Raw genomic sequence first — 54,827 nt, 5'->3', positions numbered from 1 at the left:
GCCAGAGCGCCTGCTGCGCCTCGCGCACATCGGCCGTGACCATCCGCACGTCGAGGCGCGGGTTGGCCATGGCAAAGCGCGCGATCTGCCGCGACAGCCCGCTGTGATCCTGATCGACCACCGCCACCGGCACGCGCGTCACCGCTTGCGTGCCGTAGGGCCACGGGTAGAAGAAGCCGTAGATGATGGGCGCGAGCAGCATGATCAGCAGCACGCCCTTGTCGCGCAGCACCGCCAGCGCGGTATCGCGCCAGGCGGCGCCCAGGCGGGTGCGGCTCGCATCGTTCGTCATCAGCGGCCACCCCAGGTGTCGGGCGCTCCGGCGGCGCGCACCAGCGCACAAGCCGACACAGCAAGCAGCACCGCCGTGCCCAGCACCATCCAGAGTGGCGTGGCCGCCGAATAGGCCAGCGGCGCGCCCATCTGCAACTGCTCCATCTGCACGCGGATGTAGTGCGTGTAGGGCAGCAGGGTGGCCCAGGCCTGTGCAAAGAAAGGCATCGCGACCAGCGGAAAGCCCACGCCACCGAACGCGAAGGCCGGCGCGGTGATGAAGCCGGTGGCCGACAGCGCAGTGCGCAGCGACCGCGTGAGGCTGGCGGCAAAGGCACCCAGCGCGATCGACAACGCAAGGAACACCACGAGCGCAAACAGCGTCCACCCCACGGAGCCGACCGGATGCCATCCGCGCCCGGCCGTGATCCACAGCATGGCCGCGATCCCCACCGTGGAAAGGCTGGCGAACGGCAGCGCCAGCTTGCCCGCCAGCGCAGCCAGCGCCTCGTGCCAGCGCGGCGAGGTGCCGAGCCACTGCGCGATGCTGCGGTCGCGCAGCTCGCGGCCCACGGCCCAGGCGCCGGCCGTCATCGCCAGGATGTGCAGCAGCGCCGGAATGAGCGCCGCGCCAAGAAACTGTTCGTAGTCGGTCGAGGTGTTGAACAGCGCCACCATGCTCGCCTTGATCGGCTCCATGCTCACGCGCGCCGATGTCATCGATTCGCCACGCTTGTTGCGCACCGTGAGTTCGACGCCGGCCGACACGGTGCCGACGGCGGTGCGCACGTCGCGCTGGATCAGGCTCGAATGCGTGCCCAGTTGCGCGTTGTGCAGCAGCAGCACCTGGCCGACGCGGCCCTGCTTGACGTCGCGGCTCAGGTCACGCGGCAGCTGCACCGCCGCATCGACCGCACCGCTGGTGAGCGCGCGCGACATCGCGCCTTCGTCGTCGAACTGTTGCACCACGCGCAGGCCGGGCGTGGCATCGAGAAAGCGCACCAGCTGGCGCGAGAGGGCCGAGTGGTCCTGGTCGAGCACGCCGATCGGCAGGCGCTCGGGCAGGCCGGCCGAGAAGATCCACCAGATCAGCCACACCGCGAGCAACGGCACCCACGAGATCATGGCCAGATCCCAGGGGCGGGTGCGCAGCAGCGAGAACTCGCGCCGGGCACTGGCTGCGGAAAAGCCTCGGAGGCTCATCGGAGGGCGCCGTGCGGGCTCAGTCGACCAGCACGCTCATGCCGGGGCGCGCGCCTTCGATGGGCTTGAGCGGCCGCGCGCGAACCTCGAAGGTGCGCACGTCGAAGCCGGCACCGCCGCGCGTTGCGCGCCAGGTCGCGAAGTCGGGCATGACGGCGCTGTAGTAGACCTTGAAGCGGGCCTCGCGCTTGTTGCCGCCGCTGGCCAGCGCGGGCAGGCGGGCATCGAACTCGTTGCCGAGCGCGAAGCGGGCGAGCCGGTCTTCGCGCACGTTGAGCACCACCCACTGATCGCTCAGGTCGACCACCGTGACCACCGCCACGCCCTGCGGCGACAGCTCACCGACCTTGGCCAGCACCTTGGCCACTTCGCCACCCACGGGGCTGCGCAATTCGGTCTCGGCCTTGGCGGCTTCGGCCTCGGCCACCACGCCCGCGACCTGGCGCGCCTGTGCGCTGGCCGCCGCCTTGTCTTCGGGGCGGGCGCCGCTTCGTGCCATGTCGTACTGCGCCTTGGCTGCGATGGCGGCATCGCGCGAGGCTTTCCAGTTGGCTTCGGCCTCGTCGCGTTTCTGGTCGGCCACCAGGCCTTCGCGGGCCAGTCCGTCGACACGGCGGAAAGATGTTTGCGCCAGTTGGGCCGCGGTTTCGGCGCGCTGCCACTGCATGCGTGCCATCTCGACTTCTTGCGGGCGAGCGCCGTTCTGCGCCTTCTCGGCCACGGCCTGCGCGGCCTGTTCGGCGGCGGTGGCTTGTGCGAGCTTGGCTCGCACTTCGGGGCTGTCCATGCGCACCAGCACCGCGCCGGCCGGGATGCGGTCGCCTTCCTTCACCAGCACTTCGGCGATGCGCGCCGTCACCTTGCCGGCCACGTCGGTCTCGCGCGCTTCCATCTGGCCCTGGAACACCTCGGGCGCGGGCTGCGACGCGCGCCAGAAGCCCCAGATGAGCAGCGCCAGCACCAGCAGGGCAGCAAGGATCGCGATCAGTTTTCGGGTCTTGGCACTCATCATCAATTCACCCTCACGTCGGCGCGCGCGATGTAGTCGGAAAACTTGTCGGAAAGGCCCGCGCTTTCGAGCAGTTGCGCGAGCGCCTGCACGTAGTCGTTGGCGGCTTGCGCACGCTCGGTCAGCACCTTGGCTTGATTGGTTTCGGCGTCGATCAGGTCGAGCGTGGTGCTCGTGCCTTCGCGCAGGCCTGAGGTGCGCAGCTTGACGACTTCCTGCGCCAGCTCGACCGAGGCCTTCATTTCCAGGTATTGGCGCCGCGCGTTTTCAAGCGCGCGCCAGTTACGCTCGACCAGCAGCGAGATGTCGCTGCGCGCCTGCGCGTCGGTGCGTTCCGCCTGCTCGACCTTCTTCATCGAGGAGGCCGAGAGCGCGTCGCGGTCCACGGAGTCATAGAGCGTCCAGCGCACGCCCAGGCCGGCCACCCAGTCGGCATTGCCGCCCTTGATCTGTCGTGTGCCGAAGGCAATGACCTGCGGGCGCCGCAAGGCTTCTTCGCCTTCGTGCAGCTGCTCGGCCTGCGACTTCTTGGCCGCGACCTTGTCCAGCCCCGGGTGGCGCGTGAGCGCCGAATCGATGAAGTAGCCGAGCGGTTCGATGGGTGTGCTGATGAGGAAGAGGGGCGTTTGCGGTGCCACGCTGCCGTCGGCGCGCACGGTGCGCGCGAGCGCCACGGCGGCCAGTGCCGCGTCGTCTTCGGCCTTGCGCGCGTTGCGCCGGGCTTCTTCGTAAGCCGCGCTGGCCTGCAGGCGCTCCACGCGCGAGATCACGCCGGCCGCGAGCATCTTTTGCGCGGCCGAGTCGTGCTGGGCGATGGTGCGCTCGGCCTGCGCACGCAGCGCGGCCGCGCGCCGGGCGAGCTGGGCACCGAAGTAGCGCTGCACCAGCAGCGTGTCGACCTCGTGGCCGGCCTGGTCGGCATCGGCCTGCGCTTCGCGCGTCTGCGCTGACACGAAGCCGCGCACCGCGTCGGTCGCGCCGCCGACGTAGATCGGCCAGACCGCCGAGACCGAGGCGTTGGAGCCGGTGTCGTGCCGGTTGATCGTGTAGCTGTTGGGCAGCTGCGGAATCGGCATCTGCGAGATGAGGCCCTGGATGGGCGACGGCAACGCCTGGCCAAGCTGCCCGAGCCTCTGGTTGAGCGGATCGAGGTCGAGGTTCAGGTTGGCGTTGTACGCATAGGCCAGACCCGAGACGCTGACGGACGGGCCGCCCAGGCCCTTGAGGCCCTGGCTCTGCAGCTCCTTGGATTCGACTGCCGCGTGCGCGGCGGCCAGCTTGTCGGAGCGCTCGATCATGCGGGCGCGGGCCGCGTCGAAGCTCAGCGCCAGCGTGTCGCCGCGGGTTTGCGCGAAGGCGGTGCCGCCGGCCAGGGCCGGCAACAGCAGCAAGGTGTGGAGGAGGGCGTGGCGGGGGCTTGTCATCGGGTTCAGGCGGCCTTGCGCAGCAGGGCGTCGAGCTCCTGCTGCAGGATCACGGGGAACGCGGCCTGCACCGCGCCGGTGGCCAGCGGCCGCGCCTTTTCGAGCAGTTGCGCGGTGCGTTCGGCATCGATCGCATCGCCCGCCAGCAGGCTGTCGGCCAGCGTGCGCAGCCAATGGCGCGCGGTGGTGCGCAGCGTGCAGGCCATGGTTTCCTGCATGCCGATCACTTCTTCGAGCGGCAGGCCCAGCGCAGCCAACTGCTCGGCGATCTGGCCGAGCGCGGGGCTCAGCATCTGCACCTGGCCGTCGGGCAGTTCGCGCATCAGGCCGGCCTTGGCTGCGCGCACGAGCAGGGCCGGCGTCATCTGGCCTTTCCATTTGGCGGCGAGCGCCTTGGCCGACACCACGACGGGCGTTTCCGAGGCAAAGAGGCTGCCCGACACAGAGCGCGCGACGGCAACCAGGTCGCCCCAGGCCGAGGCCGGGGCGCGCCCGAAGATACGGCGGATCGCCTCGATGCCGAAGCCCTGGTCGCGCAGCTCGCGAATCAGCGCCAGCCGCTGCGCGTGGTCGTCGCCGTACAGCCCGAGGCGGCCCCGCAGCCTGGGCGATGGCAGCAGCCCCGCCGTGGTGTAGGCGCGGATGTTGCGCACCGTGACGCCCGTGCGCGCTGCCAGGGCTTCGATGGAGAGCTCCTGGGTGGCGTCGACGTCGGTGTCGGCGGTGGGCGTGGCGGGTGCAGTCATTCGACAAATTCTATGTGACATCGAAAGTGTTGCATTCGCCGGACGCCTTCAGACCTGGATCGTGGGCTTGTAGTCCGACAGCAGCACCTCCTTCCATTTGCCGAAGATCGCCATCAGTCCGACCGCCACCGCGCCCGACAGCACCACCACGCCGCAGGCATGCGCCCAGCCGTCGTCGAAGGCGCCGAACATCACGGCGCGGAAGGCCTGCACCACCCAGCTGAAGGGCAGCCAGCTATGGACGGTGCGAAAGAACCCCGCCGACAGTTCCACCGGCAACACGCCGCCGCCGGCGGACAACTGCAGCGTGAGCAGCAGCACGGTCAGGATGCGGCCGAAATCGCCGAAGACATGCAGGATCGCGAACAGCACCACGAGAAACACCAGCGAGGCCAGTGCCATCGTGAGCGCAAGCGCCGCCACCCGCGGCGCCTGCACCTCCAGCACGCCGAGCAGCGTGGCCAGCACCAGCGCCACCTGCAGCAGCACGATGAGCGCCGGCACGGTGATCTTGCCCAGGGCCTTGGCGAGCTTCGGATAGTGGGTGTGGTCCACCAGCACGATGCGGATGTTGAACAGGTAGCCGGCCATCACGGCGCCGATCCACAGCGCAACCGACACCATGTTCGGCACGAAGGCGCTGCCGTTGTTGGCCACCGGCGCCACCACCTCGACCTTGGGCTCGACCGAATCGGCCAGCCCCGAGGCGCTGCCCTGGATGCGGGTGATGGACGCGGGCAGGGCGGCTTCGATGGTGCGCACGCCGGTCAGCAGTCGCTGCGCGCCCTGCGCCAGTTGTGCGCCGCCCTGGATGAATTCGTCGAGCTTGCGGTCTTCGGGCAACTTGCCCGCCATGGTGCGGATGCCGGCGGACAGCGCGCCCATGCCGTCGGTGAGCTTGCCGACACCGCCCTCGAGGGCCGAAGCGCCGGTGGCCAGCTTCTGGTTGCCTTCTTCCGCCTTGCCGAGTGCGGCTTGGGCCTGCCCGAGGCCACCGTGCAGCTTGTCCGCGCCGGCAGCGAGTTCTCCGGCGCCCTTGGCGAGGCGGTCGCCGACGAAAGGGATGTCGGCCGTTTCTTTCTGCATCCGCCGCGCGCCGTCGCCCAACTGGCCGGCGCCGCCATTGAGCAGTTCGAGCCCGTCGCCGATCTGCGCGAGGCCACTGCCCAGCTCATGCTGGCCGGCTGTGAGTTGCTGCGCGCCGCTCTTGAGCGCACGCAGGTCCGCGTCGGCCGGCAGTTTCGACTGGATGGTCCGGATGCCGCCGTTGACCTGCTTGAACCCGCCGCCGACCTGCTGCGCCGCGGCGCTGTACTGGGCCGCCCCGTTGGCGAGTGTCTGGCTGCCGTCGCGCAGCTCCAGCAACGCCTGCTTGAGCTTGTCGAGCCGCGCTTGCGAGCCGGAGGCCGCGTTCAGCACCAGGCCCCAGCGCTGCTCGTTGAGCATTTCGTTGACCTGGTGGCCCAGCTCGCCTGCGAAGCGGCGGGCCAGTCCGGCCGAGCTGTAGTTGTTGCCTTCGGAGGTGTAGACCACCAGTTGCCCGGCGCCGCGCTGGGTGCCCGGCACCGCGTTGGCACTGAAGTCGCCGGGGATGAACAGCGCAAAGGCCAGCGTGCCGCGCCGCACCTCGGCGCGCGCGGCCTCGGCATCGGTCATCACCCGAAAGCCGAACGCGCGCTTGGTAAGCAAAGTGCGCGTCAGCTCGTCGCCGACGTTGACCGAGTGCGCCATGTAGGTGACGCCGCGGTCCTCGTTCACGATGGCCGCGGGCAGGTCGGCCGTGTGGCCGGCCGGGTCCCAGACGCTCGTGAGATAGATCAGCGCATAGATCGCCGGCACCACGCCAACGGCCACCACGGCCAGCAGGATGCGCGGAAAGCGCCGCACGATCGCCAGTTCGGCCAGGGCGATGGTCAGCGTGCCGGCAATCAGTGCGCGGAGGTATCGCATGGGGCTAGGAGGTGGTCTTCAGCGCCATGGCGGTGGAAGCGTGCAGTGTCTTCAGCCCGGCTTTCTTTGCGCCGGGTCGTAGAAGAACTGTTCTTCGGCGATGCGCTCGCCTTCCCAGCGCTGCCACGCGATCTCTTCCATGCGCATCGTGCCGCCATTCTTGAAGATGAACTCGAAGACCCAGTGGATCGCCACGTGGTCGCCGTTCACCAGCACCGGCCGCACGCAGGTGCTGGTGACCGATTCGGTGCGCGCGAGCACGGCGGTTTCCTGTGCCACCAGCGTGCTGCGGCCGCGCCGCGGTTCGGCCTGGTTCTCGCGCATGGTGGCGTCTTCGGTGTAGTAGTCCTCGATGGCCTGGGCATGCGCGCCGCCTTCGACGGCGGCGATGAAGGATTCGAGTCGTGCGGCAGTGGGCATCTCAGGACTTTACTTTGACTTCCACGCGGCGGGCTTCGGAAGGTGGCCCGTCGGCCTGCGATTGTTCGGGCTTGGCAAGCTCGATCTTGTCTTCGGGCGCGCCGGCCGCCTTGAGCGCCTCGCTCACGGCCATCGCGCGCTGCTTGGCAAGCTCGGCGTTTTTCGCCGGGTCGCCGCTGGCGTCGTGGTAGCCGCTCACGAGCACGGTGCTGCCGCTCTGCACCGCCTTGATGACGTCGGCCAATGCTTCCTTGGCATTGGGCGCGACCTCGGCGCTGGCGGTGGCGAAGTAGAACTTGACGACGCCGTTCTCGACCTTCACCGCGGCGGCCTCGGTGGCCGTCACGGCGGCCGAGGCGATGGCCGCGCCCGGTGTGGCCGGTGCCATGGCGGCGGGTGCGGTCGCGGCCGGCGGCGTTTCCACCTTGGCAGGTACGGCCGCTGCCGCATCGCCGGCGTGGAATTTCACGACCAGCGGCACGATCAGCAGCGCCACGATGTTGATGATCTTGATCAGCGGGTTCACGGCCGGGCCGGCGGTGTCCTTGTAGGGGTCGCCCACGGTGTCGCCGGTGACGGCTGCCTTGTGCGCCTCGGAGCCCTTGCCGCCGTGGTGGCCGTCTTCGATGTACTTCTTGGCGTTGTCCCAGGCGCCGCCGCCCGTGCACATCGAGATGGCGACGAAGAGACCCGTGACGATGGTGCCCATCAGCAGGCCGCCCAGCGCCTTGGGCCCGAGCAGCAGGCCGACCAGAATCGGCACCACCACCGGCAGCAGCGAGGGGATCATCATTTCCTTGATGGCCGCGCCGGTCAGCATGCCCACGGCCTTGCCGTACTCGGGCTTGCCGGTGCCTTCCATGATGCCGGGGATGTCGCGGAACTGGCGGCGCACTTCTTCCACCACCGCGCCGGCCGCACGGCCCACGGCTTCCATGGCCATGGCGCCGAACAGGTAGGGGATCAGCCCGCCGATGAAGAGGCCGACGATCACCATCGGGTCGCTCAGGTTGAAGCTGATGTTCAGACCGAAGCTCTCCAGCTTGTGGGTGTAGTCGGCGAACAGCACCAGCGAGGCCAGGCCGGCCGAGCCGATCGCGTAGCCTTTGGTCACGGCCTTGGTCGTGTTGCCGACCGCGTCGAGCGGGTCGGTCACGGCGCGCACGCTGTCGGGCAGCTCGCTCATTTCGGCGATGCCGCCGGCGTTGTCGGTGATGGGGCCGTAGGCGTCGAGCGCGACCACGATGCCGGCCATGCTCAGCATCGACGTGGCGGCCACCGCAATGCCGAAGAGGCCTGCGAGCGAGTACGAAGCCAGGATCGCGATGCACACGAAGATCACCGGCCAGGCCGTCGAACGCATCGACACGCCCAGGCCCGCGATGATGTTGGTCCCGTGGCCGGTGGTCGAGGCCTGTGCGATGTGCTGCACGGGCTTGTACTGCGTGCCGGTGTAGTACTCGGTGATCCACACCAGCGCGGCCGTCAGTGCGAGGCCCACGAAGCAGGCGCCGAACAGCTTCAGCTGGCTGCCGCTCGCGGCGATCGCGTTGTCGGGAATGATCCAGCTCGTGACGAACCAGAACGCGATCAGCGACAGGATGCCCGCCACCGCCAGGCCCTTGTAAAGCGCCGGCATCACGTTGACCATGCCCGGCGAGGCCTTCACGAAGAAGCAGCCGATGATCGACGCGATGATCGACACGCCACCCAGTGCCAGCGGATACAGCACCGCGTTGCCCGGTGCCGTGGTGACCATCAGCGCGCCCAGCACCATGGTGGCGATCAGCGTCACGGCGTAGGTCTCGAACAGGTCGGCCGCCATGCCGGCGCAGTCGCCGACGTTGTCGCCCACGTTGTCGGCGATCACGGCCGGGTTGCGCGGATCGTCTTCCGGAATGCCGGCCTCGACCTTGCCCACCAGGTCGGCGCCGACGTCGGCGCCCTTGGTGAAGATGCCGCCGCCCAGCCGCGCGAAGATCGAGATCAGCGAGGAGCCGAAGGCAAAGCCGATCAGCGGATTCAGCAGGCCCGAGAGGCTCTGGCCTGCAACCGGCGTGCCGCTCGACAGGAACCAGTAGAAGGCAGAAACGCCCAGCAGGCCCAGGCCCACCACCAGCATGCCGGTGATGGCGCCGCCGCGGAACGCCACGTCAAGTGCCGGGCCGATGCCGTGCGTGGCCGCCTGCGCGGTGCGCACATTGGCGCGCACCGACACGTTCATGCCGATAAAGCCGCAGGCGCCCGACAGCACGGCGCCGACCACGAAGCCCACGGCCGTGGTCAGGTCCAGGAACAGGCCGATGAGGATGGCGAGGATGATGCCGACCACCGCGATGGTGGTGTACTGCTTTGCGAGGTAGGCCGAGGCGCCGGCCTGGATGGCCGCGGCGATTTCCTGCATTCGTGCGTTGCCCGGGTCCTTGGCCAGAATCCAACTTCGGGCCCAGAAACCGTAGCCCACGGCCACGAGGCCGCAGACGACTGCCAGTATCAGGGGAGTGTTGCCGATCATGCTTTGCTTCTCCATTCGTTCGTTGTGACTTGTGGAGACGGACAGCAGGGGCCCTGCGCACAACGCGTACGGGACCTGATTTCCGCCGCGTTGCTTCCTCGAAGCTCACTGCACCGAAGGTGCGGAGCCGATTGGCCAACGGTGGCAATTTACAGGCAAAAACAGATGCGTGTGCGACCGCGCCGTGACACGGAAAGTAAACTCCGGGTTTGTCCCCATCCCTCTCATACTTTTCAACTACTCGAAAAACGTCATGTCCTTCGACAAAGTTTCCCCCGGCAAGAACGTTCCCGACGCCTTCAATGTGGTCATCGAAATCCCGATGAACGCCGACCCGATCAAGTACGAGGTCGACAAGGAATCGGGCGCGATCTTCGTCGACCGCTTCATGACGACGGCCATGTACTACCCGGCCAATTACGGCTACGTGCCGCAGACGCTGTCGGGCGACGGCGACCCGGTCGACGTGCTGGTGATCGCGCCGTACCCGCTGCTGCCCGGCGTGGTGGTGCCTTGCCGCCCGCTCGGCATCCTGATGATGGAAGACGAAGCCGGCGTCGACGGCAAGGTGCTGGCCGTGCCTACCGACAAGGTGCTGCCGATCTACAGCCACTGGAAGTCGGTCGACGACGTGAACCCGATGCGCCTGAAGGCCATCAGCCACTTCTTCGAGCACTACAAGGACCTGGAAGCCGGCAAGTGGGTCAAGGTGCTGGGCTGGGAAGGCATCGACGCCGCCAAGAAGGAAGTGCTGGACGGCATCGCCGCTTACAAGAAGTAGGAGCAAGCCAGCGTCTTCGTGATTCGTGAAACACCGCGGAGCCGGCCTTGCCGGGCTGCGGGTGCTGCTCCCGATCGAGGGAGTTGACGCGACACGAAGTGCGTGAAGCCTGGGGCGAACCTAAGCCTTGAACGGGCTGCGTTCGCCCAGGTGGTCCATGTAGTTTTCGATGCCCGCGCCCTCGCGTTCGAGAAAGCGCTCCACGGCATCGGAGAACGCCGGGTGTGCCAGCCAATGCGCGCTGGTCGTCTTCACCGGCATCAACGCCCGCGCCATCTTGTGCTCGCCCTGGGCACCGCCCTCGAAGCGCTTCGCGCCATGCGCGATGCACCACGCCAGCGGCTGGTAGTAGCAAGCCTCGAAGTGCAGGCAATCGACCCGTTCCAGCGCCCCCCAGTAACGACCGTAGGCAACCAGCGCCTTGCCCTCTTGCGTCGAGAGGGCGATCAGGCTGGAGGCCATGGGCTTGCCGTTGCGCTCGGCGATGAACAGGAGCCAGGCCTCGGGCATCGTGTCGGCCATGCGCTGGAAGAAGTCGCGGGTGAGGTAGGGCGGGTTGCCGTGCTCGCGGTAGGTGCGCTCATAGCAGCGGTAGAAGAAATCCCAGTCGGTCGCGGAAATATCGGCGCCGCGTGACCAGCGAAAGCTCACGCCAGCGTCGGCCACCTTGCGGCGCTCCTGGCGGATCTTCTTGCGCTTGTCGTGGGAGAGGCTTGCGAGGAAGGTGTCGAAGTCCGGGTAGGTCGCTTCGCCTTCAGCGGGCTGCAGTGGCCCATCGCCGCAGGGCTTCGGGGCCGCATTCGTCCAGTGGAACTGAACCGTGTTGCGCAGCATCAGCCCGGCCTCGGTGCAGGCGGCGATGTCCGCGTCGGCGCCGAACAGCAGGTGCAGCGACGACAGTTCTTCCTGCTTGCACAGGGCGACCAGCGCCTGCACCAGCAGCGTGCGGCTTTCGGCGTTGCGCGCCAGCAGCCGCGTGCCCGGCACCGGCGTGAAAGGCACCGCAACCACGGCCTTGGGGTAGTAGGCCAGGCCGTGCTGCTCGTAGGCATTGGCCCAGGCCCAGTCGAAGACGTACTCGCCGTACGAATGGTCCTTGATGTAGAACGGGCAGGCGGCCTCCAGCCGCTTGCCGCGCCACAGCGTCACGAACTGCGGCATCCATCCGCTGGCGGGCGAGGCGCTGCCGCTTTCATGCAGCGCCGACAGGTATTCGTGGCGCATGAAGGGCGAGGGCTCGGCCTCGGTGGCCAGCAGCGCGTTCCAGGCTTGCGGGCTCACGTCCGACGGTGACGCCAGAACCCGAATGACATAATCGTTCAAGCCTTTTTCTTCCTTCTGTATGACGCTCAAGCTCGCCATCGCGCAACTCAATTTTGTGGTGGGCGACCTCGTCGGCAACGCAAAAAAGATCGTCGATGCCGCACGCCACGCCTATGCGGAAGGCGCGCGCCTGCTGCTGACGCCCGAACTCTCGATTGCCGGCTATGCGGCGGAAGACCTGTTCCTCCGTCCCGCCTTCACCGAAGCCTGTGATGATGCCGTGAAAGGCATTGCCGCTGCGCTGGCCGACCTCAAAGACATGGTCGTGGTGGTGGGGCATCCGACTGGTGGCAGCCTGCGCAGCCGCTCGGTGGCAGTGCAGATGCGCCACAACGCGGCCAGCGTCATCAAGGAAGGCCGCATCCTCGAGACCTACGCCAAGCGCGAGCTGCCGAACTACCAGGTGTTCGACGAGCGCCGCTATTTCACGCCGGGGCAGGGCACTTGCGTGTTCGAGGCGGGCGGTGTCTCGGTCGGCCTGCTGATCTGCGAGGACGCCTGGTTCGACCAGCCGGCCGAACTGGCGCGCGAGTCCGGCGCCGAGGTGCTGGCGGTGATCAATGCCTCGCCCTACCACGTGGGCAAGGAGGGCGAGCGCGTGGCGCGCATGGCTGACCGGGCGCGCGCCGTGGGCCTGCCGCTGGTCTACGCGCATCTGGTCGGCGGGCAGGACGAAGTGGTGTTCGACGGCGCCTCCTTCGCATTGCAGGCCGATGGCGAGGTCGCCATGCAGGCCGAGAGCTTTCGCGAGCAGGTGCCGTTGGTGCAGCTGGAACGGGGCCCGAGAGGCGGCGTCGGCTTCATGGCCCAGCCCGGTGCCATCGCGCCCCCGCGCGAGGCCGAGGCGCAGCTCTGGGACGCGTTGGTGCTCGGCGTGCGCGACTACATCGGCAAGAACGGTTTTCCGGGCGCCATCCTGGGGCTCTCGGGCGGCATCGACTCCGCATTGGTGCTTGCCATCGCCGTCGATGCACTGGGCAAGGACAAGGTGCGTGCAGTGATGATGCCTTCGCCTTACACCGCCGACATCAGCTGGATCGACGCGCGCGACATGGCCGGCCGGCTGGGCGTGCGCTACGACGAAATCTCGATCAGGCACACCTTCGAATCTTTCAAGGGCGCGCTGGCCGACGAGTTCAAGGGCCGGCCCGAAGACACGGCCGAAGAGAACATCCAGGCCCGCATCCGCGGCACGCTGCTGATGGGGCTGTCGAACAAGTTCGGATCGATCGTGCTGACCACCGGCAACAAGAGCGAGATGGCCACCGGCTACTGCACGCTCTACGGAGACATGGCTGGCGGCTTCGCGGTCATCAAGGACCTGCTCAAGACCACCGTGTTCGCCCTGGCGCGCTGGCGCAATGCCCACGACCCCTATGGCACCGGCGCCGAGCCGATTCCCGAGCGCATCATCACCCGCCCGCCGAGCGCGGAGCTGCGGCCCGACCAGACCGACCAGGACAGCCTGCCGCCCTACGACATCCTCGACGGCATCCTGGCACGCTACATGCAGGACGACGAGGGCATCGACGAGATCATTGCCGCGGGCTACGACCGCGCGGTGGTCGAACGGGTTGCGCGGCTCATCAGGATCAACGAATACAAGCGGCGCCAGGCGCCCGTAGGCATCCGGGTCACCCATCGAAGCTTCGGCAAGGATTGGCGTTACCCTATCACCAGCAAATTCAACGAAACCGCCGGAGCACAAAACCCATGAAGCAGATCACCGCCATCGTCAAACCCTTCAAGCTCGAGGACGTGCGCGAGGCCTTGGCCGAAGTGGGCGTTACCGGCCTGACCGTGACCGAAGTCAAGGGCTTCGGCCGCCAGAAGGGCCACACCGAGCTTTACCGCGGCGCCGAGTACGTGGTCGACTTCCTGCCCAAGATGAAGGTCGAAGTGGTCGTCAACGAGGCCGATGTGGAGCGCTGCATCGAAGCCATCGTCAATTCCGCGCGCACCGGGAAGATCGGCGACGGGAAGATTTTTGTCACCGCCGTGGAGCGCATCGTGCGCATCCGCACTGGCGAAGAGAACGAAAACGCAGTCTGACAAGGCGCAAAAAAGCCCCTTGCGGGGCTTTGTCGTCGAAGGCGGGCGTCAGAGGTTTTCGGACAGCCTGTCTTCACGCGGATGGAGCGGCACTTCGGCGCGCAGTGCCGACAGCAATTCGGTTGCGTCGGTACCGGTGCGGATCAGCTCCATCTGCCATTCCCCCATGAAGCCCTCGCGCACGCTGTGCGCCAGGAAGCCCAGCAACCCGTCGTAGTAGCCCGCGGTGTTGAGGATGCCGGTCGGCTTGTCGTGATAGCCGAGCTGGCGCCAGGTCCAGATCTCGAACAGCTCTTCGAAGGTGCCAATGCCGCCCGGCAGCGCCACGAAGGCATCGGCGCGCTCGCCCATCATGGCCTTGCGCTCGTGCATGGTGTCGACCACATGCAGTTCGTCGCACAGCGGATTGGCCAGTTCCTTGTCGACCAGTGCCTTGGGAATGATGCCGACCACGCGGCCGCCGGCCTGGCGGGTGGCCTCGGCCACCGTGCCCATCAGGCCGGTGCGGCCGCCGCCGTAGACCAGTTGGCCGCGATGCTGGCCGATCCACTGGCCGACCGCTTGTGCGGCCTGGGAAAACTCGGGGCGCTCGCCGGGGCGCGAGCCGCAATAGACACAGATCGAAAATTCAGGATTCATCCCGCCATCATGCCGTAGCCGGCGGGCTGTCTCATGACACGAAGCGTTGCCAGAGCGCTGCCGCCCAGATGCCACCGCACAGCGTCAGCGAGAGCAGCACGGCGGCGCTGCCCATGTCCTTGGCACGCTTGGAAAGGTCGTGCCATTCAGGGCCGATACGGTCGATGGCGGCTTCCACGGCAGTGTTGAGCAGCTCGACGATCATCACCAGGATGGCACTGCCCGCGAGCAGCGCCACCTCGACCCAGCTGCGCCCGAGCCAGAAAGAGGCCGGGATCATCACGATCGACAGGACGGCCTCCTGGCGGAAGGCGGGTTCGCTCCAGCCGGCACGCAGGCCGTGCAGCGAGATCAGTGTGGCGTGCCAGACGCGCTCGAAGCCCTTGCGGGCCTTCTGCGGGTTGACGGCGGGATCGGGAAGATTGGGCAAGGCACTCATCGGCGGCTCATCGGTTGGGAGGTGATGAGCCGCGTACCGGCCCAGGCGTCGTGCCAGAACTGGCGATCGGGGTGAAAACGGGCGAGCAGGGCCCAGATGGCGACCCAGCCAAAGACGAGGAGCGTTGTTTCGCCGCCCGACAGCTTGAAAGGCGCAATGGCGGCCAGCGGCGGCAGGAACCAGACCCAGCTCAGCAGGTAGCGCGCCAATGCGCGGCGCTGGCTGACGGGATGGCACTGAGCATCGACGATGCGGATGTTCCAGGTTTTCATGGCGAGCGTCTGGCCCTTGGCCCAGAACCAGACGAAGTACACGCCGAACACCACGAACAGGAAGGCCTGGAAGAGGTGTCGGCGCGAGTCCATCGCGTCGCGCATCTGGCCCAGCGTGCTGAACAGCCAGCCTGAAACGAAGACCACGGCGAAGAGCAGCATGCCTTCGTAGAGCCAGCAGGCCATGCGGCGCCACAGGCTGGGCACGATCGAAGCTGAGGCGCTGCTTGAAACAGGAGCAGGCGAGCCGGGCTGATTGGACCCCGAAGCCTCGGGCGTGCTGGAAACCATCGAAGCCTTCGGTCAGGGAGCGGAGGAAGGCGGCTCGGTCGCCGAGGACGGCGGCGGTACCTGGGCTTCGGCCGGGACCGGAGGCGACGTGATGCTGGCGGGGGCGGGCGGTGCTGCCGGCACGACGGCGACGGCTGGGGTGGTCGCCGGAACCCGTTCAGCTGGTGTCGCCACCATCATCGTTGCCGGGGCTGAAGCCGGGGCAGGCGGGGGCGTCAGCAGGATTCGGGGCGTGTGCTGTCCACCGGGCGCGATGGCCGGCACGGGCACGAGCTTCTGGGCGGAAACCGGGCGCACCGGAATGGCCGCGCCGCGTGGCTTGACCGGTGCGCGCTCAGCGAGCTTGCGCTTTTCTTCTTCGCTCAGGGCCTGGTATTGCTCCCACTTCGCCTTGCGCTCATCGGCCGGGATGCGCTTGACCTCGGCGAAATTCAGCCGGGCCTGGGTGCGCTGCTGGTTGCTGAGCGCGGCCCATTCGATCATGCGGCTGTGCAGCGTGACCTGGTCGTCGGCCGACATGTTCGCGAAATTGCGCGACAGGGCCAGCCATTTGCGTTTCTGGCCGGCGTTCAGCGCGTTCCAGTGAGGAGCCAACGGCTTGAGGGCCATTTGCTGCCCTGCGGTGAGTTCGCTCCAGAGCGGCTTGGTCGGCGAAACCGCCTTGGGGCTGGTGGCAGCCGCGGAAGAGGCGGCCGCCGCCGGGCTGCCCGCTGCCTTGATTGCCGCCTCGGGGCGGGTCTGGGCGCTGGCGAGCGTCAGGCTGAAGGCCGCGGCTGCAAGCGCACCCGCCCAAACGACTGCGCCCGCCGGGAGCGGGCGCAACGGGCGGGGCTTGTTCGCGCTGGGGGGAGAGCGGCGTCGCATTCGGTCGGTGAAAGTTCAGTCGGAGGCGCTGTCGGCCTTCAGAAATTGGGCAAAACCGGGGTCGGTATAGGCGGCAGGCGGCAGATCGCCCGTCAGGAGCGCGGAATCCACTTCGGCCAGTTCGCTGGCTCGGTCGTCGTCCTGCATCACGCTGATGGTGACGAGCCCGGCGACGAGCGCAATCAAGGGCACCACCGAACCAATACGGGTCCACCAACTGCCACCCAGCGTGGCCGTATGGCCCGACCGAACCACGACGGGCGCCGTTCGCAACTGCGGCGGCAGCTTGCGTGCGGCCACGGCTTGCGCACGGGCGACTCGCAGGCGCTCGCCGATGTCGTGCGACAGCTCGCGGTTGCCGCTCGACAGGCGTGCAGCCAGACGCTGGCCGAACTGGTCCTCGGCGGCGGATGAAGAAGTTGGAACCTTAGTGTTCATAGCGATATTCCCTTGGCCTTGAGCGCCTTGCTCAGAGCGTGAACGGCTCGCGAGCAATGGGTTTTGACGCTGCCTTCGGAGCAGCCCATCGCGGCGGCCGTCTCGGCGACGTCCATTTCCTCCCAGTAACGCATCAGGAAAGCCTCGCGTTGACGGCCCGGCAGCGCCGCGATTTGTTCCTCGATCTCGTGGAAGACCTGGGCGCGGCGGGTCGTGTCTTCGGCGCTCTCCGTCTCCCTAGAGTCGGCGGGCGAGACGAAGTTCTCGAGCAGATCGAAATCGCCGTCGTCGTCGATCGAGTCGAAATCGCTGAGGTTCGAGAACAGGGCGCGGCGGGTTTTCTGGCGGCGGAACCAGTCGAGCGTGCAGTTCGACAGGATGCGCTGGAACAGCATCGGCAGCTCGTTCGCCGGCTTGTCGCCGTAGTGCTGCGCCAGCTTCATCATGCTGTCCTGCACGATGTCGAGCGCCGCTTCTTCATCCCGCACGTGATAGACCGAGCGCTTGAAAGCGCGCCGTTCGACGCTTTTCAGGAAGTCGGAGAGTTCTTGTTCAGTGGCCAAGCGAGAAGGGGCGCAGGGCGCGCCGCGTGGGGAGGAGGTGTCTAGCGATCGCGTATGTTTACCGCCGGGGATTATGCCTTTGTGTCTTTACACGACAGCTGAAGCGAATCTGAACGCCCGGAAATGTCATAATCCGCCCTGCAAGTCAAAAGGCAAACGGGTCAAGGTCCGGCGGAACATCAGTCCGCTCATGGCTATGGCCTCAAGTCCTGGCGCGACCTCACAAGGGTTGGCAAGGGGCACCCAAGGTATTTCGTTCCCGAAATAGACAAAGGTTGATCATGGAAATCTCGAAAGCGGAAATCATCTCCGCAGCCGCCGCGTCTTCCGGCGCCGGCAATGCCACGCAAGAACTCATGGGCGCTGAAGTGCTGGTCAAGGCACTGCAGGCCGAAGGCGTTCAGTACGTCTGGGGCTACCCCGGCGGCGCGGTCCTCTACATCTACGACGCGTTCTACAAGCAGGACACCATCCAGCACGTGCTGGTGCGCCACGAGCAGGCCGCTGTCCACGCAGCCGACGGCTATGCGCGCGCTACCGGCGAAGTCGGCGTGGCGCTGGTCACCTCGGGCCCTGGCCTGACCAACGCGGTCACCGGTATCGCCACGGCGTACATGGATTCGATCCCGATGGTGATCATCTCGGGCCAGGTGCCGACGGCAGCCATCGGCCTCGATGCTTTCCAAGAATGCGACACGGTCGGTATCACCCGCCCCATCGTCAAGCACAACTTCCTCGTCAAGGATCCGAAGGATCTGGCCATGACGATGAAGAAGGCCTTCCACATCGCACGCAGCGGCCGCCCCGGCCCCGTGGTGGTGGATGTGCCCAAGGACGTTTCCTTCAAGAAGACGCCTTACGCCGGCTATCCCGACAAGGTCGAGATGCGCTCGTACAACCCCGTGCGCAAGGGCCATGGCGGCCAGATCCGCAAGGCGCTGCAACTGCTGCTGGCGGCCAAGCGTCCGTACATCTACACCGGCGGCGGCGTGCTGCTGGGCAATGCCTGCAACGAACTGCGCACGCTGGTCGACATGCTCGGCTACCCGGTCACCAACACGCTGATGGGCCTGGGTGCCTATCCGGCGAGCGACCGCAAGTTCCTCGGCATGCTGGGCATGCACGGCACCATCGAAGCCAACAACGCGATGCAGAACTGCGACGTGCTGCTGGCGGTGGGTGCGCGCTTCGACGACCGCGTGATCGGCAACCCCAAGCACTTTGCGCAGAACGAACGCAAGATCATCCACGTCGATATCGATCCGTCGAGCATTTCCAAGCGCGTGAAGGTCGACATCCCGATCGTCGGCGACGTGAAGGACGTGCTCACCGAACTGATCTCGATGATCCGCGAGAGCACGACCAAGCCTGACGCCGGCGCACTGGCCGACTGGTGGAAGACCATCGAGGCCTGGCGCTCGCGCGATTGCCTCAAGTACGACCGCGACAACAAGGACGTCATCAAGCCGCAGTACGTGGTCGAGACCCTCTGGAACATGACCAAAGACGCTGACGCGTACATCACGTCGGACGTCGGCCAGCACCAGATGTGGGCCGCCCAGTACTACCGCTTCGACGAGCCGCGCCGCTGGATCAACTCGGGCGGCCTGGGCACCATGGGCGTGGGCATTCCCTACGCCATGGGCATCAAGCTCGCCAAGCCCGAGTCGGAAGTGTTCACCATCACCGGCGAAGGCTCGGTGCAGATGTGCATCCAGGAACTCTCTACCTGCCTGCAATACAACACGCCGATCAAGATCTGCTCGCTGAACAACCGCTACCTGGGCATGGTGCGCCAGTGGCAGGAGATCGAATACTCCGGCCGCTACAGCCACAGCTACATGGATGCACTGCCCAACTTCGTGAAGCTTGCCGAGGCCTACGGCCACGTCGGCATGCTGATCGAGCGTCCACAAGACGTGGAGCCGGCGCTGCGCGAAGCACGCAAGCTCAAGGACCGCACGGTGTTCATGGACTTCCGTACCGACCCCACCGAGAACGTGTTCCCGATGGTGAAGGCCGGCATGGGCATCACCGAGATGCTCCTGGGTTCCGAGGATCTCTGATCCCGGTTCCCCGTTCGTTCGCTAGTTCTCGTTCAACCCTTACTGACGAATCTATTGCCCGCCAAGCCCGCGCATTACCGTGCGCGGGGGAGGGCGGCGAAAGCGAAAGCTTCCGCGCAGGCGAAATGAGGAGTCACGCAAACATGAAACACATCATTGCAGTGCTGCTGGAAAACGAGCCGGGTGCTCTTTCCCGCGTGGTGGGCCTTTTCTCGGCCCGTGGCTACAACATCGAATCGCTGACCGTCGCGCCGACCGAGGACTCGAGCCTCTCGCGCATGACGATCGTCACCACCGGTTCGGACGACGTGATCGAGCAGATCACCAAGCACCTGAACCGCCTGATCGAAGTCGTGAAGGTCGTCGACCTGACCGAAGGCGCCTACACCGAGCGCGAGCTCATGATGGTGAAGGTGCGCGCGGTCGGCAAGGAGCGCGAAGAAATGATGCGCATGGCCGAGATCTTCCGAGGCCGCATCATCGACGTGACCGACAAGAGCTACACCATCGAACTCACCGGCGACCACGGCAAGAACGACGCTTTTCTTGAAGCGATCGACCGTAGCGCTATCCTCGAGACTGTCCGCACCGGTGCCAGCGGCATCGGGCGCGGCGAGCGCATCCTGCGCGTGTAGGGGGTGAAGATCCCCTCAGTTCCATCGTTTATCAACACGACATGAGGAGAAGGTGATGCAAGATTTGCTGGGTTTCGACAAGATGGTGACCCCCATCGTCATCCGGGTACTGTATTTCCTGGGGTTGTTGGCGGTATTGATTACCGGGGTCGGCACGCTTTTCAGCGGCGGCCTCAGGGGCATTGTTGCCGGCCTCGCCATTCTGGTTATCGGCGCGATCATGGTTCGCGTCTACAGCGAATTGCTGATCCTGCTGTTCCGCATTCACGACAACCTCGTGTCCATCAATCAGCAAATGAAGGACCGGAATTCTTCCGGCCAACTGTGAGTGAACGCACCCCCGTGGAGGGGGTGCCCGAGATTAAATAGGAAAGACGCATATGAAGGTTTACTACGACAAGGACGCGGATCTCAGCCTCATCAAGGGCAAGACGGTCGCAATCATCGGTTACGGGTCGCAAGGTCACGCGCATGCGCAGAACCTGAACGACAGCGGCGTCAAGGTCGTGGTCGGCCTGCGCAAGGGTGGCGCTTCGTGGGACAAGGTCGGCAAGGCCGGCCTGCAGGTCGCCGAAGTGGCCGATGCCGTGAAGTCGGCCGACGTGGTCATGATCCTGCTGCCCGACGAGCAGATCGCCAACGTCTACAAGAACGACGTGGCCCCGCACATCAAGGAAGGCGCTTCGCTCGTCTTCGCGCACGGCTTCAACGTGCACTATGGCTTCGTGCAGCCACGCGCCGACCTCGACGTCTGGATGGTCGCCCCCAAGGCCCCAGGCCACACGGTGCGCAGCACGTACACGCAAGGTGGCGGCGTGCCCCACCTCGTGGCCGTGCACCAGGACAAGACCGGCAAGGCGCGTGACCTCGCGCTGAGCTACGCCACCGCCAACGGCGGCGGCAAGGCCGGCATCATCGAGACCAACTTCCGCGAAGAAACCGAAACCGACCTGTTCGGCGAACAAGCGGTTCTGTGCGGCGGCACGGTCGAGCTGATCAAGGCTGGTTTCGAAACGCTGGTGGAAGCCGGCTACGCGCCCGAAATGGCGTACTTCGAATGCCTGCACGAGCTCAAGCTCATCGTCGACCTGATCTATGAAGGCGGCATCGCCAACATGAACTACTCGATCTCGAACAACGCCGAATACGGCGAGTACGTCACGGGCCCGCGCATCGTGACCGACGAGACCAAGAAGGTCATGAAGCAAGTGCTCAAGGACATCCAGACCGGCGAATACGCAAAGAGCTTCGTGCTCGAAGCCGCTGCCGGCCAGCCCACGCTGATCAGCCGTCGTCGCCTGGGTGCCGAGCACCAGATCGAAGTGGTTGGCGAAAAGCTGCGCGCGATGATGCCCTGGATCAAGAAGAACAAGCTGGTCGACCAGACCCGCAACTGATTCTGCAGGCAAGAACGGGTGCTTCGGCACCTGTTTCCCAAGGGCCACCCGTCGCGGTGGCCCTTTTGTTTGATGGGGGCAAAGCATCCCCTGAACTACACTGCGAACCATGCGACTCACAGATCAAGATGCTATCGAATGGATAGCTGACCGCGCAGTGCCCATGAGGGACGGAGGCAAATTCAATGCATGACGATACGGTTCCCGACGAGGTGCAACCGCGCAAACGCCGCAAGGGCATCTACATCCTGCCGAACCTGTTCACGCTGGCGGCGTTGTTCGGCGGTTTCTACTCGGTCGTGATGGCCATGAACGCGCGCTTCGATCTCGCAGCGCTCGGCGTGTTCGCCGCGATGATTCTCGACAGCCTCGATGGCCGCGTCGCGCGCATGACCAACACGCAAAGCGCATTCGGCGAGCAGATGGATTCGCTGTCCGACATGGTGTCGTTCGGTGCCGCGCCTGCGTTGATCGCCTACGAGTGGTCGCTCAAGGGCCTGGGGCGCTGGGGCTGGATCGCAGCTTTTGTGTACTGCGCCTGTGCCGCGCTGCGGCTGGCACGCTTCAACGTCAACACCGGCGTGGTCGACAAGCGCTGGTTCCAGGGCCTGCCATCGCCTGCGGCTGCGGCATTGGTGGCGGGCTTCATCTGGCTGGTGGACGAGTGGGGCAAGCGCGGCGGCGAGGTGCTGTACCTCTCGTGGACGCAGATCACCTGGGTCACCTTCGCGTTCACGCTGTATGCGGGCCTGACGATGGTCACCAATGCGCCGTTCTACAGCTTCAAGGACATCCAGATGAAGAAGAGCGTGCCCTTTGCAGCGATCGTGCTGATCGCGCTGGGCATCGCGGTCATCAACATCCATCCGCCGACCGTGCTGTTCGGCCTGTTCGTCGTCTATGGGCTGAGCGGGTATGTGGTCTACGGATGGCGCAAGGCCAAGGGCCAGCCGGCCAGCGTGATCAGCACCTCGACCGAAGAGCCCGACGAGCGAGGCCTGCACAACTGAGCCCTGGGGCCTTCCCAGGCCCGCAAAGGCTGTGCTACATTCGCAACCCTCATGACCAAGATTTCGCTGCTGGCCCTACTAGCTCTCCCTCACGGGCGGAGACGGTAGCGCACGCGCAAATCCCTCACCACGGCCCGTTCGCACCAGCAACGGGCCGTTTGTTTTTGGGGTTGCTGGTTGAATACCAACCATCACAGAGAAATCGACATGCTCAAGCAACCTCAAGCCAAATACCGCGCATTCGCCCCGATCGGCCTCAAGGACCGCACCTGGCCCGATGCCGTGCTGACCAAGGCCCCGATCTGGCTGTCGACCGATCTGCGTGATGGCAACCAGGCCCTGGTCGAGCCCATGGACATCGCGCGCAAGATGCGCATGTTCGAGACCCTCGTGGCCATCGGCTTCAAGGAAATCGAAGTCGGCTTTCCTTCCGCTTCCCAGGTCGAATTCGACTTCGTGCGCAAGCTGATCGAGGAAGACCGCATTCCCGACGACGTGACGATCCAGGTGCTGACGCAGGCACGCGACCACCTCATCGCCCGCACCTTCGAGGCGCTGCAGGGCGCACCGCGCGCCATCGTTCACCTCTACAACGCCGTGGCCCCGGTGATGCGCCGCGTGGTGCTCGGCATGAGCGAAGACCAGATCGTCGAGCTCGCCACCACCCATGCGCGCATGTTCAACGACTTCGCCGCCAAGCAGCCGGCGACGCAGTGGACCTTCCAGTATTCGCCCGAAATGTTCTCGGGCACCGACGTCGCGTTTTCCAAGCGCGTGGTCGATGCGGTCACCGAAGTCTGGGCGCCGACGCCCGAGCGCAAGTGCATCGTCAACCTGCCCACCACGGTGGAGCATTCCACGCCGAATATCTTTGCCGACATGATCGAGTGGATGCACCGCAACCTTGCGCGGCGCGACTCGATCATCCTGTGCGTGCATCCGCACAACGACCGCGGTACTGGCACGGCGGCAGGTGAGCTGGCATTGATGGCGGGTGCCGAGCGCATCGAAGGCTGCCTCTTCGGCAACGGTGAACGCACCGGCAACCTCGACCTCGTGAACGTCGCGCTCAATCTCTACACGCAAGGCGTGTCGCCCGAGCTCGACTTCTCGAACATCGACGAAATTCGCGCGACGGTCGAGCACTGCAACCAGATTCCGGTACACCCGCGCCACCCGTACGTGGGCGATCTGGTCTACACCTCGTTCTCGGGCTCGCACCAGGATGCGATCAAGAAGGCCTTCGCCGCGCGCAAGGACGGCGACATCTGGGACATGCCCTACCTCCCCATCGACCCGAAGGACGTGGGCCGCAGCTACGAGGCCGTGATCCGCGTCAACAGCCAGTCGGGCAAGGGCGGCATGGCCTACCTGCTCGAGAGCGAGTACGGCATCGAGATGCCGCGCCGCCTGCAGATGGAATTCATGCAGACCGTGCAGCGCGTGATGGACGTGGCCGGCAAGGAGCTCACGGCGGCCGACCTCTGGGATCTCTTCGTGCGCGAGTACGGCATCGAGGCCGCCCATTCACTGCAGCACCGCGTGATCGAGGAAGAGGGCGAGGGCGCCGATGCTGTCGTGGTTCTGCGCGGCGACCTGCCCTGGGACGGTGAGATCCGCGCCATCGAAGGCCGTGGCAACGGGCCGATCGACGCCTTCACGCAGGCACTGAGCAAGGCCACCGGCCACACCGTGCGCGTGATGGACTACCACCAGCACGCCATCGGCGCCGGTGCCGATGCCAAGTCGGTGGCGTACCTTGAACTGCGCGTTGACGAAAGCCAGACCCTGTTCGGCGTCGGCATCGACGCGAACGTGATCTCGGCATCGCTCAAGGCCATCGTCTCGGGCGTCGAGCGGGCGCGGAGCCGGGGCGCGCGCAGCGCACAATCGGCGGTTGAAGTCGCCTGACGCTGCCCTTTGCCGGGTGCGCAAGGTGGAAACGAACAAAGGAGATTCACGATGGCTGACCAACTCATAATTTTCGACACCACCTTGCGCGACGGCGAGCAATCGCCCGGCGCCTCGATGACGCGCGACGAGAAGATGCGCATTGCCAAGCAGCTGGAGCGGCTCAAGGTCGACGTGATCGAAGCCGGCTTCCCGGCCAGCTCGAACGGCGACTTCGAAGCGGTCAAGGCGATTGCAGATGTCATCAAGGACGCGACGGTGTGCGGCCTTTCGCGCGCCAATGATCGCGACATCGCACGCGCGGCCGAGGCGCTGAAGGGCGCGGCGCGCGGCCGCATCCACACCTTCATTGCGACATCGCCGCTGCACATGGAGAAAAAGCTGCGCATGTCGCCCGAGGAGGTGCATGAGCAGGCCAAGCTGGCCGTGCGCTTTGCGCGCAATCTGGTGGGCGACGTCGAGTTCAGCCCCGAAGACGGCTACCGCAGCGACCCCGACTTTCTCTGCCGCGTCATCGAGACCGTGATCAACGAAGGCGCCACCACCATCAACGTGCCCGACACCGTCGGCTACGCGATCCCCGAGCTCTACGGCAGCTTCATCAAGATGCTGCGCGAGCGCGTGCCCAACAGCGACAAGGCGATCTGGTCCGTGCACTGCCACAACGACCTCGGGATGGCGGTGGCCAACTCGCTGGCCGGCGTGAAGATCGGCGGCGCGCGCCAGGTGGAGTGCACCATCAATGGCCTGGGCGAACGCGCGGGCAACTGTTCGCTCGAAGAAGTCGTCATGGCGGTGAAGACCCGCAAGGACTACTTCGGGCTCGACCTGCGGATCGACACCCAGCACATCGTGGCCGCCAGCCGCATGGTGAGCCAGACCACCGGTTTCGTGGTGCAGCCCAACAAGGCCGTGGTGGGGGCGAACGCCTTTGCGCACGCCTCGGGCATTCACCAGGATGGCGTGCTCAAGGCGCGCGACACCTACGAGATCATGCGGGCCGAAGACGTGGGCTGGACGGCCAACAAGATCGTGCTGGGCAAGCTCAGCGGCCGCAATGCCTTCAAGCAGCGCCTGACCGACCTGGGCGTGGCCATGGCGAGCGAAGCCGACATCAATGCCGCGTTTTCGCGCTTCAAGGAGCTGGCCGACCGCAAGTCCGAAATTTTTGACGAAGACATCCTCGCGCTCGTCAGCGCGGAAGAGGTGTCGAACGTTGGTGAGCAGTTTGCTTTCGTCTCTCTCTCCCAGCACAGCGAAACCGGCGAGCGCCCCCAGGCGAAGGTGGTTTTCACCGTCCAGGGCAAGGAAGTCACCGGCGAGTCCGACGGGAATGGCCCGGTGGATGCTTCCCTCAAGGCGATCGAGTCGCACGTCCAAAGCGGCGCCGAGATGGTTCTTTACTCTGTCAACGCCATCAGTGGCTCGACGGAAAGCCAGGGAGAAGTTACAGTCCGGTTACAAAACGCAGGGCGGGTGGTCAACGGTGTGGGTGCAGACCCCGACATCGTGGTCGCTTCGGCAAAGGCTTATTTGAGTGCGCTCAACAAGTTACAGAGCCAAGCTGAGAGAGTGGCAGCGCAAGGTTAGGTTTTCAGGCGTTCCTTGGTATTCGAATGAAGAAGAGGATGCAAGTAACTGATATTGCGTGTCTTTTTTGAATTCGATACACTGCGGTCCTCGTTTGTCGCCGCTGGAGATTTATTAATGCCTGAAGCCCGTCTCCGCCGAGTTTCCAGCCAGCGGTTTCTACCCGCGTTCAAATTCATCGCCGTCGCGCTCTGTGCCACGGCGTTTTTGCTGCCTGGCGCCCAGGCAGCAAAGAAAGAAAAGCCCACCGCCACCAAGACCGCCGCCGCCAAGAAGGCGAAGGGTCCGGTGCCGGTCGAAGTCAAGCGCACCGCGTCCGTCAAGGGCGCGCGCGGCGCTACCGCCGTTGTCGCCAAGCGCGGTGGCCGGGCCGAGAAGGCCGAAAGAGCAGAAAAGGTCGTTCGCGGTGGCCGCAATGTCGTCGCGACCATCCACAAGAAGAACGGCAAGACCGTGGTGGCCGTCCAGCGCCGCTCGATCGTTCGCGTCGAAGCCCCCCCGCGTCAGTCCTTCGGCCAGATGGCCGGCCTGCATGGCACCGAAGACGTGCTTGACCTGAAGTCGAGCGTTGCACTGGTGATCGACCAGGACACCCACGAAGTGCTGTTCAGCAAGAACGACCACGCCGTGCTGCCGATCGCGTCGCTCACCAAGCTGATGACCGGCCTGCTGATCAGCGAAGCCCATCTGCCGAACGACGAACTCATCACCATCACCCAGGATGACGTCGATACCGAAAAGCGCAGCAGCTCGCGCCTGACGGTCGGCACCACGCTGTCGCGCGGCGAACTGCTGCACCTGGCGCTGATGTCGAGCGAAAACCGCGCGGCGCATGCACTGGGCCGCACCTATCCGGGTGGCCTGGCGACCTTCGTGAGCATCATGAACGCCAAGGCCAGGATGCTCGGCATGAAGGACACGCGCTACGTGGAGCCCACGGGCCTGTCGAGCCGCAACCAGTCGAGCGCCCAAGACCTGGCGCTGCTGGTCAATGCCGCGTATTCCGATGCCACGGTGCGCTCGCTTTCGACGTCGCCTGAATACCAGGTCGAGGTCGGCAACCGCGTGCTGCAGTTCAACACCACCAACCGTCTCGTGAAGAGCCCGGATTGGGAAATCGGCGTGCAAAAGACCGGCTACATCTCTGAAGCCGGCCAGTGCCTCGTGATGCAGGCGAAGGTGGCTGGGCGCAAGCTGATCATGGTGTTCCTGGATTCGGCCGGCAAGTTCAGCCGCATTGCCGACGCCGAGCGCGTGCGTCGATGGGTCGAGGCCACACATGCCGTCGGTTCGCCGGCAGCTTCTTCCCGGAACACGAGCTTCCAGGTCGCTGGCTGAGAGGCACGATCCACAAAAAAGCCCGCTCTGCAGCGGGCTTTTTTATTTGCGCAGTCGAAGGGGCCCTGGCCGAAGGCCAAGGGGGTCGATCAAACGCCCGCAGTCGACGAAGAACTGTTGCCAGCGGGTGCCGGCGTGGCAGACGCCCCGTCCTTGAACCCAAGCGCTCCCGATATTTCGTTGGCCGTGGCCTGCAGCTTCGGCAGCCAGCCTTCATCCAGACGGTCGGCAGGGGCGGAAATCGACAGGCCCGCCACCAGCTTGCCCTGGTCGTCGTAGATGCCTGCGGCCATGCAGCGCACGCCCAGTTCGAGTTCTTCGTTGTCGCGGGCGATGCCGTACTGGCGCGCCTTCGACAGCTCCCGTTCGAGCGCGGGCAACTGCGTGATGCTGTTGCGCGTGTGGCCGGCCAAGCCCGTGCGCGTGGCGTAGCTGCGTACGCGCTGTGGATCGTCGGCCGCCAGGAACAGCTTGCCGGTCGACGTCAGGTGCAGGGCGGCCCGGCCGCCGATGGCGCGCACCACCTGCATGCCCGAGCGCTCGCTGTAGGAGCGCTCGATGTACACGATCTCGTCGCCCTGGCGCATGCTCAGGTTGACGGGCTGCTGCGTGAGCTTGTGCAGCTCGCGCATCGGGCCCAGGGCGGCGTCGCGGACGTTGAGCCGGCCCTTCACCAGATTGCCCAGCTCCAGCAGGCGCATGCCGAGCCGGTAGCTGCCCGCCTCGGGCCGGTCGACAAAGCGCCCGACAGCCAGGTCATTGAGGATGCGGTGCGTGGTGGAGGGGTGGAGGCCGGTCTTTTCGCTGATCTCCTTCAGCGAAATGGCCTCCTCGCGCGATGCCAGGACATCGATCAGCGAGAACATGCGCTCGATCACCTGGATCACGGGAACGGCTGGAACGTCGGATTGGTTTTTTCTCATGGCGCTGTGCGGTGAAGACCGGGCGCCATTTTACCTTGTGAAATCGCTTGGTGCCTGCCAGTGTCCATCCACCAACACTTCGTGAGGGGAAAAGCGCGCCTTGTAGTTCATCTTCGAGCTGTGCTCGATCCAGTAGCCGAGGTAGACGTGCGGCAACCCCAGCTTGCGGGCCTGCTCGATCTGCCAGAGCACGCTGTAGGTGCCGTAGCCAGCGCTCGTATCAGGCTCATAGAAGGTGTAGACGGCTGAAATGCCATCGTTCAGCACGTCGAGGATCGACACCATCCGCAATGCGCCGGCGCTGCCGTCGGGCAGCGTCTCGCGAAACTCCACCAGCCGCGAATTGACCCGGCTCTGCAGCAGGAACTGGGTGTACTGGTCGATGCTGTCGTGGTCCATGCCGCCGCCCGCGTGGCGGCCGTTCTGGTAGCGCAGGTAGAGCTGGTAGTGCTCGGGCATGAAGCACAGCTTGAGCACGCGCGCCTGCAGATCGGAGTGCTGCTTGAGCGCGCGCCGCTGGCTGCGCGTGGGGCGAAAGCTGTTCGCCAGCACCCGCAGCGGAATGCACGCGCGGCAGCCGTCGCAGTAGGGGCGGTAGGTGAACATGCCGCTGCGCCGGAAGCCGCTGAGCACCAGGTCGGAATAGGCGTCGTTGTGGATCAGGTGGCTGGGCGTGGCCACCTGCGAGCGGGCCTGGCGATCCGGCAGATAGCTGCACGGATAGGGCGCCGTCGCATAGAACTGCAGCGTGTGAAGCGGGAGATCCTTGAGGTGCGTCACGTCGAAAGAGGAGGTCGCGCGGACAGGAGTTCGTTCCAGTATACGGGCTCGAATCGCCACCGTGGCGCCTCCTCGTTCCGTGCCGCGGCCACATGCGCGACGAAGCGCTTGCGCGCCATCTCGCGGGCGCCGAGGCTCGCCAGATGGGCGGTGTTCTGCTGGCAGTCGATCATCTGCACGCCGAAGCGGCGGCACAGCGACACCAGCGCGGCCAGCGCGATCTTCGAGGCATCGGGCTGGCGGGTGAACATCGACTCGCCGAACACCGCGCGGCCCAGCGCCACGCAATACAGGCCGCCCGCGAGCTTGCCGTCGATCCAGGTCTCGACGCTGTGGGCATGGCCGGCCTCGTGCAAATTCGTATAGGCCTTGACCATGTCCGGCACGATCCAGGTGCCAGTCTGGCCCACGCGCGGCGAGCGCGAGCAGGCCTCGATGACCGAGGCGAAGTCATGGTCGATGCGCACTTCGCAGCCGGGCGTTTCCGCAAATCGGATCAGTGTCTTGCGCAGCGAGCGGTGCAGCTTGAACTGCGCCACCTGCAGCACCATGCGCGGGTCCGGGCTCCACCAGAGGATCGGCTGGTCTTCGCTGAACCACGGAAAGACACAGTGGCTGTAGGCCTGCATCAAAGTATTGACGTCCAGTGCACCACCGGCCGCAAGAAGACCGGGTACAGGGTCGGCCATGCCCCATGCCGAGGCGGGGTCGGGCAGGGCATCTCCGGGTTCGAGCCAAGGCAGTTGTCGCATGGGCATAGGTATACACGGCTTCACCAACCCCACTCCAGTTGGGCGAAAATCGCAGATCGCCGACACCGCCACGAGGGTTCGGCTCACAAGCTACGGCACCACAAAATCCGCCGAAAACCCTATAGTGCACAGCTTGCATTCGCAGCACACAGCAAGATCAGGCAGGCCCACGCACACGTTGGGGATGAGCACAAGAGGACCACGTTGACCACTGAACCCAACCCCACGCGCTTCGGCAGCGGCCAGGCGGTGCGCCGCCTTGAAGATGAAAGCCTGCTGGCAGGCGCCGGCCACTACACAGACGACGTCACGCTGCCCGACCAGGCCCATCTGGTCTTCCTTCGTTCCGCCTATCCCCACGCACGCATCCTGTCGATCGACACCAGCGCGGCCGCGGCCATGCCCGGTGTGCTGCGCGTGATCACCGGCGCCGACATGGCTGTAGCAGGCGTCAAACCGATGCCGGGCGCAGCAGGCTTCAAGCGCGCCGACGGCACCGACAGCGCCAGCCCGCCGCGCCGTGCCATGGCCCACGAGCGCACGCGCTTCGTCGGCGAGGCGGTGGCGGCGGTCATTGCCGACACGGTCCAGCAGGCGCGCGATGCCACCGAAGCCATCCTGGTTGAGTACGAAGACCTGCCCATGGTCGTCGACCTCGCCAGCGCCACCGCCGAAGGCGCGCCGCAGCTGTGCGAGGAGGCCACCGGCAACATCGCCGCCGAAATGCGGCACGGCAGCAGCGAAGCCGCAACGGCCGCCTTCGCCAAGGCCAGCCACGTGGTCGCGCTCGACGTCCACAACCAGCGCGTGGTTGCGCTCACCATCGAGCCGCGCTCCGTGCTGGCGGTGCAAGACGACGAAACCGGCCGCCTCACGATCCGCATGAGCACCCAGATGCCCTCAGGCGTGCGCGATTCCGTCTGCGCGGCCATCGGCCTTGCCAAGGAAAAAGTGCGCGTGGTCGTCGGCGACGTGGGCGGCGGTTTCGGCATGAAGACCGGCGCCTATCCCGAAGACATCGCGGTCGCCTTTGCGGCCTTGCAGGTCAAGCGGCCGGTCAAGTGGGTGGCCGACCGCAGCGAAGAATTCCTGTCGAGCGCGCACGGCCGCGACATCGAGGCCCGCGCTGAAATGGCGCTCGATGCCCAGGGCAAGATCCTGGCGCTGCGCATCAAGACGTTGGCCAACGTGGGCGCCTATGCCACCGGCACCGGCGTCGCGATCCAGCTGCTGATCGGCCCGTGGGTCCAGACCAGCGTCTACGACATCCAGACCATCGACTTCCACTTCAAGGCCGTGCTCACCAACACGGCGCCCACCGGCGCCTACCGTGGCGCAGGGCGGCCCGAGGCCATCTTCACCATCGAGCGCCTGATGGACGAGGCCGCGCGCCAGACCGGCATCGACCGCATCGTGCTGCGCCGCCGCAATTTCATCCGCCCCGAGCAGATGCCGTACAAGAACCCGATGGCGCAGACCTACGACACCGGCAACTTCGAGTCGGTGATGGACCAGGCCCTGACGCTCGCCGACTGGCAGGGCTTCGAGGCCCGCGCGGCCGAATCGGCCAGCCAGGGCAAGCACCGCGGCCTGGGCATCGCCACCTTTCTCGAATGGACGGGCGGCAACGTGTTCGAGGAGCGCGTCACGGTCTCGGTGCAGGCCGACGGCGTGATCGAGGTGTTCTCCGCCGTCAACGCCATGGGGCAGGGCATTGCCACCTCGCTCGCCCAGCTGGCGGTCGATGCCTTCGGCGTGCCGATCGACAAAGTGCGCGTGGTGCTGGGCGACACCGACCGCGGCGACGGCTTCGGCAGCGCCGGCTCGCGTTCGCTCTTCACAGGTGGCTCGGCCGTGCGCATCGGCGCCGAGCGCACCATCGACAAGGCCCGCGAACTCGCGGCGCAAGAGTTCGAGGCCGCCCTCGACGACATCACCTACACCCGCGGCGTGTTCACCGTGGCCGGCACCGACCTCGAACTCGACCTCTTCACGCTCGCCGGCAAGCAGCCCGAGCGCGAAATCTTCGTCGACTCCACCAGCACGGTGGCCGGCCCCACCTGGCCCAACGGCTGCCACATCTGCGAGATCGAGATCGATCCGCCCACCGGCGAGATCAGCGTGGTGGCCTACAGCTCCGTCAACGACGTCGGCCGCGTCATCAACCCGATGATCGTGCGCGGCCAGCTCGAAGGCGGCGCGGTGCAGGGCATCGGGCAGGCGCTCTACGAGCAGGTGGTGTACGACCACGAAACCGGCCAGCCCGTCACCGGCAGCCTGATGGACTATGCGGCGCCGCGCGCCGACATCGTCAGCACCATGTTCAACATGGAGATGGACGAATCGACCCCCTGCATCAACAACCCGCTGGGCGTGAAGGGCGTGGGCGAACTCGGCACCATCGGCGCCACGCCGGCCATCGTGAATGCGGTGGCCGATGCCTTTGCGCGCAACGGCCTGGCAGCGCGCGCACCGCGCCTGCACATGCCACTGAGCCCGTCGCGCGTCTGGCAGGCGATGCAGACCATCGACTAGGAAGGCCGCTCGCCGCAGGGTGAAACGCGATGCTCGTCACCACCGAACTGCAGACCGACCCGATCCGCGTGTCGCGCTACCGCTGCGACGCGGGCCCCGATGCGCAGCCGTTCACCGAGATGCACGAGGGCTACTCGGTCTCGTACGTGCGCAAGGGCAGCTTCGGCTATCGCACGCGCGGCAACGCCTATGAGCTGGTCGCGGGTTCGGTGCTGGTGGGCTGTCCGGGCGACGAGTACGTCTGCACGCACGATCACCACATCTGCGGCGACGAGTGCCTGGCCTTTCACCTGTCCCCGGGTTTCGTCGACCTGATCGGCGGCGACCAGCGCACGTGGCGCACGGCTGCGCTGCCGCCGCTGCCCGAACTCATGGTGCTGGGCGAGCTGGCCCAGGTCGCGGCCGAAGGGCAGAGCGACGTCGGGCTCGATGAGCTGGGCATGTGGTTCGCCAGCCGCTTCGTCGAGGTCGTGGGTGGTCAGGGCAAGCCGGCACCGAAGTCCGCCGGTGCGCGAGACCGCCGCCGCGCGGTCGATGCGGCGATGTGGATCGACGCCAACTCCCACGACGACATCGGCCTCGATGGCGCGGCATCCGAAGCGGGCCTGAGCTCGTTCCACTTCCTGCGCCTGTTCTCGCAGGTGCTCGGCGTGACGCCGCACCAGTACCTCGTGCGCTCCCGGCTGCGCCACGCCGCGCGCCTGCTCGCGGACGACGAGCGCCCCGTCACCGACGTGGCCTTCGACGTGGGCTTTGCCGATCTCAGCAACTTCGTGCGCACCTTCCACCGGGCTGCCGGCGTGTCGCCGCGCGGCTTCCGGCAGGCCGCCAAGGGCGACCGCAAGATTTTCCAAGACCGCATTGCCGCGCTCTTCCATGATGACCGCCTGATTCACACATCGAGCAGGAAGCCATCATGTACGACCACATCGGATTGAAAGTCGCGGACCTCGCCGCGAGCCGCCGTTTCTACGAAGCCGCGCTTGCGCCGCTCGGCCACGTGCTGGCCTCGCACGACGACAGCTATGCCGGCATCGGCCCGGCCGGAGCGCCCGCGCTGTGGCTCTATGCGGCCAAAGGCACGAAGGGGCCGGGCACCCACATCGCGTTCCGCGCCACCGACCACAAGGCCGTCGCGGCCTTCCACAAGGCGGGCCTGAAGGCCGGCGGCACCGACAACGGCGGCACCGGTCCGCGCACGGACTACAGCCCGACCTACTACGCGGCCTTCCTGATCGATCCGGATGGCAACAACGTCGAGGCCGTCTGCCCCTGAGGCGCGCGCATTGCCATGGCAACGATCTACAAGGAATTCATCGTCGAAGCGGATGTGGCGCAAGTGTGGGATGCATTGCGCGACTTCGGCGCCGTGCACACGCGTCTGGCGCCGGGCTTCCTGACGGGCTGCAGGCTCGACGGCACGGGTGCCCGCATCGTCAGCTTCGCCAACGGCCTCGTCGCGCGCGAGATGCTGGTCGGCATCGACGACGCGAACCGGCGCCTGGCCTACACCGTCACCGACGGCAAGGCCAGCCACCACCACGCATCGGCGCAAGTGTTCGCACAGGGCGAGGGGCGCGCCTGTTTCGTCTGGATCACCGACGTGCTGCCGGACGCACTGGCGGCCTACATCGAGCCGATGATGGTGCAGGGCGGGCAGGCGATGAAAGCCGCCCTCGAAGGGCAAAGCGCCACCGTGGCGCCGCTCGCCTAGAAGTCTTCGAGCGGCAGGCCGACGTAGTTTTCCGCCAGCGCGGTCGACGCCGCCTTCGAGTGCACCAGGTAGTCGAGTTCGGCTTCCTGGATCTTCTGGCCGAAGGCGCCGGTCTCGGGAAAGCGGTGCATCAGCGAGGTGAACCACCACGAGAAGCGCTCGGCCTTCCACACGCGGCGCAGGCAAAGGTCGGAATAGCGGTCGAGCGCCGAGGCCGATTTTTCGCCGTAGAAGATCTCGAGCGCACGCGAGAGGTAGCCCACGTCGGCGGTCGCAAGGTTCAGCCCCTTGGCACCGGTCGGCGGCACGATGTGCGCCGCGTCGCCGGCCAGGAACAGCGAGCCGAAGCGCATCGGCTCGGCCACGAAGCTGCGCAGCGGCGCGATGCTCTTTTCGAGCGAGGGGCCGGTCACCAGCTGCTCGCGGGCCTCGGGGTCGAGCCGCGCGCGCAGTTCGTTCCAGAAGGCTTCGTCGCTCCAGTTTTCCACGCGTTCTTCGGTCGGCACCTGCACGTAGTAGCGGCTGCGCGTGGCGCTGCGCATGCTGCACAGCGCAAAGCCGCGCTCGGTGTTCGCGTAGATCAGCTCGTGCGACACCGGCGGCACGTCGGCCAGTACGCCCAGCCAGCCGAAGGGGTAGACCTTCTCGTAGGTCTGGATCGCATCGGCCGGCACGCTCGCGCGGCTCACGCCGTGGTAGCCGTCGCAGCCGGCGATGAAGTCGCATTCGATCTCGTGCGTCTGGCCGTCTTTCTCGTAGCGCACGCGCGGCCTGCCCGAATCGAAGTCGTGCAGGCTGACGTTCGCCGCGCTGTAGATGGTGGCAAGGCCCTCGGCCGTGCGCGCTTCCATCAGGTCGCGCGTCACTTCGGTCTGGCCGTACACCGTGACCTGCTTGCCGCCCGTGAGGCCGTGCATGTCGATGCGATGGCGCGCGCCCTTGAACAGCAGCTCGATGCCCTCGTGCGGCAGGCCCTCGGCCTTGGCGCGGACGTCGACGCCGGCACGCGCCAGCAGGTCCATCGTGACCTGTTCCAGCACGCCGGCGCGGATGCGGCCGAGCACGTAGTCGCCGCTCTGGCGCTCGACGATGACGTTGTCGATGCCTGCCTTGTGCAGCAGTTGTCCGAGCAGAAGGCCGGCGGGGCCTGCGCCGATGATGGCGACCTGGGTGCGCATGTTCGTGTCTCCGGAGGGTTTTGCAGAGCGTAGGGCGCACCCGGTGTTTTGGCGCGGCGGACCGCGAGGCTCTGTGCGATCATGCGAACGCGTGCGCGATGATCGCGCAAACACTTCGACAGACCCACGAATGACCATCGCCAAAGCCGATTTCATCGAAGGCATTGCCAAGGGAATGGCGGTGCTCGAGAGCTTCGACACCGAGCGCCAGCGCCTCAATGCCACCCTGGCCGCCGAGCGCGCCGGCCTCACGCGCGCCGCCGCCCGCAGGCACCTGCTGACGCTGGCCCATCTGGGCTACCTCGAAACCGACGGCAGCTATTTCTGGATGGCACCCAAGGTGCTGCGCTTCTCGGGCAGCTACCTGGCCTCGTCGCGCCTGCCGCGTGCGTTGCAGCCCACGCTGAACCGGCTGGCGGCGCAGACCGGTGAGTCGTTCTCGGCGGTGGTGCTCGATGGGGAAGAGGTGGTGATCGTCGCGCGCAGCGGCAGCTACGGCACGCCGACCCGCGTGCTCGCCTACGGCCTGCACCTGGGGGCGCGGCTGCCGGCCCATGCCACTTCCACCGGCCGCGTTTTGCTGGCCGCCTTGCCGCCCACCCAGTTCACGCAGTGGCTCAAGGGCCGCCACCTCGCGCGGCTGACGCCGCACACCGTGACACAAGCTCGCGGACTGCGCCAGCTGGTCGCGCGCGCGCGCAAGGACGACCATTGCTTCGCGAGCGAAGAGCACGAGCTCGGCGTGCAGGCGCTGGCCGTGCCGCTGCGCGACATGCAGGGCCACACCGTGGCCGCACTCAACGTGGTGTTGTCGGGCACGCGCTACCAGGAAGAGGCCCTGCAGCGCGACATGCTGCCGCTGCTGTTCGAGGCGGCGCGCGAAGTCCGCTCCCTGCTCTGAACTGAACTTCGCCGCAAGCCCTGCCTCGAAGCCAAAAACGGAACACAACAACCATGCGACTCCTGCTTCTCGAAGACGACGTGATGATCGGCGAGGCCGTGCTCGACCTGCTGCGCGCCGAGCAATACGCGGTGGACTGGGTGAAAGACGGCGATGCCGCCGAGTCGGCATTGCGCGCCCAGCAATACGACCTCGTGATGCTCGACCTGGGCGTGCCCCGGCGCGACGGCCTCGAGGTGCTGCGCAACCTGCGCGCGCGCAAGCAGCGCATGCCGGTGCTGATCGCCACCGCGCGCGACTCGGTGCAGCAGCGCATCGAAGGGCTCGATGCCGGTGCCGACGACTACGTGCTCAAGCCCTACGACCTCGACGAACTGCTGGCCCGCATCCGGGCCTTGCTGCGCCGCGCCGCGGGCCGGGCGGAGCCCGTGTACGAGCACATGGGCGTGAGCATCAACCCGGCCACGCGCGAGGTCACGGTCAACGGACAGCCGGTGGTGCTCTCGGCGCGCGAATGGGCCGTGCTGGAGCCGCTGCTCGCGCGGCCCGGCATGGTGCTTTCGCGCGCACAGCTCGAAGAAAAGCTCTACAGCTGGAAAGACGAGATCAGCAGCAACGCCGTCGAGGTGTACGTGCACGGCCTGCGCAAGAAGCTCGGCGCCGAGCTGATCCGCAACGTGCGTGGCGTCGGCTACATGGTCCCGAAGGTATGAGGCGCAGCCTGACCGGATCGCTGCGCGCGCGCCTGCTGTGGTTCCTGCTCGCGGCCATCGTGCTGGCCGCCGGTGCGCAGGCCCTCGTGGCCTACCGCACCGTGCTGAGCGAAGCCGACGACATCTTCGACTACCACATGCAGCAGATGGCGATGTCGTTGCGCGCCGGCCTGCCGCCGAGCGCGGCCGTCGGCGGCATCGGCAGCGGTGAGCAGAACTTCGACTTCGTCGTGCAGGTGTGGACGGCTGACGGTGTGCGCGTCTTCGAGTCGGCCGAGCAGGCCGCGCTGCCGCAGCTCGCGGTGCTGGGCTTTGCCGATGTGCACGCGCGCGGCACCACCTACCGCGTGTTCTCGATGCAGACGCGTGGGCTGGTGATCCAGGTGGCGCAGGACATGGCGGCGCGGCGCAGCATGGCCGGCACGCTGGCGCTGCGAACCATCGCGCCGGTGGCGTTGATGGCGCCCCTGCTGATGCTGGTCGTGTGGTGGGTGGTGAGCCGATCATTGGCGCCGGTGGCGCGCGTGCGAACGCAGGTGGCGTCGCGGCAGGCGGACGACCTGTCGCCTGTGAGCGAAGAAGACCTGCCCGACGAAGTGCGCCCGTTGGTGCAGGAGTTGAACCTGCTGTTCGACCGCGTGCGGCATGCCTTCGATGCGCAGAAGCACTTCGTCGCCGATGCGGCGCATGAGCTTCGATCACCGCTTGCCGCGCTCAAGCTGCAGGTGCAGGGCCTGCAACGCGCACCCGATGGCGCGTCGCGCGACCTGGCCGTGAGCCGGCTGGTCGCGGGCATCGACCGTGCCACGCGGCTGGTCGAGCAGATGCTCGCGCTGGCCCGCCACGAAGCCAGCATGGCGGCCGGTGCCAGGCCCGAGCCGGTCGACCTGTCCGAGGTCGCGCGCCTGGCCGTGTCCGACGCCGTGGCCGCCGCGCAGGCGCGCGGCATCGACATCGGCATCAACCATGCGGATGCGGCCGTGGTCAGCGGCCAGCCCGAGGCCTTGCGCATGCTGCTGCGCAACCTGCTGGAGAACGCGGTCAAGTACACGCCCCTCGAAGGCCGCGTCGACATCGGCATTGCGCGACTCGACGGCGCGGTCGAACTCAGCGTCGAAGACAGCGGCCCGGGCCTGCCCGAAGCCGAGCGCGAGCGTGTGCTCGACCGCTTCTATCGCTCGGGCGAAACGCAGGCGCCCGGCAGCGGGCTGGGCCTTGCCATCGTCAAGTCGATTGCCGAGCTGCACGGCGCCACGGTGGCGCTCGATGCCTCGCCCAGCCTGGGCGGCCTGCGCGTGCGGGTGGTGTTTGCCCCTTCTGGCCCGGAAAAGGCGAAGGCATAGAGCCCTGGCCCGTTTAAGCGGCGCTTAAGTCAGCGCAACGACATTCCTTTCATCGTGTTTGCGTCCATACGCATTGAAAGGAACCGACAAATGAACACCCGTCTGACTTCGCCCCGCGCCCTGGTGATTGCACTGGCGAGCGCAGGTGTGATCGGCGCCGTCGGTGCCGGTGCCTACACCAGCGCCCGTGCCGTGAATGCCCCGGCGACCACCACCGCCACGACGGCGGCGCCCGCGGCCATGGTCACGCTGCCCGACTTCTCGACCATTACCTCGCGCGACGGCCCGGCCGTGGTCAACATCAGCGTGACCGGCACCATGAAGGCCTCGGACGACCAGGCCGCCGCCGAGATCCAGGGCATCGACCCCGACGATCCGATGTTCCAGTTCTTCCGCCGCTTCCAGGGCCAGATGAACCCGCGCGGCCAGCAACAGCAACGCGACGTGCCGGTGCGTGCCGAAGGCTCGGGCTTCATCGTGGACCCGAACGGCATCATCATCACCAATGCCCACGTCGTGAAGGACGCGAAGGAAGTCACCGTCAAGCTGACCGACCGCCGCGAGTTCCGCGCCAAGGTGCTCGGCGCCGATGCCAAGACCGACATCGCCGTGCTCAAGATCGACGCGAAGAACCTGCCCGTGCTGGCACTGGGCAACACCAAGGACCTGAAGGTCGGCGAATGGGTGCTGGCCATCGGCTCGCCCTTCGGTTTCGAGAACACCGTGACGGCCGGCGTGGTCAGCGCCAAGGGCCGCTCGCTGCCCGACGACAGCTACGTGCCCTTCATCCAGACCGACGTGGCCGTGAACCCCGGCAATTCCGGTGGCCCGCTGCTCAACACGCGCGGCGAGGTGGTCGGCATCAACTCGCAGATCTACAGCCGCAGCGGCGGCTACCAGGGCCTGTCGTTCGCGATCCCGATCGACGTGGCGATCCAGGTGAAAGACCAGATCGTCGCCACCGGCAAAGCGCAGCACGCGCGGCTCGGCATTGCGGTGCAGGAAGTGAACCAGGCCTTTGCCGATTCGTTCAAGCTCGACAAGCCCGAAGGTGCGCTGGTCTCGAACATCGAGAAGGGCGGCCCTGGCGACAAGGCCGGCCTGAAGGCGGGCGACGTGATTCGCAAGGTCGACGGGCAGGCCATCGTGTCGTCGGGCGACTTGCCCGCGGTGATCGGTCAGCAGGCACCGGGCAAGAAGGTCACGCTCGAAGTGTGGCGCCAGGGTGAGCGGCAGGAGCTGCAGGCGAAGCTCGGCGACGCCAGCGACAAGCCGGCGAAGGTCGCCAAGGCCGACACCGCCACGGGCCAGGGCAAGCTGGGCCTGGCGCTGCGTCCCCTGCAGCCGCAGGAAAAGCGCGAGGCCGGCGTTGACGGCGGGCTGCTGATCGAAGATGCGGCGGGCCCCTCGGCCATGGCGGGTGTGCAGGCCGGCGACGTGCTGCTGGCCATCAACGGCACGCCGGCGCAAAGCCTGGAGCAGGTGCGCGAGGTGGTGGCGAAGGCCACCAACAAGTCGGTGGCGCTGCTCATTCAGCGCGGCGAAGACAAGATCTTCGTGCCGGTGCGCATCGGCTGACGGGAAGGGCTTCGGTCGGATGAAGCCGCCCGGCAAGCTGCCGCACGAAGTGCTCCAGGAGCGTGCGCCGACCGGCGGCCTGTCGGCGCACATCCTGCCCACGTCGGCCACGATGATCGGCGTGTGCATGACCGTGATGTCGATCGGCCATCTGGGGCCGCGCGACGATATGCGGTTGCTGATCGATCGTTTGCTGGCCGTCGACGCGCTGGTCTTCCTGGCCAGCGCGTTGTTGTCTTTCATCTCGATGCGTACGCGCAAGTCGGGTGCGCGGCTCGAGGCCTGGGGCGAGATGGTCTTCATCGCCGGACTGGCGTTGCTGGCGCTCGGCGCGGTCACGCTGGCGTTTGCGTTGCGCTGATGCGCCATCCGGTCAGGGCAGAGCACAGGGCCAGTCGAGCTGAATGCGCGTCCCTCCCGCGCGTTCGTCGGCCGTTTCGATGTGCAGCCGCGCACCGATGGATTGGGCGCGTGCCCGCATGTTGTTGATGCCATGCCCCGCGGGCCGGCCGCCGGCGGGGGCTGCGGGCAGGCCGCGTCCGTTGTCGGTGAGCACGATGCGCACCAGCGGCGGCGTTTCGTCGCCGTGCCAGCTTGCATGCAGCACGATGCGCGTGGCCGATGCGTGCTTGAGCACATTGGTGAAGGCTTCCAGCAGGATGCGCTGCAACTGCAGGGCAGCCTGCGCGGCGAAGGGCGCGACGGTGGGAATCACGGCCACGTCCCACACCAGTTCGATGCCGGCGGCATCCAGGCGCGGTTGCAGGCGATAGCGCAAGGTGGCCAGCACGGTGGGCAGGTCGTCGTGCGTGGGCTGCAGCGAATCGACGGCCATGCGCATTTCGTCCAATGCGAGCTTCACGTGCTCTTCGACCACGCCACGGTCGGGCGTGGTCTGGGTCACCACGTTGAGCAGGCCCACCAGTTGCGAGCCCACGCCGTCGTGGATCTCCCGCATGATGCGCTGGCGCTCCAGCAGCACCGCCTGTTCCTGTTGCTGCTGGCGCATGGTTTCGAAGGCGCCACGCAGCTGCTCTTCGCGTTCCGCGACGCGGGCCGCGAGGTTGGCGTTGAGCGCGCCGTAGTCGGCCACGGTGCGGCTGTAGCGCTCGACCACCAGCCCCGCGAGGATCATCACGAAGAAGAACATCGCATGCGGCGTGAGCGTGTAGTAGGCGCCGCCGAAGAGCCCCATGCGCACCAGCAGCAGGTCGTGCGCACCGGCCAGGATGGCGAGCGTGCCGGCCGCCATCAGCACGCCCGCAATGCGCCGCCGTGCCACCAATGCGCCGTGGACCACATAGGGCAGGCAGACGATGCTGGTCACCTGCAGGATGACGAGGCCGCTGGTCCACAGCTTGGGCAATGCAAAGGCGAAGGAGGCGCAGGCCAGCGTCACCGACAGCGTCAGCGCGGCGTAGATCGACCGCACCAGCCACGGCGGGTTGCGGTCCAGTACCAGCAGCACGAAGCGTGCGATGAGGCCGATGTGCAGCGCATAGCAGACCGCCACCACCGCGCCCCACAGCGGCCACGGCACGGGCACTTCGGGCCAGACGCGGTCGAGGTTGCGCGTCACGCCCGACAGCGCTGCCAGCGCGAAGCAGCCGTAGAGCGCATCGCGCTGACGCAGCCACAGGCCGCCGGCCATGCCGCCCATCAGCAGCAGGCTGACCGCATAGACGATGGCCGACGTGTTGCGCCAGTTCTGCTGCGTGCGGTAGAGCGATGCGAGCGAGGCTTCGGTGCCATAGCGGATGCTGGCCAGCCCCGCGCCGCGCTGGCGTTGGATGGTGGTGCGCACGACCAGCACCTGCGACTGCCCCTCGCGATGCAGCGCGGCCGCCAGGGGAACCAGCTGGTTGCCCTTGGCCGCGTCGTATTCGGGGTCGCCCAGCGTGCCGAAGCTGGCGACGAGCGCGTCGTTGAACACGACGGCCACCTGGTTGCCCACGCCCGACATCAGCAGCGCCGCGGATTCGCCGGCCGGTACCGCCGAAGCGGGAAGATCGATGCGGTAGCTGGCCTTGCCGCCTAGGCCGGGAAACTCGTGGTCCCAGCGGAACGGCAGTGGCACGCGGCGCACCTGGACGGGAAAGCCATCGGGCTCGAGGGTGGCCTCGGCGAAGCTCGCGTCGATGGCTTCGGCGGACCTGGCCGCGTGGGCAGGATGGCCCGTCAACGCGGCGATCAGCAGCAGTGCCGCGAGCAGCAGGCGATGGACTCCTCCTGCGGCCACGGGACTAGGGAAGCCAGCCGAGATTGCGAGCCTCGAACACGGCTTCCGATTTGTTGTGCACATCCAGCTTGCCGTAGATATTGCGGATATGGGTTTGGACCGTCGAGGCCGAGACTCCCATCTGCACGCCGACTTCGACATAGGTGAAACCACGAGACACCAGGTCGAGCACTTCGAATTCGCGCGGCGACAGGCGCTCGGAGGCGGTGCTGGCGCCGTAGGCCGCAGCGCTCGACGGCCGGGCGGCGACGGGTTCGGGCGGCGTGCCGGCGCGGGTCTGCCAGCGGCGCAGCAACTGGCGCGCGATCACCGGCGACATAGGCGAGCCGCCTGCGCGCAGGTGGCGGATGTGGGTGGCCAGGTCTGCCTCGGTGCCATCTTTCAGCAGGTAGCCGCTGGCACCGGCCTCGAAGGCCTGGACCATGTTGGCCTCGTCGCCGAAGATGGACAGCACCATCACCGCGCAGGCCGGCTGCATGTGGCGGCACTGGCTGATGACCTGCAGGCCGGGGTGGTCGGGCAGGCCGAGGTCGACCAGCAGCACGTCGACCGGGTTGTCGACCAGCCAGGCCAGGATGTCGAGGGCGTTGGAGGCGCTGTAGGCCAGGGTCAGCGAAGGGTCGGCATCGACGACCCGTGCGATGCGCTCGCGCATGCCGGTGTCGTCCTCGACCAGCGCGACCTGCGTCGCCATCGTCATGCGCCTGCCCGGCGCAGCTTCGGCCCATCCGCCGGGAAGGCGCCGAAGGCGATACCCGGTGTGAGAAAACTGTATGCGCTCATACAGGACAGGAAGGCGAGGCGCATGGGGAGCCCTTGGCGGCAGGTTTGCTGAATGACGCCGAGGGTAGGGGCCGGTTGGGCCCGTGCACATCCTATATACGGGGGAGGCGGCGCGCCGCTTTTCCGGGCTGGCGCGCGGCCTTGTTCAGCCGGCCGTCGGCGTGCACCTCCGCTGGAGGCGTGGCCGGCCGGCGGTGAACCCGGGTGCTTACTGTTGCTGCTGCTTGCGACGTCCCCTGGACGTGCTCGGTGCCGAGGTTTGCGACGGTGCCGCACCGCCGTCCACGCCCAGGCGGCCGCCGCCACCGAGGCCCTGGCCGCGCACGGTCTGCGCCTTGTAGTTGCGCAGCGAACGGACCATCTGGTTGAAGGCGTCCATGAAGGCCGCGGCGATCACCTTGCCTTGCGGCGTGCGCGTGTAGCCACCGATGCCGCCGGCAGCGGAGATGCCGCTCAGGTTGGCGAAGCCGCCGAAGTCGGTCTTGGAGGCACTGCCTTCGGCCGCTGCGACCTGCACGCCCGAGCGGTTGTCGATCAGCGTCAGGAGCGCGCTGGCTTCCTTGGTCTGCAGGTTGGCACCGAGCTGGGCCAGTGCACGGCCACGGCCACCACCGACCAGGCCGCCGAGCGCACCGCCGATGCCGCCGGCATCGCTGTTGCTGAAAACGATCTCGGGCGACAGGCCGTAGTCGGAAGCCACCATCTGGCCGCGGCCGAAGTTGCTGCCGCCGCGCATTTCGCCCGACTGCATCAGGGCGCGCTCACGCGTCATGGCATTCATGCCGGCGGCGCCGCGCTCGACCACCACGAAGCAGTTCGATTGCTGCACCAGCAGGCGCAACAGGTTGGCTGTGGGCGGCAGCTTGTATTCGCCGGTGAGCACCGTGTACCAGCCGGCATTGACGTTCTCGATCAGCGAGACGGTGCCCAACGGCGAGTCGCAGCGCTCGAGCTGGCTGCTTTCGCCGGAGGTGGCGGCGCCTGCCGCGCTGCCGGTAGCCACGGTCTTGGCCGACTGGCTGCCCATCTGCATGTCCATGGTCTGGCAGCCCGAAAGAGCCAGCAGGCCGGCGAGTGCGCTTGCGAGAGAGAGTTTAGAAAAAGCCATGTCCCGATCTATCAAGTGAAAACAATGCGGTGCCCGTTGCGGGCGGCACGCGTCGAGAACCGAAGAGGGGGCTGCGTGGCCTGTACGGCCTCCCGATCCGACGCGCTGCAGCAAGCGGCCGCGCGACGATACGACCTGAAAGTCAGGCACACCAGTGCCGAAAGTCATGTGCATGCGCGCAAGGCCCGGTCGTCTGCCGCTCACCGTGGAGGGCATGTCGACCCGTGTCAGGAACGGGGACGCATGGGTTGCCAGCAACCCGATCCTCGGTCGCTCCAGCCATGACGCCAAACAGAGAGCTCTGTGCGAGGGCGGCCAGCGGAGCGGGGCGATTATTACTCAGGACTCCTCATCGAACAGGCGTGTGATGGGAGGGCGCGGCGCCTTGCCTGAGAGGGGGCAGGGCGGCGCTGTCTCGAAGGTTACAGCCGGGGTGCTTGATGGCGTTGCGGCCATCGACTGCACCATGCGTTGAAGCTCAGGTCGTGTAGTCGCCGCTGGCTTCCGGCTGGAAAAGAATCGCGACCACGCGCGCCGCGCCTTCCGCGCCGTTCGGCATCTGCCAGCGCGCCAGCGTGCCAGCCTTCACGCCGAGCAGGCCGATGCCCACCGGCGAGAGCACGGAGATGAAGCCGGACGCCGGCTCCGCGTCGCCCGGGTAGCAGAGCGTGATCTTCTGCGTCTGCTGCGTGGCCAAGTCTTCGACCTCGATCTGCGAGTACATCGTCACGATGTCCGCGGGCACCTCGCGCGATGGCAAGACCTCTGCCAGGTCGAGAAGATCGGCCAGCGCGGGCGGAAGCTGGCTGCCGTTCAGCTTGTTGAGGCGGGCGACGTCGAGTTCGGTGAGCGTGCGCTCCCCGTGAATGGTTGCAAGCATGAAGCACTCCAATGGAATGCGACCTCGCCCTGTCTGCGTCTGTGTTGTGTTGGAGCAGGCGAAGTCGCGACCGCGCGGCGGGTGCCCGGCGGTCAATGGTTCGCGCAACAAGAAGGGAAGTAGCGGACCGCCGGGCTCAGGAAAGTGCGGAGGTACGTCGGATGACCATCGTGGCCGCCGCAACGGCCAAGCCCGCGCGACGGCCGGCCGCTGCCAGCGGCAGGGCTGCGCACGTGGGGTGCTTGCGGGACGAGGACGGGGAGACCATTCGGGCGAGTGTAGGTGTGCCGTGTGGGGGCATCAAGCAATGGCCTCACGTGCCTTGCCGATAAGCCCGGCCGTGCGGCATGCAACGCGGCCCGCACAATCGATGGATGCGGACCTTTCTTCTTTATGTTGCGACAGCCCTCGCGGAAATCATCGGTTGCTACCTGCCTTACCTCTGGCTCAAGCAGGATCGCTCGGCGTGGCTGCTGGTGCCGGCGGCGATCAGCCTCGCGGCCTTCGCGTGGCTGCTCACATTGCATGAGGCCGCGGCGGGCCGTGTCTATGCGGCGTATGGCGGCGTGTACATCGGCGTGGCCATCGCGTGGCTGTGGGCGGTGGACGGCATGCGGCCCACGCCGTGGGACGTTGCAGGCGTTGCGGTATGCCTTGTCGGCATGGGGCTGATTGCGTTCCAGCCGAGCTAGTCGGAACGCCAAAAGAAAATGCCCCGCTACCTTGTGAGTAGCGGGGCATCCAAGAACCACGAGGGTTTGTTTTGGCTCCTCGACCTGGGCTCGAACCAGGGACCTACGGATTAACAGTCCGGCGCTCTACCGACTGAGCTATCGAGGAACAAGCCTCAAATTATATTCAATGAAATTGTCGATTCCGGGCTTGCCGACTTCATTTTTTGAGAGGCAATGCGCGGAGCGTGGTGAAGCCGCAAATGAAAATGCCCCGCTACCTTTGAGTAGCGGGGCATCCAGTTGCCTTGCGGCTTGTAGTGGCTCCTCGACCTGGGCTCGAACCAGGGACCTACGGATTAACAGTCCGGCGCTCTACCAACTGAGCTATCGAGGAACAAGCCTTAGATTATAGCGTGGTTTTTCGAGGCTTCTCAAGTGCCCGCCACTGCCTCGCTAAATTTCTGCAGCGCGGCGGCACTCACAGCGCAATGCTCAACCCCAGGCGCAAGGTGCGCGGCGCTCCCGGAAAGAGGTAGACGTGGCTGAACTGGTAGGGCGATTCCTTCCAGTAGCGGCGATCGAACAGGTTGTCGACGGCCAGCGTCCAGGTTGCATTCGCGCCGCGCAGCTTCGTGTCGTAGCGCAACACCGCATCGACGCGCGTCCACGAAGGCAGCGTGACCGAGCCATCGGGCAGCACATTGCGGCGGCCTTCGTACGAAAGCTGCCCCGCCAGTTCGAGGCCCGGCACCGATGCGAAGCGATAGGCCGTCTGCGCGCGCAGCACCTGCTTGGGCACGTTGGTGGGCGACTGGCCATTGAGAGCCGGGTTGGCCGTGCTGTCGCGCCGCTTCGCATCGATCAGCGTGAGGCTGCCGCCAATGCGCCAGGGCCCCTGGCTCCATTGCGCGCCGGCTTCGAGGCCGCGATGCACCGCGCGGCCATCGTTGCGCACTTCGCACAGGCCGCTGCACAGGTCGAGGTTGGTCATCGGCCGCGAGATGTCGAACCACGCAAGCTGCCAGTTGAAGGCGTCGTTGCCGCCCTTCAGGCCCAGCTCCCATTGGCGCGAGCGTAGCGCGGGCAGCGCCTGGCCGGCATTGCTGTATTGCGAGCTCTTGTTCGGCACGACCTGCGACTCGACACCCTGGCCCCAGCTCGCATAGGCGAGCAGCCCCGGCTGTATCGCGAAACTGGCGGCGAGCCACGGCGTGGTCACGCCCTGCTTGTAGCCGGTCGGGTTCGAGCCGTCGTTGCCGATGCTGCTGCGGTCGAGCCGCGTGTGGCGTGCGCCGAGCCAGGTGGTGAAACGATCGTTCCAGCGGATCGCGTCCTGCACCGAGAGTTCGGTCGAACGCTCGTCGCGATTCGTCTGCGGCGTGGTGGCGTCGGGGTTCGGCGGCACCATGGCCGTGGCCCAGATGTTGCCGGTGCCCGCGTAGTTGTAGGCCTGGTTCTGGAAGCGGTTGCGCACACGGCTTTGCAGCAGGCCGAAGCCCAGCTCGTGCCGCACGCTGCCGGTCATCACGTTGCCCTTGAGGTTCAGGCTGCCCGCTGTCTGCGTGCGGCGCTCGTTCTCGCTGCGGAAGTCGTAGACGTCGAAGGTGCCGTCGGAGCAGTAGCGGTCGTAGTTGCCTTCGGCGCTGCAGCCGAAGGCATAGGCCAGCCGGTCGTCGCTCTTCAGGCGCTGCTGGCCGATCTGCGCGCTCCAGCGCCAGTCGGTGTTGATCGTCTGGCTGAAGCGCACCGTGCCCGTCACAGCCTTGAATACCGAGGGCTGCGACCATGGCTGGTTGTTGAGGTTGATGCGCGGATCGACAGGCGCGGGCAGCACATTGCCCAACAGGCTGTAACCGTTCTGGCTCGGCTGCGTCTTGCGGCTTTGTTCGATCTCGAACTCCAGCACCGAGTCGCGCGTGATGCGCCAGTCGGCCGCGAGCGAGAACAGGTTGCGGTTGCCGTCGAGGTCGTGCGTGAGCGGCTTGAGGTTTTCGCTCGCCACATTGAGCCGGTAGCCGAACTGCCGGTTTTCGCCGAAGCGTCCGCCAAGGTCGATGGCGCCCAGCACGCTGCCACGGCTGGTGGTTTCGATGCGCACCACGCGCAGGTCTTGTTCGGTCGGCCGCTTGACGACGTAGTTGACCAGTCCGCCCGGTGCGCTGGTGCCGGCTTGGATGCCGCTGGTGCCGCGAAGGATCTCGACGCGCTCCTTGTTGTCGAGCGGGATCGATGTCTCCGCGCTGATCGGCAGGCCTTCGCGCCGGTAGTTGAAGCGGTTGTCGAGCACGAAGCCGCGCACCGTCAGGTAGTCCCAGTAGCCGGCGGAGTTGTAGGCATCGGTGACCGAGGCATCGAACTGCGTGAGGTCGGCCAGCCGGCGCGCGCCGCTGGCGCGCAGCTGCTGGCTGTCGATCACCGTGGCCGAGATCGGCAGCTCGCGCAGCGGCACGTCGCCGAAGCCGCTGATGTCCGCTTGCGGCGCGGCTGCGCCTTCATTGACGGTGACTTCGGGCAGCGAGGCTTGCTGCGCATGGGCGCTGCAAGCGGTCGCAAGGAACACAACGGCGATCGCACGTGAAACGGGAGAGAGCGGCTGGATGGAAGAAAGGAAAGGGAGTCGTTGGTTCATTCTGTTCAGTTGCCTGCGGCGGCGCCCAGGGCGGCCATCCATTGCGCGGCCGTGGCCTCGGGGTCTTCGGCCGCGACCAGCGCGCGCACCACGGCGACCGAGCCGACGCCGGTGGCCAGCACTTCCGGCAGCCGCACGGCGTCGATGCCGCCGATGCCGACCTGCGGATAGCCGCGCAGCAGGCGCGCGTAGGCCGCGAGCCGGGCCACGCCCTGCGGTGCGGTCGCCATCTTCTTGAGCGTCGTCGGGTACACCGCGCCCATCGCGATGTAGCTCGGGCTCACGGCATCGGCGCGCACCATCTCGGCGTAGCCATGGGTACTGACACCCAGCCGCAAGCCGGACGCACGAAGCGCCTGCAACTGCGCGGGCGAAAGCGCGTCGAGGTCTTCCTGGCCGAGGTGAATGCCGTAGGCGCCGGCAGCGATGGCCACTTGCCAGTGGTCATTGATGAAGAGCAGGGCATCGGTGCCTTGCACGGCTTCGACGGCCGCGCGCACTTCGCGTTCGATGGCCGCTGCGTCGTCGGACTTGAAGCGCAGCTGCACGGTCGGCACGCCGGCGCGCGCCATGCGGCCGACCCAGGCCGCATCGGGCAGCACCGCGTAGAGGCCGAGCCGTTCGGGGCAGGGCGGAAAGGCGTCGCCGCGCGCGGCGGGAGGAAACGACCGCAAGCCGAAGTCGGCGGGGTTGTCGGGCCACTGTGCTGCGTCGAACTGGCTCAGCCGTTCGGTCTGCGCGCGCCAGGCGCGTGCAAGGCACTCGGCATCGATCTCGATGAAGCCAAGGGCCGCGCAGGCCTGCTTGGCACCGCGATAGACAGGATCGTCCGAAGAAAAGATCGGTGCGCTGACAGGGGCCGCGGTGTTGCTTCCGAAGCGCAATCCATGGGCGGCGACGATGGCTTGCGCCACGGCGCGGGCGTCGTAAGTGCTGCTCATGGTGCGTGGTGCCAGAAGGGTGTGCCGAGCACGGGCGTGCTCGGCTGTGCGGCGTCTTGCGCGGCCATGGCGCCGGCGCGATACGCCGTGCGGCCCGCCTGCACGGCGTCGGCGAAAGCGCCCGCCATGGCGACCGGGTCTTGCGCGAGGGCCACGGCCGTGTTGAGCAGCACGCCGTCGTATCCCCACTCCATGACCTGGCAGGCGTGCGACGGAAGGCCCAGGCCCGCGTCGACCAGCATCGGCACCTTGAGCCGGTCGCGCAGCACCTGCAGCGCGTAGGGGTTGATCGGCCCGCGGCCGGTGCCGATGGGCGCGGCCCAGGGCATCACGGCTTCGCAGCCGACGTCGACCAGCCGCTGGCACAACACCAGGTCTTCGGTGCAATAGGGCAGCACCTTGAAGCCATCGCGGATCAGCTGCGATGCGGCATCGACGAGGTTCAGCGTGTCGGGCTGCAGCGTGTAGTCGTCGCCGATCAGCTCGAGCTTGATCCACGGCGTGTCGAACAGCTCGCGTGCCATCTGCGCGGTCGCGACCACCTCCTGCACGCTGTGGCAGCCGGCGGTGTTGGGCAGCACCGGCACGCCGAGGTTGCGCAGCAATTCCCAGAAGCCGTTACCGAGGTCGCTGTTGCCCGAGCCCTGGTGGGCAGCCTGGCGGCGCAGCGACGCGGTCAGCATCGCGGGCTTGGCGCGCTTCACCGCGGCTTCGAGCAGGTCGGGCGAGGGGTAGCGCGCGGTGCCCAGCAGCAGGCGGCTCTGGAAGGTCTGGCCATAGAGAACCAGCGGGTCGTTCGTGTTGTTCGTCATGGGTGTTGTCTCCATCGTTTGTTCAGCCGCCCGTCACCGGGCGGATCACCTCGACGCGGTCGTCGGGTTGCAGCGTGCGCGCCGCATAGGCCGAGCGCGGCACGAACTCGCGGTTCACGGCCACCGCGAACGGCGGCGTGGCGTTCAATGCCGTCAGCGCGTCGGTGAGCGTGGCGCTGTCGGGCAGCGCGAAGGGCTTGTCGTTGATCAGGATGTTCATCGTCATGCGTTGTCGGAGGTCTCCATGCCGAAGCTGCGCGCAAGCGTGGCGTGGCCGTGCGCAAGCAGTTCCATGGTGGCGTCGAGGAGGGCGGGCGCGATCATGAAGCCGTGGCGGTACAGGCCGTTGATCTGCAGCACGCGCGGCTGCGGCTGGCGGATGGACGGCAGGTTGTCGGGCAACGTGGGGCGGCACTGCGTGGCGATCTCCACGATGCGTGCTTCGGCAAAGCCGCTGTGCACGGCATAGGCGGCGCTCAGCAACTCGAGCGTGGAGCGCACGCTGGCGGGCGACATGTCGTCCGACTCGATCTCGGTCGCGCCGATCACGAAGAGGTTGTCGGGCTTGGGCGCGATGTAGAGCGGATAGCGAGGGTGCACCAGGCGGGTGGGGCGCTTCAGCGTCACTTCGGGCGCATGCACGCGGATCACTTCGCCGCGCACGCCACGTAGCGCCTGCCACTGGGGCTTGGCACCGAGGCCACGGCAGTCGATCACCCAGTCGGGCTGGCCGGTGGTGCCGGGTGAAAAATCTGCCGGGGCGCGCGGCGATTGCCAGTGCAGGCTGACGTTCGGATGGGCTTGCAAGGTGGCGAGCAGCGACGCCAGCAGCGCACGGTTGTCGAGCTGGCCTTCACCCGGAAGGAACAGGCCCTGTGCGAAACGCTGGCCCAGCGAGGGCTCCAGCGCGGCGATGGCTGCCGCGTCGATTGCCTGCATCGGCGCGAGTTCGGGCACCTGCGTGCCCGTTGCGGCAAGCACGCGTGCGAGCCGCGAGGCTTCGGCGGCGTCTTGCCGATGCCAAAGCACGAGCGTGCCTTCGCGCTGGAAGAACACGGGCTGCGCGAGCGAGGCCAGCAGTTCGGGCCAGCGCGACAGCGCGTGCTGGCCCATGCGCACCACCGACACCGGCGCCACGGCCGATTCGGCCAGCGGTGCGAGCATGGCGGCGGCTACGCGCGCCGCCGCGCCTTCGGCGTCGGCGCTGCCTGCTTCGTACAGGTCGACTCTGCAGCCGGCCTGTGCCAGCGAGACCGCCAGCAACCGCCCCATGAGGCCCGCGCCGAGGACGGCGACTGATCGAAATGGCAGGTTCATGGTCTGGCTCCTTCCCCCTCTGGGGGAAGGTTGGGATGGGGGCAGGCAGAGCGCCCGATGGAGACGCCGCGTGCCCCCACCCCAACCCTCCCCCGGGAGTGGAGGGAGAAATTCAAAGCCAGTCGCCGATAATTTTCGGCATGACCCAAGGACTTTCCCAGCGCTACGCACGTGTGCTTTCCATCGCCGGCTCCGACAGCGGCGGTGGCGCCGGCATCCAGGCCGATCTCAAGACCTTCGCGGCCCTCGGCTGCTACGGCATGACGGCCATCACCGCGCTCACCGCGCAGAACACGCTGGGCGTGTCGGGCATTCATGGTGTGCCGCCCGACTTTCTGAAGGCGCAGATCCAGGCGGTGGTCGAAGACATCGGCGTCGATGCCGTCAAGCTCGGCATGCTGCATGCGCCCGAAGTGGTGGACGTGGTGGCCTGGGCCATCGACCGCTATCAACTGAAGAACGTGGTGCTCGACCCGGTGATGGTCGCCACCAGCGGTGACCGCCTGATCGCCGCGGAGACCGTGCAGGTGCTGGTGCGCGAACTGTTCCCGCGTGCGCTGGTCGTCACGCCCAATCTGGACGAAGCGGCCTTGCTGATCGGCCATGCCATCGATGGCGTGGATGCGCTCGATGGCGCCGCCGACGAACTGCTGGCGCTCGGCGCCAAGGCCGTGCTGCTCAAGGGCGGACATCTGCCGGGCGATGACGTGGTCGACGTGCTGCTGCAGGCTGGCGGCGCGCGCAAGCGGCTGGCGTCGAAGCGCATCGCGAGCCGCAATCTGCATGGCACCGGCTGCACGCTGTCGTCCGCCATCGCGGCGCATCTGGCACTGGGCTTTGCCTTGCCCGAAGCGGTCGAGAAGGCGCGTGCGTACATCCTCGGCGCAATGGCCGCCGGTGCGAACGTGCAGATCGGTGCGGGCCATGGTCCGCTCAACCACGGCTTTGCGCCAGTGCCGACGCACCGCCTGCCCGCGACGGGCGGCTGAGCCAAGCAAGCACGAAGGTCGTTGCCAGCGTCGGAAGCGCCGAGCCCAGTTGTGGCGCCCACTTGGCCAGCGCGTGGTACGCCGCAATGCCGGTGATCCAGATCAGTGCCGCGCTGAAATCGACCTGGCGCGTGCCGGTCGTCACCACCGACTGGCCACTGCCCAGTCGCCCGAGGATCACACCGTAGAGCGGCACGAACACCGAACTGAGCAACAGCAGGAAGGGCTCGAGCGTGTGCATCGGCAGCACCAGCGCCAGCGCAATGCACAGCGTGGCCAGCAGCAGGCCCCAGCGCCGCACGCTCCATCGGGGCAGCAGGCTGTGGGTGGAGACCGAGCCCGAGTAGACGTCGCCATAGGCGTTGTCGAGTTCGTCGATGAGGATCAGGCCCAGCGCCACCAGCCCGCCCTGCGCCAGCAGCAGCGCGGTGACGAGGCTGACACCCGGTTCGGCCACGCTCACCACCATCACGCCCAGCGCATAGCACCAGATGTTGGCCAGTGCGTAGCCGATCCAGGTGCCGTTGAACGCTCCGCCCAGACCTCCCGTGCTGCGCTTGCCGTGCCGCGCGTAGTCGGCCACCAGCGGCAGCCATGACACCGGCATCGCGATCACCAGATCGAGCGCGCCGAACATGCCCATGCTGCCGTCGCCCGGCCGCGCCCAGAAGGCGTCCAGCCCCTTGGCCTGCAGCCGTGTCGCGAACTGCCAACTGAGCCACAGCAGCGACAGCACCACCAGCGGCAGGCCGAAGCGGCTCACGAAGCGCCGCACCAGCTTGACCATCGAGCCTGCGAGCAGCGCCAGCAGCACCGCGCCCCAGAACAGCGTGGTCAGCACGCCGCCCCAGAAGGAGCCGAGCGACGGCCCGAACGCCAGCTGGCCGATGGCCTGCGTGCCTTCTCGCATGACCACCAGCTCGAAGGTGGTCCAGCCCACCAGTTGCACGATGTTCAACAGCACCGGCAGGCGCGCAAAGGCGCTGCCGTAGGTTGCATGCATCAGGCCGGCGCTGGCGAGGCCGCTTTCGCAGCCCAGCCGCGCGGTCCAGGCCAACAGGCCGGCGCCGATGACGGAGCCGACGACGATCGCAATGGCCGCATCGCGCGTGCCCACCGCCGGCACCAGGTAGGCGCCGATCTGCATCACCAGCAACCCCACGCCCAGGCTGAACCACAGCGAGGCATGGTCGTGCCAGCCGAAGACGCGCTTGGACGCGGGCAGCGGCGTCAGCGCCTCGTTGGCGCTGGAGTGATCGTTGTTGTCGTGTGCCATCCATTTGCTCCAGTGCAAAGGTTTGGCAGGTGGGCGAGGCCCCAGCAGCTCGGCCATCGCGCGAGACAACGCGACAGGCCACCGGACCAGCTTCCCTGCGCGAGGATTACCTCAAGCCGACAAAATGAATTGCGGCGGAACAGGTTCAAAGGGTCTGATCTCAGCCGGTCCGGCAAAGCCGTTCCAGCACCCCTAGCAAGCGCGCATTGTAGGCGCTGCCAATGGGGATGCGGGCGGTGTGGGTGACTTGGGGCTGGCCCCGGTGGTCGGTCGGGCAACCGAGGAGGGCCGTTCGAGCGAGGCTGTGCTGGATGAAAAAGGGGAGTTGAAAGGGCGCAGAAAATTCGCACCCCTTCTGCTGAATCAACTCAGGATTCGGGCTGCCCGTCTTCCGGAGGCTGCAATCTCGTTGCGATTCCGTATTGCGCCAGCAGGCCCAGCACGTGCCCGATGGCAACGCCGGGCTCGCCTGATTCAATGCGGGCGATCGTCTGCACATGCACGCCCAGCCGGGCGGCCGCTGCGGCCTGGCCTTCCCCGGCACGAGTGCGCGCCAGCTTGGCGGCTGCGCCCATGTCCTTGATCGCCTGAAGGGCGGTACTGCCGATGTCGACTGAAATGCGTTTGCCTTGGGCCATCGGGGAATTGTCGCCGCACAATCGCCGCGTGCCTCGAACCCCGCCTGCTCCATCGTCCACGCCGTACTGGCTCTACCTGCTCGAATGCGAGGGCGGCGTGTACTACGTGGGCATCGCAATCGACGTGGAGCGGCGCTTCTTTCAGCATCTCTTCGGAGTGGGCGCCAAGTTCACACGCGCCCGCCCTCCGGTGCGCGTGCTGGCCGCGCGCGAGTATGCGAACAAGGGGGCCGCACTGCGGGCGGAGCTGCAGGTCAAGTCGCTGCCTCGTGCCCGGAAGCTGGCCTTCTTCGCGGAGGCGGGGGCGGTTCTCGCCGAGTGATTTGCAGCGAGCGGCTTCGGGGAGTTTGTCTGCGTGCCTGCGTCTTTCTTCACGGACACGACTGTTACCTGCATGCCCCATCTATTCCATGCGAGGCGGCCTGCACGTTATCTTCCTTCAGCCAAGCCTAAGGTTGGCGAACGATACTGGCGCTGACGGTCTGTTGGCGCTGGCAGAGGTCGCTCTGGCACCGCTCCTGAAGGCGGTTCCTCGAGGCTGGCAGTCGTCGCGAATCCCCTCGATGTTCCTGCTGCGATGTGAAGCTGCAGGCTTAAGAAAATGCGCCACTCACTCCTTCGTTATCTCGCCGGTCAATCGCTTCCCGCCACGGTCGCGGGAACAAGCGGCGTTGCCGCTGTGCAAGCCCTCGTTCAAGATGGTCTTGTGAAGGCGATCCTTCCTTCGATCCGCTCTGCTGCAGCGCAATTGCCGGCCGCCACGGTGGTCGAATTGACCCGCCTGGGGCTGCGCGAGCTGCGCCGCAACCAACCGGCTCCTTCGCCGCAGTAACTGGCCTTTTCGGCTCTGGCAAAGCCTCCCGCGCTTCCTCGAGCGCGGGCCGTGCGTGAAATACTCCCCGTTTCCGCTGTCGAACTTGTGAAGTTTCAGCACTGTCGTACGCAATGTCGACGGTGGCCTATTCCCAAGGCCTC

55 protein-coding genes and 2 tRNA genes (1 of these 57 only partly in view) are annotated in these 54,827 nt (G+C 66.7%); 24 read left to right on the top strand and 33 right to left on the bottom strand.

The features are described from left to right. The 8 genes in view from BLQ28_RS15220 to BLQ28_RS15185 are tightly spaced (at most 51 nt apart) and all read right to left on the bottom strand, a layout consistent with a single transcriptional unit that may run on beyond the window. Positions 1-292 carry the beginning of an ABC transporter permease gene (locus BLQ28_RS15220; RefSeq protein ID WP_093240740.1) on the bottom strand. It extends 863 nt beyond the left edge of the window, so only the first 292 of its 1,155 coding nucleotides appear in the window; the start codon lies at positions 290-292; the stop codon falls past the left edge of the window. Beyond that, complete coding sequence (locus tag BLQ28_RS15215) at positions 292-1,476, bottom strand: ABC transporter permease (RefSeq protein WP_093240738.1); 1,185 nt, start codon at positions 1,474-1,476, stop codon at positions 292-294. The genes BLQ28_RS15220 and BLQ28_RS15215 overlap by 1 nt, the downstream gene beginning before the upstream one ends. 19 nt (positions 1,477-1,495) lie before the next feature. Further along, entirely contained in the window at positions 1,496-2,488 is a 993-nt protein-coding gene (locus BLQ28_RS15210; protein ID WP_093240735.1) for an HlyD family secretion protein, read from the bottom strand. Next, positions 2,488-3,909: a TolC family protein gene (locus tag BLQ28_RS15205; RefSeq protein ID WP_256327303.1), complete on the bottom strand. Its 1,422-nt coding sequence runs from the start codon at positions 3,907-3,909 to the stop codon at positions 2,488-2,490. The genes BLQ28_RS15210 and BLQ28_RS15205 overlap by 1 nt, the downstream gene beginning before the upstream one ends. A gap of 5 nt (positions 3,910-3,914) precedes the next feature. Then, positions 3,915-4,655, bottom strand: coding sequence for a MerR family transcriptional regulator (locus tag BLQ28_RS15200; RefSeq protein ID WP_176801126.1), 741 nt, complete (start codon positions 4,653-4,655; stop codon positions 3,915-3,917). Positions 4,656-4,703: 48 nt separating this feature from the next. Continuing rightward, positions 4,704-6,605: a YhgE/Pip domain-containing protein gene (locus tag BLQ28_RS15195; protein WP_093240731.1), complete on the bottom strand. Its 1,902-nt coding sequence runs from the start codon at positions 6,603-6,605 to the stop codon at positions 4,704-4,706. A 51-nt stretch (positions 6,606-6,656) separates the two neighbouring features. Beyond that, a complete protein-coding gene (locus BLQ28_RS15190; RefSeq protein WP_093240730.1) occupies positions 6,657-7,025 on the bottom strand; it encodes a nuclear transport factor 2 family protein in 369 nt (122 codons plus the stop codon). Between the two features lies 1 nt (position 7,026). Further along, positions 7,027-9,540, bottom strand: coding sequence for a sodium-translocating pyrophosphatase (locus tag BLQ28_RS15185; protein ID WP_093241710.1), 2,514 nt, complete (start codon positions 9,538-9,540; stop codon positions 7,027-7,029). A gap of 253 nt (positions 9,541-9,793) precedes the next feature. Between BLQ28_RS15185 and ppa the strand changes: the two genes are divergently transcribed. Beyond that, entirely contained in the window at positions 9,794-10,321 is a 528-nt protein-coding gene (ppa, locus tag BLQ28_RS15180; protein WP_007834256.1) for an inorganic diphosphatase, read from the top strand. Between the two features lie 120 nt (positions 10,322-10,441). Here the strand turns inward: ppa and BLQ28_RS15175 are convergent, their stop codons facing one another. Further along, positions 10,442-11,644: a GNAT family N-acetyltransferase gene (locus BLQ28_RS15175; RefSeq protein ID WP_093240727.1), complete on the bottom strand. Its 1,203-nt coding sequence runs from the start codon at positions 11,642-11,644 to the stop codon at positions 10,442-10,444. Between the two features lie 19 nt (positions 11,645-11,663). On the opposite strand from BLQ28_RS15175, the gene BLQ28_RS15170 reads away from it, so the two are divergent. Both BLQ28_RS15170 and BLQ28_RS15165 read left to right on the top strand, forming a co-directional pair. Continuing rightward, positions 11,664-13,361: an NAD+ synthase gene (locus BLQ28_RS15170; RefSeq protein ID WP_093240724.1), complete on the top strand. Its 1,698-nt coding sequence runs from the start codon at positions 11,664-11,666 to the stop codon at positions 13,359-13,361. After that, positions 13,358-13,696 carry a P-II family nitrogen regulator gene (locus BLQ28_RS15165; RefSeq protein WP_019652991.1) on the top strand — a complete coding sequence of 113 codons (339 nt, stop codon included), beginning with the start codon at positions 13,358-13,360 and terminating at the stop codon, positions 13,694-13,696. The genes BLQ28_RS15170 and BLQ28_RS15165 overlap by 4 nt, the downstream gene beginning before the upstream one ends. A 48-nt stretch (positions 13,697-13,744) precedes the next feature. Here the strand turns inward: BLQ28_RS15165 and BLQ28_RS15160 are convergent, their stop codons facing one another. Genes BLQ28_RS15160 through BLQ28_RS15135 form a run of 6 tightly spaced genes read right to left on the bottom strand, consistent with a single transcriptional unit; the run spans position 13,745 to position 17,202 of the window. Then, on the bottom strand, positions 13,745-14,335 hold the full coding sequence (locus tag BLQ28_RS15160; RefSeq protein WP_093240721.1) for an LOG family protein: 591 nt from the start codon (positions 14,333-14,335) through the stop codon (positions 13,745-13,747). Positions 14,336-14,366: 31 nt separating this feature from the next. Next, positions 14,367-14,774, bottom strand: a complete 408-nt coding sequence (locus tag BLQ28_RS15155; RefSeq protein WP_093240718.1) for a diacylglycerol kinase — start codon at positions 14,772-14,774, stop codon at positions 14,367-14,369. Next, positions 14,771-15,337 carry an RDD family protein gene (locus BLQ28_RS15150; protein WP_093240716.1) on the bottom strand — a complete coding sequence of 189 codons (567 nt, stop codon included), beginning with the start codon at positions 15,335-15,337 and terminating at the stop codon, positions 14,771-14,773. Before BLQ28_RS15150 ends, BLQ28_RS15155 begins: the two co-directional genes overlap by 4 nt. A 12-nt stretch (positions 15,338-15,349) precedes the next feature. After that, positions 15,350-16,159 (bottom strand): DUF3106 domain-containing protein, encoded by an 810-nt coding sequence (locus BLQ28_RS15145; RefSeq protein WP_256327302.1) that lies wholly within the window; start codon positions 16,157-16,159, stop codon positions 15,350-15,352. 57 nt (positions 16,160-16,216) lie between these two features. After that, positions 16,217-16,639, bottom strand: a complete 423-nt coding sequence (locus BLQ28_RS15140) for a DUF3619 family protein (protein WP_093240711.1) — start codon at positions 16,637-16,639, stop codon at positions 16,217-16,219. After that, entirely contained in the window at positions 16,636-17,202 is a 567-nt protein-coding gene (locus BLQ28_RS15135; RefSeq protein ID WP_093240708.1) for an RNA polymerase sigma factor, read from the bottom strand. Before BLQ28_RS15135 ends, BLQ28_RS15140 begins: the two co-directional genes overlap by 4 nt. 281 nt (positions 17,203-17,483) lie before the next feature. Here BLQ28_RS15135 and BLQ28_RS15130 point away from each other — a divergent pair, with 281 nt between their 5' ends. The 7 genes from BLQ28_RS15130 to BLQ28_RS15100 all read left to right on the top strand — a co-directional run bounded on the left by BLQ28_RS15130 (position 17,484) and on the right by BLQ28_RS15100 (position 25,811). Continuing rightward, a complete protein-coding gene (locus BLQ28_RS15130; RefSeq protein WP_093240705.1) occupies positions 17,484-19,268 on the top strand; it encodes an acetolactate synthase 3 catalytic subunit in 1,785 nt (594 codons plus the stop codon). Positions 19,269-19,411: 143 nt separating this feature from the next. Then, positions 19,412-19,903 (top strand): acetolactate synthase small subunit, encoded by a 492-nt coding sequence (gene ilvN, locus BLQ28_RS15125; RefSeq protein WP_093240703.1) that lies wholly within the window; start codon positions 19,412-19,414, stop codon positions 19,901-19,903. A 55-nt stretch (positions 19,904-19,958) separates the two neighbouring features. After that, complete coding sequence (locus tag BLQ28_RS15120; protein WP_093240699.1) at positions 19,959-20,231, top strand: DUF4282 domain-containing protein; 273 nt, start codon at positions 19,959-19,961, stop codon at positions 20,229-20,231. 52 nt (positions 20,232-20,283) lie between these two features. After that, on the top strand, positions 20,284-21,300 hold the full coding sequence (ilvC, locus tag BLQ28_RS15115) for a ketol-acid reductoisomerase (protein ID WP_093240696.1): 1,017 nt from the start codon (positions 20,284-20,286) through the stop codon (positions 21,298-21,300). Positions 21,301-21,485: 185 nt separating this feature from the next. Then, on the top strand, positions 21,486-22,310 hold the full coding sequence (gene pssA / locus BLQ28_RS15110; RefSeq protein WP_093240693.1) for a CDP-diacylglycerol--serine O-phosphatidyltransferase: 825 nt from the start codon (positions 21,486-21,488) through the stop codon (positions 22,308-22,310). A gap of 207 nt (positions 22,311-22,517) precedes the next feature. Then, positions 22,518-24,221 carry a 2-isopropylmalate synthase gene (leuA, locus tag BLQ28_RS15105; protein WP_093240690.1) on the top strand — a complete coding sequence of 568 codons (1,704 nt, stop codon included), beginning with the start codon at positions 22,518-22,520 and terminating at the stop codon, positions 24,219-24,221. Positions 24,222-24,272: 51 nt separating this feature from the next. Continuing rightward, entirely contained in the window at positions 24,273-25,811 is a 1,539-nt protein-coding gene (locus tag BLQ28_RS15100) for a 2-isopropylmalate synthase (protein WP_093240687.1), read from the top strand. Here BLQ28_RS15100 and BLQ28_RS33280 read toward each other — a convergent pair. After that, the gene (locus tag BLQ28_RS33280) at positions 25,808-26,116 is read right to left on the bottom strand and encodes a hypothetical protein (protein WP_256327301.1); all 309 of its coding nucleotides are present in this window, start codon (positions 26,114-26,116) and stop codon (positions 25,808-25,810) included. The two genes, BLQ28_RS15100 and BLQ28_RS33280, sit on opposite strands and share 4 nt — an antisense overlap. Here BLQ28_RS33280 and BLQ28_RS15095 point away from each other — a divergent pair. Continuing rightward, entirely contained in the window at positions 26,100-27,149 is a 1,050-nt protein-coding gene (locus BLQ28_RS15095; RefSeq protein ID WP_256327300.1) for a serine hydrolase, read from the top strand. The genes BLQ28_RS33280 and BLQ28_RS15095 overlap by 17 nt on opposite strands. A gap of 89 nt (positions 27,150-27,238) precedes the next feature. On the opposite strand, the gene BLQ28_RS15090 is transcribed toward BLQ28_RS15095, so the two are convergent. The 3 genes from BLQ28_RS15090 to aat are packed head-to-tail and all read right to left on the bottom strand — an operon-like array spanning position 27,239 to position 29,604. Continuing rightward, positions 27,239-28,072, bottom strand: a complete 834-nt coding sequence (locus BLQ28_RS15090) for an IclR family transcriptional regulator (protein WP_093240682.1) — start codon at positions 28,070-28,072, stop codon at positions 27,239-27,241. Positions 28,073-28,102: 30 nt separating this feature from the next. Beyond that, positions 28,103-28,852, bottom strand: a complete 750-nt coding sequence (locus BLQ28_RS15085; protein ID WP_093240679.1) for an arginyltransferase — start codon at positions 28,850-28,852, stop codon at positions 28,103-28,105. Next, positions 28,849-29,604: a leucyl/phenylalanyl-tRNA--protein transferase gene (gene aat / locus BLQ28_RS15080; RefSeq protein WP_093241708.1), complete on the bottom strand. Its 756-nt coding sequence runs from the start codon at positions 29,602-29,604 to the stop codon at positions 28,849-28,851. Before aat ends, BLQ28_RS15085 begins: the two co-directional genes overlap by 4 nt. A gap of 204 nt (positions 29,605-29,808) precedes the next feature. On the opposite strand from aat, the gene BLQ28_RS15075 reads away from it, so the two are divergent. Genes BLQ28_RS15075 through BLQ28_RS15060 form a run of 4 tightly spaced genes read left to right on the top strand, consistent with a single transcriptional unit; the run spans position 29,809 to position 33,853 of the window. After that, positions 29,809-32,139, top strand: a complete 2,331-nt coding sequence (locus BLQ28_RS15075; RefSeq protein ID WP_093240676.1) for a xanthine dehydrogenase family protein molybdopterin-binding subunit — start codon at positions 29,809-29,811, stop codon at positions 32,137-32,139. Positions 32,140-32,168: 29 nt separating this feature from the next. After that, on the top strand, positions 32,169-33,077 hold the full coding sequence (locus BLQ28_RS15070) for a helix-turn-helix transcriptional regulator (protein ID WP_093240674.1): 909 nt from the start codon (positions 32,169-32,171) through the stop codon (positions 33,075-33,077). Then, positions 33,056-33,415 carry a VOC family protein gene (locus BLQ28_RS15065; RefSeq protein ID WP_093240672.1) on the top strand — a complete coding sequence of 120 codons (360 nt, stop codon included), beginning with the start codon at positions 33,056-33,058 and terminating at the stop codon, positions 33,413-33,415. The genes BLQ28_RS15070 and BLQ28_RS15065 overlap by 22 nt, the downstream gene beginning before the upstream one ends. A 15-nt stretch (positions 33,416-33,430) precedes the next feature. Next, positions 33,431-33,853, top strand: coding sequence for an SRPBCC family protein (locus BLQ28_RS15060; RefSeq protein ID WP_093240670.1), 423 nt, complete (start codon positions 33,431-33,433; stop codon positions 33,851-33,853). Here BLQ28_RS15060 and pobA read toward each other — a convergent pair. After that, entirely contained in the window at positions 33,850-35,031 is a 1,182-nt protein-coding gene (pobA, locus tag BLQ28_RS15055) for a 4-hydroxybenzoate 3-monooxygenase (RefSeq protein ID WP_093240667.1), read from the bottom strand. The two genes, BLQ28_RS15060 and pobA, sit on opposite strands and share 4 nt — an antisense overlap. Positions 35,032-35,161: 130 nt before the next feature. Here pobA and BLQ28_RS15050 point away from each other — a divergent pair, with 130 nt between their 5' ends. The 5 genes from BLQ28_RS15050 (at position 35,162) to BLQ28_RS15030 (ending at position 39,927) form a co-directional block, all read left to right on the top strand. Then, positions 35,162-35,932 carry an IclR family transcriptional regulator domain-containing protein gene (locus BLQ28_RS15050; RefSeq protein ID WP_093240664.1) on the top strand — a complete coding sequence of 257 codons (771 nt, stop codon included), beginning with the start codon at positions 35,162-35,164 and terminating at the stop codon, positions 35,930-35,932. A gap of 53 nt (positions 35,933-35,985) precedes the next feature. Then, on the top strand, positions 35,986-36,645 hold the full coding sequence (locus BLQ28_RS15045; protein WP_093240660.1) for a response regulator: 660 nt from the start codon (positions 35,986-35,988) through the stop codon (positions 36,643-36,645). After that, positions 36,642-37,988 (top strand): ATP-binding protein, encoded by a 1,347-nt coding sequence (locus BLQ28_RS15040; RefSeq protein ID WP_093240657.1) that lies wholly within the window; start codon positions 36,642-36,644, stop codon positions 37,986-37,988. The genes BLQ28_RS15045 and BLQ28_RS15040 overlap by 4 nt, the downstream gene beginning before the upstream one ends. A 90-nt stretch (positions 37,989-38,078) precedes the next feature. Further along, entirely contained in the window at positions 38,079-39,566 is a 1,488-nt protein-coding gene (locus BLQ28_RS15035) for a DegQ family serine endoprotease (protein WP_093240654.1), read from the top strand. Between the two features lie 19 nt (positions 39,567-39,585). Then, complete coding sequence (locus BLQ28_RS15030; protein WP_093240651.1) at positions 39,586-39,927, top strand: hypothetical protein; 342 nt, start codon at positions 39,586-39,588, stop codon at positions 39,925-39,927. A gap of 12 nt (positions 39,928-39,939) precedes the next feature. Here the strand turns inward: BLQ28_RS15030 and BLQ28_RS15025 are convergent, their stop codons facing one another. The 4 genes from BLQ28_RS15025 to BLQ28_RS15005 all read right to left on the bottom strand — a co-directional run bounded on the left by BLQ28_RS15025 (position 39,940) and on the right by BLQ28_RS15005 (position 44,576). Further along, positions 39,940-41,805, bottom strand: coding sequence for a sensor histidine kinase (locus BLQ28_RS15025; protein WP_093240648.1), 1,866 nt, complete (start codon positions 41,803-41,805; stop codon positions 39,940-39,942). A 4-nt stretch (positions 41,806-41,809) separates the two neighbouring features. Then, entirely contained in the window at positions 41,810-42,499 is a 690-nt protein-coding gene (locus BLQ28_RS15020) for a response regulator (protein ID WP_256327299.1), read from the bottom strand. A gap of 297 nt (positions 42,500-42,796) precedes the next feature. Next, on the bottom strand, positions 42,797-43,696 hold the full coding sequence (locus tag BLQ28_RS15015; RefSeq protein ID WP_093240643.1) for a CsgG/HfaB family protein: 900 nt from the start codon (positions 43,694-43,696) through the stop codon (positions 42,797-42,799). A gap of 478 nt (positions 43,697-44,174) precedes the next feature. Beyond that, positions 44,175-44,576: a GreA/GreB family elongation factor gene (locus tag BLQ28_RS15005; RefSeq protein ID WP_093241706.1), complete on the bottom strand. Its 402-nt coding sequence runs from the start codon at positions 44,574-44,576 to the stop codon at positions 44,175-44,177. 374 nt (positions 44,577-44,950) lie between these two features. On the opposite strand from BLQ28_RS15005, the gene BLQ28_RS15000 reads away from it, so the two are divergent. Continuing rightward, positions 44,951-45,268 (top strand): YnfA family protein, encoded by a 318-nt coding sequence (locus tag BLQ28_RS15000; RefSeq protein ID WP_093240637.1) that lies wholly within the window; start codon positions 44,951-44,953, stop codon positions 45,266-45,268. 72 nt (positions 45,269-45,340) lie between these two features. Here the strand turns inward: BLQ28_RS15000 and BLQ28_RS14995 are convergent. From BLQ28_RS14995 to BLQ28_RS14965, 7 genes are all read right to left on the bottom strand, one after another. Further along, positions 45,341-45,416 (bottom strand) — tRNA-Asn (locus tag BLQ28_RS14995). 152 nt (positions 45,417-45,568) lie between these two features. Further along, positions 45,569-45,644, bottom strand: a tRNA-Asn gene (locus BLQ28_RS14990). Between the two features lie 84 nt (positions 45,645-45,728). Continuing rightward, positions 45,729-47,879 (bottom strand): TonB-dependent siderophore receptor, encoded by a 2,151-nt coding sequence (locus tag BLQ28_RS14985; protein WP_093240633.1) that lies wholly within the window; start codon positions 47,877-47,879, stop codon positions 45,729-45,731. A gap of 5 nt (positions 47,880-47,884) precedes the next feature. Beyond that, positions 47,885-48,820, bottom strand: a complete 936-nt coding sequence (gene thiE / locus BLQ28_RS14980; RefSeq protein WP_093240630.1) for a thiamine phosphate synthase — start codon at positions 48,818-48,820, stop codon at positions 47,885-47,887. Next, complete coding sequence (locus BLQ28_RS14975; RefSeq protein WP_093240627.1) at positions 48,817-49,632, bottom strand: thiazole synthase; 816 nt, start codon at positions 49,630-49,632, stop codon at positions 48,817-48,819. Before BLQ28_RS14975 ends, thiE begins: the two co-directional genes overlap by 4 nt. 22 nt (positions 49,633-49,654) lie before the next feature. Next, entirely contained in the window at positions 49,655-49,858 is a 204-nt protein-coding gene (gene thiS, locus BLQ28_RS14970; protein WP_093240624.1) for a sulfur carrier protein ThiS, read from the bottom strand. Next, positions 49,855-50,949, bottom strand: coding sequence for an FAD-dependent oxidoreductase (locus tag BLQ28_RS14965; protein WP_093240621.1), 1,095 nt, complete (start codon positions 50,947-50,949; stop codon positions 49,855-49,857). The genes thiS and BLQ28_RS14965 overlap by 4 nt, the downstream gene beginning before the upstream one ends. Before the next feature lie 140 nt (positions 50,950-51,089). On the opposite strand from BLQ28_RS14965, the gene thiD reads away from it, so the two are divergent. After that, complete coding sequence (thiD, locus tag BLQ28_RS14960; protein WP_093240618.1) at positions 51,090-51,938, top strand: bifunctional hydroxymethylpyrimidine kinase/phosphomethylpyrimidine kinase; 849 nt, start codon at positions 51,090-51,092, stop codon at positions 51,936-51,938. On the opposite strand, the gene BLQ28_RS14955 is transcribed toward thiD, so the two are convergent. Further along, a complete protein-coding gene (locus tag BLQ28_RS14955) occupies positions 51,883-53,214 on the bottom strand; it encodes a purine-cytosine permease family protein (protein WP_093240614.1) in 1,332 nt (443 codons plus the stop codon). The two genes, thiD and BLQ28_RS14955, sit on opposite strands and share 56 nt — an antisense overlap. Before the next feature lie 368 nt (positions 53,215-53,582). Next, a complete protein-coding gene (locus BLQ28_RS14945) occupies positions 53,583-53,852 on the bottom strand; it encodes a helix-turn-helix domain-containing protein (RefSeq protein WP_093240610.1) in 270 nt (89 codons plus the stop codon). 28 nt (positions 53,853-53,880) lie between these two features. On the opposite strand from BLQ28_RS14945, the gene BLQ28_RS14940 reads away from it, so the two are divergent. Both BLQ28_RS14940 and BLQ28_RS32650 read left to right on the top strand, forming a co-directional pair. Next, positions 53,881-54,174: a GIY-YIG nuclease family protein gene (locus BLQ28_RS14940; RefSeq protein ID WP_093241704.1), complete on the top strand. Its 294-nt coding sequence runs from the start codon at positions 53,881-53,883 to the stop codon at positions 54,172-54,174. A gap of 279 nt (positions 54,175-54,453) precedes the next feature. Next, positions 54,454-54,684 (top strand): hypothetical protein, encoded by a 231-nt coding sequence (locus BLQ28_RS32650; RefSeq protein WP_143012497.1) that lies wholly within the window; start codon positions 54,454-54,456, stop codon positions 54,682-54,684. Positions 54,685-54,827 lie beyond the last annotated feature (143 nt).

The sequence above is a fragment of the Variovorax sp. EL159 genome (genome assembly GCF_900100965.1).
Taxonomy (GTDB): domain Bacteria; phylum Pseudomonadota; class Gammaproteobacteria; order Burkholderiales; family Burkholderiaceae_C; genus Variovorax.
This window is presented reverse-complemented; position numbering and strand designations above follow the sequence as displayed.

What these genes read in the sequence shown, in the direction of transcription:
- BLQ28_RS15215 (WP_093240738.1), bottom strand. Translation starts at nt 1,476, where the DNA reads ATGAGCCTCCGAGGCTTTTCCGCAGCCAGTGCCCGGCGCGAGTTCTCG.
- BLQ28_RS15210 (WP_093240735.1), bottom strand. Translation starts at nt 2,488, where the DNA reads ATGATGAGTGCCAAGACCCGAAAACTGATCGCGATCCTTGCTGCCCTG.
- BLQ28_RS15205 (WP_256327303.1), bottom strand. Translation starts at nt 3,909, where the DNA reads ATGACAAGCCCCCGCCACGCCCTCCTCCACACCTTGCTGCTGTTGCCG.
- BLQ28_RS15200 (WP_176801126.1), bottom strand. Translation starts at nt 4,655, where the DNA reads ATGACTGCACCCGCCACGCCCACCGCCGACACCGACGTCGACGCCACC.
- BLQ28_RS15195 (WP_093240731.1), bottom strand. Translation starts at nt 6,605, where the DNA reads ATGCGATACCTCCGCGCACTGATTGCCGGCACGCTGACCATCGCCCTG.
- BLQ28_RS15190 (WP_093240730.1), bottom strand. Translation starts at nt 7,025, where the DNA reads ATGCCCACTGCCGCACGACTCGAATCCTTCATCGCCGCCGTCGAAGGC.
- BLQ28_RS15185 (WP_093241710.1), bottom strand. Translation starts at nt 9,540, where the DNA reads ATGATCGGCAACACTCCCCTGATACTGGCAGTCGTCTGCGGCCTCGTG.
- ppa (WP_007834256.1), top strand. Translation starts at nt 9,794, where the DNA reads ATGTCCTTCGACAAAGTTTCCCCCGGCAAGAACGTTCCCGACGCCTTC.
- BLQ28_RS15170 (WP_093240724.1), top strand. Translation starts at nt 11,664, where the DNA reads ATGACGCTCAAGCTCGCCATCGCGCAACTCAATTTTGTGGTGGGCGAC.
- BLQ28_RS15165 (WP_019652991.1), top strand. Translation starts at nt 13,358, where the DNA reads ATGAAGCAGATCACCGCCATCGTCAAACCCTTCAAGCTCGAGGACGTG.
- BLQ28_RS15160 (WP_093240721.1), bottom strand. Translation starts at nt 14,335, where the DNA reads ATGAATCCTGAATTTTCGATCTGTGTCTATTGCGGCTCGCGCCCCGGC.
- BLQ28_RS15155 (WP_093240718.1), bottom strand. Translation starts at nt 14,774, where the DNA reads ATGAGTGCCTTGCCCAATCTTCCCGATCCCGCCGTCAACCCGCAGAAG.
- BLQ28_RS15150 (WP_093240716.1), bottom strand. Translation starts at nt 15,337, where the DNA reads ATGGTTTCCAGCACGCCCGAGGCTTCGGGGTCCAATCAGCCCGGCTCG.
- BLQ28_RS15140 (WP_093240711.1), bottom strand. Translation starts at nt 16,639, where the DNA reads ATGAACACTAAGGTTCCAACTTCTTCATCCGCCGCCGAGGACCAGTTC.
- BLQ28_RS15130 (WP_093240705.1), top strand. Translation starts at nt 17,484, where the DNA reads ATGGAAATCTCGAAAGCGGAAATCATCTCCGCAGCCGCCGCGTCTTCC.
- ilvN (WP_093240703.1), top strand. Translation starts at nt 19,412, where the DNA reads ATGAAACACATCATTGCAGTGCTGCTGGAAAACGAGCCGGGTGCTCTT.
- BLQ28_RS15120 (WP_093240699.1), top strand. Translation starts at nt 19,959, where the DNA reads ATGCAAGATTTGCTGGGTTTCGACAAGATGGTGACCCCCATCGTCATC.
- ilvC (WP_093240696.1), top strand. Translation starts at nt 20,284, where the DNA reads ATGAAGGTTTACTACGACAAGGACGCGGATCTCAGCCTCATCAAGGGC.
- pssA (WP_093240693.1), top strand. Translation starts at nt 21,486, where the DNA reads ATGCATGACGATACGGTTCCCGACGAGGTGCAACCGCGCAAACGCCGC.
- leuA (WP_093240690.1), top strand. Translation starts at nt 22,518, where the DNA reads ATGCTCAAGCAACCTCAAGCCAAATACCGCGCATTCGCCCCGATCGGC.
- BLQ28_RS15100 (WP_093240687.1), top strand. Translation starts at nt 24,273, where the DNA reads ATGGCTGACCAACTCATAATTTTCGACACCACCTTGCGCGACGGCGAG.
- BLQ28_RS15090 (WP_093240682.1), bottom strand. Translation starts at nt 28,072, where the DNA reads ATGAGAAAAAACCAATCCGACGTTCCAGCCGTTCCCGTGATCCAGGTG.
- aat (WP_093241708.1), bottom strand. Translation starts at nt 29,604, where the DNA reads ATGCGACAACTGCCTTGGCTCGAACCCGGAGATGCCCTGCCCGACCCC.
- BLQ28_RS15070 (WP_093240674.1), top strand. Translation starts at nt 32,169, where the DNA reads ATGCTCGTCACCACCGAACTGCAGACCGACCCGATCCGCGTGTCGCGC.
- BLQ28_RS15065 (WP_093240672.1), top strand. Translation starts at nt 33,056, where the DNA reads ATGTACGACCACATCGGATTGAAAGTCGCGGACCTCGCCGCGAGCCGC.
- BLQ28_RS15060 (WP_093240670.1), top strand. Translation starts at nt 33,431, where the DNA reads ATGGCAACGATCTACAAGGAATTCATCGTCGAAGCGGATGTGGCGCAA.
- pobA (WP_093240667.1), bottom strand. Translation starts at nt 35,031, where the DNA reads ATGCGCACCCAGGTCGCCATCATCGGCGCAGGCCCCGCCGGCCTTCTG.
- BLQ28_RS15050 (WP_093240664.1), top strand. Translation starts at nt 35,162, where the DNA reads ATGACCATCGCCAAAGCCGATTTCATCGAAGGCATTGCCAAGGGAATG.
- BLQ28_RS15045 (WP_093240660.1), top strand. Translation starts at nt 35,986, where the DNA reads ATGCGACTCCTGCTTCTCGAAGACGACGTGATGATCGGCGAGGCCGTG.
- BLQ28_RS15040 (WP_093240657.1), top strand. Translation starts at nt 36,642, where the DNA reads ATGAGGCGCAGCCTGACCGGATCGCTGCGCGCGCGCCTGCTGTGGTTC.
- BLQ28_RS15035 (WP_093240654.1), top strand. Translation starts at nt 38,079, where the DNA reads ATGAACACCCGTCTGACTTCGCCCCGCGCCCTGGTGATTGCACTGGCG.
- BLQ28_RS15030 (WP_093240651.1), top strand. Translation starts at nt 39,586, where the DNA reads ATGAAGCCGCCCGGCAAGCTGCCGCACGAAGTGCTCCAGGAGCGTGCG.
- BLQ28_RS15020 (WP_256327299.1), bottom strand. Translation starts at nt 42,499, where the DNA reads ATGGCGACGCAGGTCGCGCTGGTCGAGGACGACACCGGCATGCGCGAG.
- BLQ28_RS15015 (WP_093240643.1), bottom strand. Translation starts at nt 43,696, where the DNA reads ATGGCTTTTTCTAAACTCTCTCTCGCAAGCGCACTCGCCGGCCTGCTG.
- BLQ28_RS15005 (WP_093241706.1), bottom strand. Translation starts at nt 44,576, where the DNA reads ATGCTTGCAACCATTCACGGGGAGCGCACGCTCACCGAACTCGACGTC.
- BLQ28_RS15000 (WP_093240637.1), top strand. Translation starts at nt 44,951, where the DNA reads ATGCGGACCTTTCTTCTTTATGTTGCGACAGCCCTCGCGGAAATCATC.
- BLQ28_RS14985 (WP_093240633.1), bottom strand. Translation starts at nt 47,879, where the DNA reads ATGAACCAACGACTCCCTTTCCTTTCTTCCATCCAGCCGCTCTCTCCC.
- thiE (WP_093240630.1), bottom strand. Translation starts at nt 48,820, where the DNA reads ATGAGCAGCACTTACGACGCCCGCGCCGTGGCGCAAGCCATCGTCGCC.
- BLQ28_RS14975 (WP_093240627.1), bottom strand. Translation starts at nt 49,632, where the DNA reads ATGACGAACAACACGAACGACCCGCTGGTTCTCTATGGCCAGACCTTC.
- thiS (WP_093240624.1), bottom strand. Translation starts at nt 49,858, where the DNA reads ATGACGATGAACATCCTGATCAACGACAAGCCCTTCGCGCTGCCCGAC.
- BLQ28_RS14965 (WP_093240621.1), bottom strand. Translation starts at nt 50,949, where the DNA reads ATGAACCTGCCATTTCGATCAGTCGCCGTCCTCGGCGCGGGCCTCATG.
- thiD (WP_093240618.1), top strand. Translation starts at nt 51,090, where the DNA reads ATGACCCAAGGACTTTCCCAGCGCTACGCACGTGTGCTTTCCATCGCC.
- BLQ28_RS14955 (WP_093240614.1), bottom strand. Translation starts at nt 53,214, where the DNA reads ATGGCACACGACAACAACGATCACTCCAGCGCCAACGAGGCGCTGACG.
- BLQ28_RS14945 (WP_093240610.1), bottom strand. Translation starts at nt 53,852, where the DNA reads ATGGCCCAAGGCAAACGCATTTCAGTCGACATCGGCAGTACCGCCCTT.
- BLQ28_RS32650 (WP_143012497.1), top strand. Translation starts at nt 54,454, where the DNA reads ATGCGCCACTCACTCCTTCGTTATCTCGCCGGTCAATCGCTTCCCGCC.